Below are 56002 nucleotides of genomic sequence, written 5' to 3'. Positions count from 1 at the left end.
GAACGCTTGCTCAGAAGTCTCGGTTACGAGTAACCGGGTCAGCGGCAGAGCTTGGAAACGCCATGTCACGTAGCAAGGTTGACGCCCAGCCCGCCTATGTCTTGCACAGCTATCCGTTTCGTGAAACCAGTCTGATCGTCGAGGTTTTTTCACGGGATTTCGGGCGTGTTGCTCTGCTGGCGCGTGGTGCCCGGCGGCCACGCTCGGTGATGCGCGGCGTCCTGATGGCGTTCCAGCCGCTTGAACTCGGGTGGGCCGGAAAGGGCGAAGTTCAAACGCTGATGAAGGCGGAATGGCAAGGCGGACAGCCGTTGCTGACCGGCAAGGCGCTTTTTTGCGCCTATTACCTCAACGAATTATTGATGAGCCTGTTAGCGAGAGAAGATCCGCACGAGCGTCTGTTCTCCGTCTATGCTGAAACCTTGCGTCGATTTTCCGGTAATCTGCGTGAATCCGATCTGCGCAATTTTGAGCGGGCCCTGCTGCAGGAATTGGGCTACGGCCTGACGCTCGAACATGATGTGCGTGGCCAACCGATTGATCCGGATGGCTATTATGTGTATGAGATTGAGCATGGTCCGGTTCGTTTGGCGGGGCCCGGTAATTCTGCCTTGTCGGTGATGGGAAAGACCTTGATCGATCTGGCTCACGAGGATTTCGCCGACGCGCGATCGCTGCAGGAAGCAAAACAAATGATGCGGGCGCTGATTGCGCATCATACGGGCGGCAAGGAATTGGAATCACGCAAAATTTTCAAGGAGTTACACGAACCATGATTGAACTCGGTGTCAATATCGATCACGTGGCGACGCTGCGTCAGGCGCGCCGGACGTATGAACCCGACCCCCTTTGGGCTGCTGTTGAAGCTCATCTGGGCGGTGCTGATGGCATTACCGTCCATCTGCGCGAGGATCGCCGGCATATTCAGGATGCCGACGTGGAGAAGCTGCGTTCCCTGACGCAAATCAAGCTGAACCTTGAAATGGCGGCGACCGACGAGATGGTCGACATTGCGTGCCGGCTTAAGCCCGAGATGGCGATGCTGGTTCCGGAAGGTCGCCATGAGGTTACGACGGAGGGAGGGCTGGATATTCTGGGCCAGGAAGGCAAGCTGGCGCGGGCCATCGCTCGTCTTTCCGATGCCGGTATCAGCAGCAGCGTCTTTATCGATGCCGAGCTGCCGCAGGTCGAGGCGGCGGCCAGAATAGGCGCCAGGGTCTGCGAAATTCATACAGGACCCTATGCCCATGCTTTTTACGCCAAGGGTAGGGATGCAGAAAGCCAAGCGGTGGTGGCTGAACTCGACAAGATCGCTCGTGCCGGCGACGCCATTCGCGGGCTGGGCATGCGGTTCAACGCCGGACACGCGCTCAATTATTTCAACGTCCAGCCCGTGGCTCGCCTGCTGGGAATCCGCGAGCTGCACATCGGCCATGCCATTGTCAGTCGCGCTGTTTTTGTCGGCCTGCGGGAAGCCGTTGCCGAAATGAAGCGTCTGATGCGCGAAGTCCAGTCGAACGCGTGATGATTGCCGGCGTCGGTACGGATATCGTTGCGGTTTCGCGACTCGGCGCGATGTTTGAGCGCCATGGCGATCGTGCGCTGGAAAAGCTCCTTGCGCCCAGTGAGCGTGCAGAATTCGCCAAAGCAAAGGATTCCGCACGTTTCCTGGCCAAACGCTTTGCTGCCAAAGAAGCTTTCGGCAAGGCGCTGGGTATCGGCGTCGCATTTCCCGCAACCCTGCCGAATGTCGCGGTGACCCACGACGCGTTGGGCAAGCCACAGTTTGACTATGCCCCGGAACTGGGGGAATACATGGCTGAGCGCAAACTGTGCGCGCATCTTTCGATCAGCGACGAAGCCGAATACGCCCTCGCTTTTGTCATTCTGGAACGTCAATGACCGCAGTACTCGAGTTACCGCATGGACCGTTGATGATCGACATCGGTGGCATCGAACTGACCGATGCAGACCGTGTGCGTCTCCAACACCCTCTGGTTGGTGGGCTCATTCTTTTTTCGCGTAACTTCAAATCGACCGAGCAACTGGCCCGGCTTGCCGAAGAAATACACAAACTGCGCTCGCCGCGCCTGTTGATCGCGATTGATCATGAGGGGGGGAGGGTACAACGCTGCCGCGAGGGGTTCACCCGCCTGCCGCCGATGCGTTCGCTTGGCCGGCTTTGGGAGGAGGCTCCGCAACGGGCTGTCCAAGCTGCGCGCGATATCGGTTTCGTGTTGGCTGCTGAATTGAGAATGTGCAATGTTGATCTCTCCTTTACCCCGGTGCTCGACCTGGATTGGGGCCGTAGCAGCGTCATCGGCGATCGCGCGTTTCACGGCAATCCTGACGCCGTCATTGAACTCGCCGGTGGTCTCATCGAAGGACTACACCGGGCCGGGATGAGTGCTTGCGGCAAACATTTTCCGGGACACGGTTGGGCCACGGCGGATTCGCATGTTGCGATGCCGGTCGATGAGCGAGATCTGGATGCGCTTCAGGAGGATATCAAACCGTATCGGCATCTGGCGCTCGATGCGGTCATGCCGGCGCACGTTATTTACCCGTGTCTTGATGAAAAAACATCTGGTTTTTCATCAAGATGGAATGCGTTTTTACGAAATAACATAAACTTTGACGGAGTCGTGTTTAGCGACGATTTATCAATGGAAGGTGCCAGTGTTGCCGGCGATGTCGTTGCTCGAACGGAGGCCGCATGGTCGGCGGGGTGCGACATGTTGCTCTTGTGCAATGCGTCCGATGCGGTTGATCAGGTCCTTGAGCGGTGGCATCCGACGATTGACCGGATACGTTCGAATCGTATCGCACGACTTCTACCCTTGACGTCGCCCATCGGACTAAGCGACGATACGCACTATCGAGATGGCATTAACGCCTGTCAACGCCTGATTTCCCGGTTTTCCTGACATGTCCCAGTTTGGTTTTGAGATCCTGACCCCTTTGCGCCCGATACGCGGCTCGGAGGCGGCTTTGGCTCAACACTGGGCAACACTCGATATCGTCCTGACCTACGATTTTCCTCGCTGCTGATCTGGTTCTGCCTCACTTGATCAGACACAAGGGTTCGCGTCATCCGGCGCCGAGCTCACTTTGTTACATCCGCTCGTCAAAGCGGATTTGCGAGGAATTTCCCATGAAACGACTTCCAGAACCTTTCCGTATCAAAATGGTGGAGCCTATCCGCCTGACTTCCATCGAATACCGTCGACAAGCCCTGCAAGAGGCGGGCTACAACCTCTTTCTCTTGCCGGGTGATGACGTCTATATCGACCTGCTGACGGACAGCGGGACCGGCGCCATGAGCGACCGCCAGTGGGCAGGGTTGATGCTCGGCGACGAATCCTACGCAGGAAGCCGCAATTTTTTTCATCTTCGCGACACTGTCCGCGACGTGTTCGGTTACCCCTTCACCATTCCAACGCACCAGGGACGCGGCGCCGAACAAATTCTCTTTCCGGAACTTGTCGCTCGTGTTCTATCTCGCGCGCCGACGGCGAAACCGGTCTTCATTTCGAATTTCCACTTCGACACCACCAAAGCACACGTTGAAATGGCCGGCGCGCGTGCCATTAACGTGCTGACGCCGAAGGCTTTCGATACCGGCGCTTACGATGACTGGAAGGGTAATTTCGATCTGGAAGGGGTCAGAGCCACTATCGAAGGTAGTGGTGCATCTTCCATTGCCGGCATCATCGCCACGCTGACGTGCAACAGCGCTGGCGGGCAACCGGTTTCAATGGCCAATTTGCGTGCCATTCGCCAAATGGCCACGGAAAATGGGATTCCGCTTATTCTCGATGTCGCCCGCTACGCCGAAAATGCCTGGTTCATTCGCGAGCGGGACCCGGACTATCGGAATGTCAGTGTTGCCGATATCGTCAAGGAAATGTTCTCGTACGGCGACATCTTCACCATGTCGGCAAAGAAGGATGGACTCGTCAATATCGGCGGGTTGTGCTGTTTCCGGGAAGACGAGGAGCTATTTCGTGCGGTTCAGGCGCGATGCGTTCCGATGGAAGGCTTCGTCACCTATGGCGGCCTGGCGGGACGCGACATGGAGGCACTGGCCATCGGTCTGCGCGAGTCTCTTGATCAGAATTATCTCGATTACCGCATCGGTCAGGTCGCCTACTTGGGCGAGCGACTGCAGGCTTCCGGAATACCGATTCAGACGCCAACGGGTGGGCACGCTGTTTTTGTCGATGCTCGCCGCATGCTTCCGCACATTCCGTCGGATCGTTTTCCCGCGCATGCGCTTGGTGTCGCGTTGTACGAGGCGGGTGGCGTACGCGGTGTCGAAATCGGTTCGCTGCTGCTTGGCCGGAATCCGGAAACCGGCGTACAGGAACCGTCCCCGATGGAGCTCCTGCGCCTGACCATACCGCGTCGTACTTACACTAATGGCCACATGGATTACGTCGCAGAAGTCTTCGACGAGATCAAATCGGCTGCGCACACGCTGCCCGGCTATGATTTCGTGTATGAACCGAAGATTCTGAGGCATTTCACCGCGCACCTGAAGCCGGTCGCCATCAGTTAGTGCAAAAAAAGACGGCAGCCTCGGCTGCCGTCTTTTTAAGCGAATGTCTTGCTTACTTGACGCGTGCGCGATATTCGTCGGTACGCGTGTCGATTTCGATCTTGTCACCGATTTCAACAAACGCCGGAACCGGCAGTTCAAACCCGGTCGTAATACGAGCCGGCTTCATCACCTTGCCGGAAGTATCACCCTTGACAGCGGGTTCGGTGTAGGTCACTTCACGAACGAGCATCGTCGGCAGTTCCACCGAAATGGCCTTGCCGTTGTAGAACACGACTTCACAGGGCATTGCATCCTCGAGATACTTGAGGGCATCTTCCATGTAGTCGGCTTCAATTTCGTACTGGTTGTAATCGGCATCCATGAAGACATACATCGGATCGGCGAAGTAGGAGTACGTCACTTCCTTGCGGTCGAGTTGAACCGTGTCGAACTTGTCGTCGGCACGATAAACAGTTTCCGAAGGCGCGCCGGTGAGCAGGTTCTTCATCTTCATCTTGACGACCGAGGCGTTGCGGCCGGACTTGCTGAATTCAGCCTTGAGCACGACCATCGCGTCGTTGCCGACCATGAAGACATTGCCGGCGCGGAGTTCTTGAGCGGTTTTCATAATGAGCGTTGTGTTCCGATAATTGCGGGGGAAAATTTAGCCGCGCATTATAGCTTGGATTTGCAAAAACGCACTAGCGATGCGCACAAATCCTCCTGTTTTGACAGATTTTTTTCCCAATTCTCAGCCTGCAGGCGGAATTCAGGAAGCTGCTGCAAAACGGCCGTCATCAAGGCCGGCGTGCATTCCTGGAAATCGTTCCAGGCGCCGGTGAGATTTTGCACAATCCGAGCGCTATTGCCTGGCATATCGGCGAGGTAGCGCTCAAGGAAAGCATCGAGTTTGACTCGGTGAGCCTCCTCGCTCTGAGGGTAAATATGCCAGATCATCGGTCGCGCCGCCCATTGGGCGCGCACAAAGGAATCTTCACCACGCACAAAGTTGAGGTCGCATGCCCATAGCAAGCGATCGTAGTCATCCTGAGTGACGAACGGCAATATCCGAATTTCGAGCCCTCCCCGACGAATCGAGTCGCCAACCGCAATCGACTGACCGAGAAAGGACTCGATCCCCGCCTGAGTCCGGCTAAGGGGGGCAAGGCAACACGTGGGAATAGGGCTGTCCGCGAGCGCCGATAGTACGCTTGGGAGCGCTTCGTTCTCATACGCAAACAGGGAAATCTTCAAAGCATCGGCGGGAGGTGGCATGGCACCGATCCGGTGCCAAAAAGAAGTCTGCAGATCCTCGGATGCCAAGAACAGCCGGCGCGCTTCAGTCAGCCGCTTTTCGCGCAACAGCCCCCCTGTCGCTTCATCGAAGCCGGGAAAGAAAAAATACTTGGTCAAAGGCAAACGAGGGTGCGGGGAGGGTAGGGCATGACATCCCGATACCCAGGCCTCGGCGCTCAGGTATTCAAGATTGATCCATGCCGGTGGCGAATCCAGTCGTGCCATGTTTTCGACATAATGATCCGGAAGCTGGCAACCGAATGCCTCGATCACGATATTGCCGGGAATCACCGCAGAAAAATCGCCTTGCCAGCAACAAATATCGACGCCATCGACATTTTGTATCGCACAACGATCGTCGACAGAGGGACAGATTCGGGCGAAGGCCTGAAGATTATCAACCCACAGACGGACGCTCATCCCATGTTCGCGGACGATCTGGCGGGCCAAGCGCCAGCACACGCCAATGTCGCCGAAATTATCGATGACGGTGCAGAAAATATCGCAGCGACAAGTCGCAAAAGATGACATGAGGGACGGCGTGATAACATGAAAAACAGCATCCTAACAGGCAAGCGCTTCATGGACGAGAAGGAAACGACGCAAGAACAGGGCATCGAGTCGACGTTTGATGCCAAGAAATTCCTGTCAACGCTGACGGAATTGCCGGGTGTCTATCGCATGCTCGACAGCAAGGGAATTGTCCTATATGTCGGCAAGGCGAAGAATCTGAAGAAGCGCGTGTCTTCGTATTTTCGCGAAAATCTCTCTAGTCCTCGCATCGAGTTGATGGTCAAACAGATTGCCTCGATCGAAACGACCGTGACGCAATCGGAAGCCGAAGCACTCCTGCTTGAGAACAACCTGATCAAGAGCCTGTCGCCGCGATATAACATCCTTTTTCGCGACGACAAGTCATATCCGTACATTGTCATCACGCACGATCGCTTTCCGCGCATCGCCTTCTACCGCGGCCAAACAGACCGCAAGTCCGAGTATTTCGGACCGTTCCCTTCGTCCGTTGCCGTTCGCGAGAGCATCAACCTCCTGCAACGGATGTTTCGTTTGCGTACCTGCGAGGACTCCGTCTTCAGCAATCGCTCTCGCCCCTGCCTGCTTTACCAGATCAAACGATGCTCCGGTCCGTGCGTGGATCTGATCGGTGATGAGCAGTATCAACAGGAAGTCCGCTTGGCTGGCCTCTTTTTGCAGGGGCGGCATCAGGAAATCGTCGGGCAATTGATGCAAGCCATGGAGGCTGCTGCAAACGAATTGGCATTCGAACGCGCTGCGATCTACCGAGATCAGATCCAGTCGCTGCGCCAAGTCCAAAGCAAGCAGTTTATCGAAAGCGCCAAGGGGGAGGACGTCGATATCGTCGTGATCGTTGAAGCTGGAGGGCTTTTCTGTGTCAACCTCGCCATGATTCGCGGCGGCCGTCATTTGGGCGATAAGCCATTGTTTCCCGATCATGTCAGCGACAACTCGGCGGCGACCATCCTTGAGGCCTTTCTGCTGCAACACTACGCCAACCACCCGGCACCGACACGTATATATCTCAACCGCGCCATCGAGGACGGGGAAACAAGCGAAAGCTTGGCAGTGCTGGCTAGTAGAAAAGTTCTGTTGCTCATCGCCAAATCAACCATGCATAAAACATGGATACTGATGGCGGAAAAAAATGCTGAGTTGGCGATCGCAACACGGCTCAGCGATGACGATCGACAGGCGCATCGCCGTACTGCGCTTTTTGAATTTCTCGATATTGAACAGGAAGAGGGCTGCGAGATCCGGATAGAGTGTTTCGACATCAGTCACACGCAAGGCGAGTCGCCGGTCGCGTCGTGCGTTGTCTATCAGGGTGATCGCATGTGCCCACGGGAGTATCGACGCTTCAATATTACCGACGTGCAGCCTGGGGACGACTACGCTGCCATCCACCAAGCGGTGCAACGTCGCTACGCGAAGGTGCTCACAGGGGAGTCTGTCGCGCCGACGCTGTTACTGATCGATGGCGGAAAAGGGCAGCTTGCGGTTGCGGTCGATGCTCTTAATGAGCTTGGCTTGACGCATCTCCCCGTCGTCGGAGTGGCAAAGGGAGAAGGGCGGAAGCCTGGTCTCGAATCCCTTATTTTCCCGGATGGTCGCGAACCGGTACAATTGGCACAGGAACATCCGGCGCTTCATCTCATACAAGAAATCCGGGACGAAGCCCATCGATTCGCAGTTTCTGGTCATCGAGCCCGTCGTAGCAAGAGTCGTCAAGGATCGCTGCTTGATGACATCGACGGCGTGGGGCCTAAACGACGCAAGGCATTATTGGCGCACTTCGGTAGTCTGCAGGGACTCAGAAGTGCTGGAATTGAGCAGATTTCGACGGTTCAGGGCATCAGCCATGAATTAGCCGAACGTATTTACAGGGCGCTTCACTGATGCCATTCAATCTTCCTATTTTTCTGACGTGGTTACGGATCCTTCTGATTCCGCTGATGGTTGCCGTGTATTACGTGCCGACATCCTGGGTTCAGCCTGCCGGGCGCGATTTGGCGGCGACGGTAATTTTTGTCATTGCTGCAGCGACCGACTGGCTTGATGGATATCTTGCCCGGCGCTGGAACGAGACCTCTGCGTTCGGCGCGTTTTTAGATCCGGTTGCCGACAAGTTGATGGTCGCTGCTGCGCTAATCATTCTGGTGTGGCTGGATCGTGTGGATGCAATCTTCGCTATCGTCATCATCGGACGGGAAATAACGATTTCGGCGTTGCGCGAATGGATGGCCCAAATCGGCGCAAGGAAAAGCGTGGCCGTATCAATGATTGGAAAAATCAAGACAATGGCGCAAATGGTGTCGATTCCCCTGCTGCTTTATCACACCCCCATCGCCGGATTCGATACTCGCTTTTGGGGAACGTGTTTGATGGTTGTTGCCGCAATACTGACGCTGTGGTCGATGGTGTACTACTTGCGCATGGCATGGCCGCACCTTTCGGAAAGCCAATAGTTCGCCATTTTGTGTGCAGATGGCTTGACTTCCCAACACCAGGCTATATAATGGGCACTCGCTTCACGCGGGAGTAGCTCAGTTGGTAGAGCGCAACCTTGCCAAGGTTGAGGTCGCGAGTTCGAGACTCGTCTCCCGCTCCAACAAAAAGGGAAAGTGCCAGAGCACTTTCCCTTTTTACGTTTCGGCCAAAGGAATTTGACCGCGGTAACTATTTCGCTATGAGCAATTCATCGAGCGAGCGTCCTTGCGCGAGGTGCTGATTGACCCACGCAGGTTTTCTCCCCTTGCCACTCCAGGTCTCACTCGAATTAGCAGGGTTACAGAATTTTGGTTCGCCCTTTTTCGCTGTCACGGCCTTTTTGACCCCAGACCTGAGTCCGAGATCTTCTGCCGTGAGATTATATTCAGCGATTTTCGCTTTGATATCGCTAATAATTGTTTGCAATTCCGCCTGGCGAGCTTTTTCCAAAGCATCCTCGGCTTTTTTGAAATTCTCTAGCGCTTCCTTATAAGAAATCGTCATTTGCATCTCCAATTAAGTAAACAACGGCATAACTCTACTGTGTTAATTAAATTTGTCAATTACGCAATTCGCCAAAACCACATACGGTATTTCTCAATTGCATAATTATGCAATATCGCTAAAGCCGCTCGCTACAAAGAGTGGCGTAGCAGCGATGGAGGTGTGGCTCTGTGAGTCTCGGTGCCTGTGGTAAAATGACGCTTGAGCAGGCATCAACTCGAGTGAGTTCTTTGGCCTTTTCAGCAACAAACCAAGGCTCAGATTGTTGATTTAAAAGCCCGGATGGTGAAATTGGTAGACACAAGAGACTTAAAATCTCTCGGCCTTGCGGCTGTACCGGTTCGATCCCGGTTCCGGGCACCAATACTGCATATACAAAATCCACTCGATGATTATTTTTGATTTAACCTGTGATCTTGGTCATACCTTCGAAGGTTGGTTTCAATCCCAAGACAACTACGAAGATCAACTCGAAAACGGGTTGGTTTCATGTCCACACTGCGGATCCAGTGATATTCGACGCATTCCATCGGCCGTACATGTTCCTCGTAAATCTGCAACGCCAAGGAATGTGGAAAAAAGCGAAAAGCCAGGTCAGGAAGAAATGCTTGCGTTACTTTCGAAAGTTATTTCGGCTGTTATCGCCAATACCGAAGATGTGGGTAGTCATTTCTCCGAAGAGGCCAGGCGCATCCACTACAGCGAATCGCCAGCACGGGCCATTCGGGGAGAAGCAACTTTTGAAGAATTCGAAAATCTTCGTGACGAAGGTATTGATGTCCTAATGCTTCCATCCTTGAAAAAGGAAGAAGTTCATTAACCCGTCGTTTTTCAACACAGGCTGTTTGAATGGGTGGATTAGGGTAGGCGATCCGTGATATTGGTCGGATCTGCCGTATCCCGGCCAACGAATATCGTTACCGGTGAAAGCCAACAGACTTTCAGATCATCCGCTGAAATCGCAAATCCGAAGAATTGTGGCGCACTTTGCCAGTCAGTTTGCCATATCGCCCCGAAATCCGACGCCTTGCCCGCGAGTAGCAAGAAAGGCGGTTCTGCCATCGATCGCAGAACCAGGAGAGGTGCAGTGCCAGCCGCCAGCCCGAGAGGGTGGCGGGGTTTCTGGCGCGTGTTAGGCGCCCATGAGCCCCGAAGCCCAGAGGGTCGCGCCGTCGCCCGGCGCGAGGGTATGGGTGCCTGGGCGCTGCTTAATCCGGTGCTGTTTCTATTGTATGCAGGAGCATGACGGCGGGCGCTGAGCTGCCTGCGGAGCGGGCGGCGCGGCGCACCAGGAATGCGGTCCTGGCGGCGGAGCCGCCTAGAATATTACTTAGGGACACTTTGTAACCGTCGCGATAGCGAATCCTATAACTACGGGGTTTATAGGACATTTTGGGTGAGATTAAGCGTGTAGCGTTTTGAGTGCCACATCTGGTGCAGTACGAACAATCTTGAGCAAGGCGGCGGCGGGGCCTGTTGGGTTGCGGCGATGTTGCTCCCAGTTTTGTAGCGTTTTGACGCTGACCTGCATCAATTGGGCAAACTCACTTTGTGATAGTCCGATTTGTTCCCGTACTGCTTTGGCGTCAGGTGTCGTTACATCGGTTCGGCGCGAGGCTGCAGCTTCTCCGCGACTAATAGCCTTGGCTTCCTTCAAACTTTGTACGAGGTCGTCAAACAATGCTTGTTCCATCTCATAGCTCCTTCACAAGTTCGCGCAACAACGCGGTTTCCTTGTCTGTCAGATTGTCCTTCTTTGACTTCGGATAGATCAGCAGCATGTAAATCTGCCCATCGTTACGGAGCCAGTAGTAAATCACTCGAACTCCGCTGCTCTTGCCATGTCCAGGCAGCGCATGTCGCAGCTTACGGATTCCGCCGCCACCCTTAATGATGTCACCCCGTTCGGGGTTCTCCACCAAGACATTCTGTAGTGCCGAATACTCATCATCCGTCAATAGTGCAGAAAGTAGGCGGGTGAATGTCGGGGTTTCGATGAATTCCATAGTATTTAGTATATCCGCCATTGGCGGATAGCGCAAAGGCTGTAGTAGATGGGGATTGACTATAGGGGGCTGTCGTATTGATGGTTTGTGAAATAGTTCACAGGGACGATTGTTGGGACATGGGTAAATCACGCCTTTGGATGACCGTCACGATACTGGCCCATGCAGAAATGGTCACGACTATGTTTGCTTCGGCAGTTTGAAGGCGATGCGTCGACCTTGCGGAATGTCTATTGGTTTATCCGCTACTCACGAGCGCACAAAGATCTTCGTCGCCACTACCGACGAGCTGCCAAAGAGAAGGGCCGTCTTGCGGCCCTTGGGTACGATCGGGAAGTGATCCGGTTATATTGCCTGAGTCTCAAGCGTCCGGATTGCGAAAAACGAAGAAAGCGTTTCGAAGAGGTTTTTGAGGCGCCGTATCAGATGACGTTGTTTTGATCTTGATAAACTGTATTTAACATAATGCGAATTATGCGTATTTAAGATGGTTGAAATTGAGGCCGACGATGCTTCAACGAACCACTTCCCCTTGGATCAGTCAGATATCCTCATCAACGAACCGAGTCGTGAAATCGTGAAATATAGATACAGGAGTCAGCCGTGATGGAAAACCGTTCGAAACTCTTCTTGATTCTGGGCGCCTTAAATGCGGCCGTCGTCGTCGCATTGTCTGCCGCAGGCGCACACGCCCTGCGGGCCCAGTTATCGTCTTCAAACGCAACAGAACTGTTCGCCACGGCGACCCAGTATCACCAATTTCACGCATTGGGTTTGATTCTGCTTTCACTGACCATGGCGCGATTTCCTACCTCCCGAAGTCTTCTCTGGTCTGGTGTTCTGATGAAGACCGGCATCCTGCTGTTCTGCGGCGGTCTGTACCTTAACAGCCTGACGTCGATTCGTTTTCTGCCCGGTGGAATACCGGCAGGTGGAATTGCGTTCATGCTTGCCTGGCTGTTGATGGCTGTCGGGGTCGCAAGATGCTCGACCCAAACCACTCTCTCTTAACCAGAGAGTAATAGTAAAATATTACCTATTTACAGCAAGTTATTTCGTGTTTCTAACGTATTACTTTATCTTATGTGCGATCCTGCCGCTTCAAGTTCGTCATAGCGGCTTTGAGACTCGTCCGCGAAGCCGGAGCGCCGACGTATTTTTGAATTAACATTCAATTTCAATGACATGCAAAAAAGTATGGTAGACTACGTCCTGCTTACTGATTACTTTTTCGCATCGGTCAATGAACGTAAAAAAAGCCCTCTCCAATCTGCGTGGTTTTCAACAGATAGAACCCGTGTCGATTGGAACGCAACTCTACCGACACTTGAGAAGTGCCATCATCCGGGGTGAAGTTTTGCCAGGACAGGCGCTATCCGAGGCCGAGACCGCGAAGCAGTTTTCCACGAGTCGACAACCCGTTCGCGAGGCTTTCATCAAGCTAGCCGAAGAACGGTTGGTGGTTATTCAACCTCAGCGCGGTACCTTCGTCGTGAAGATCTCGGTGCCTGACGTGCTCGACGCCCGTTTTGTGCGGGAAGCCATTGAAGTTGCCGTGGTAATGGAAGCCTCTACCCAGGCCCGGCCAGAAACGGTTGCCAGCTTGCGCAAGATCATTGATCAACAGCGCGAGGTACAACATGGCCACAATGACGAATTTCTGGCGCTAGATGAAGAATTTCACCGTACGCTGGCTTTGTCGGTAGGCCGCGCGCACGCCTGGCGCGTCATCGAAGGCATCAAGGCGCAAATGGATAGAATTCGCTATCTGAGCCTTGATGATGCAACACCGACGCCCTTGCTTGTGGAGCAGCACAGTCGAATTGTCGACGGTATCGAAGCCGGCGATCCGACGGCTGCTACTGCGGCATTGCGAACCCACTTGCGTCAGATCATGATCTCGCTGCCATCCATTGCTGCGAAGTTTCCGGATATGTTCGAGCAATGAAGGCAGCCAGCCCCGTTGTTAAGCTCGACCTGCTAGCTTGAGAACCTCAGCCCAAACCCCCTCATCCACGACAATGCCATTGGCCTGTTGATCGAGGCGCTTGCGCAAGGTGGACTCGCCCGGATAGGTCACCCGCCCGTCGCTTTCTGTCGGTTCTGATCCGTTGACATAGGCTGCGACGCTATCGGCCACACGATCTGAAAACTCTTCGCCGCCGAGTTGGCGCGGATCGAACACAATAAATACTTGCGAGCACCCAGTGCAGCTTCCACGCTGGATCTGATCGATCTCGCTTGTCGGATGCCCTTCGGAAAGGACTGCCGCCAGTGCATCAAGGACGATTGCGAATGCCGAACCCTTCCAATAACCGATCGGCAAGATTCGCATGGTCTTTTCAATCGGTCCAGGCTCGGTGGTGAGATTTCCCTCAGCGTCGAATCCCCCGGGATATGGCAGTTGTTCGCCCTTGAGGCGGGTTACCTGCAATTTCCCATAGGAGTACTGGGACATCGCCATGTCGAGCACGATATGCCCCTTCTTGCGCGGTACAGCCATCACAAATGGATTGTTTCCCAAACGCGGGTTCTTTCCGCCCCACGCCGGCATGCACGACTCGGTATTGGTCCAGCTGATCGCCGCAAAGCCTTTGTCAGCCGCTCGCCAGCCATAGGATCCACCTCGCATCCAATGCGTCGTGTTGCGTAGCGCAACGATGCCGACCCCCTGCTCTGCCGCCAATTCCATGGCACGATCGGTTGCAAAAAGCGCGTTAAGAATTCCCGGCCCTTGCTTGCCATCATAGATCTCGATCGACCCCAGGGTCTTGACGCATTCGGGCTTTGCATCGGCAAGCACCCAACCACGTTGCAGGTAGTCGACGAAGCGAGCCACGCGATTGAGGCCGTGAGAGTACACGCCGTCACAACTCGACTCTGTATGCACCTTGGCGCAAATGTCAGCTTCGTCAGGGGCCATGCCCGCTTTGACGAACGCTTCGGTAACGACTTCATGCATCAACTCAAAGGCAACTCTTGTCATATGCTTCCTTCTGTTCCGTTCAATAAGGGAATGCTACCAGTTCCACAAGGTACCATCTTCAAGGCGGGCAACCGGCAAATAGGCCGGTTCGTACGGGTATTTCGCCGCCAGCTTTTCATCGATGTCGACGCCAAGCCCAGGTTTGTCGCTTGGGTGCATGAATCCATCATTGAAGCTCCATCCGCACTGGAATACTTCCATAGTCTGTTCGTGATACCCCATGTATTCCTGCATACCGAAATTCGGCGCCCAAAGGTCAAAATGCAAAGCCGCGCCCATGCACACCGGCGACAGATCCGAAGGACCGTGACTGCCGGTACGCACTTGGTACATTGCGGCAAAATCGGCAATCCGACGCAAGTGCGTGATTCCGCCCGAGTGCGTGACGGTCATTCGAATATAGTCGATGAGTTGCTCTTCGATCAGTTGCTTGCAATCCCAGATCGAATTGAATACTTCGCCAACGGCGATCGGTGTCACCGTGTGCTGGCGAATCAGTCGGAAAGCTTCCTGGTTTTCTGCCGGCGTCGGGTCCTCCATCCAGAACAAGCGATAGTCTTCGACCGATTTGCCAAGTCGTGCAGCTTCGATGGGCGTCAGTCGATGATGAACGTCGTGCAACAAATGAATATCGAATCCGAATTTTTCGCGTACGGCTTCGAACAGTTTCGGCACGTAATCCAAGTACTTTTCGGTCGACCATGATTGCTCTTCCGGCCAGCCTTTGGTTGCTGGTTCGTAGGCCCCCCCCTTGGATACGCCGTAAACCGACTTCATTCCAGGAATGCCGCACTGAGCGCGAATCGCTTTGAATCCCTTCTCCTTGTACTTGGCGAATGCATCCAGCGTTTCCGCAACATCACGTCCTGTCGCATGGCTATAGACCATGACATGTTCGCGCGAGGCGCCGCCCAGCAATTGGTAGACCGGCATATTGGCGAGTTTTCCCTTGATGTCCCAAAGCGCCATATCAACTGCCGCAATCGCCGACATCGTGACCGGACCCCGGCGCCAATACGCTCCTTTGTACAGGTACTGCCATACATCTTCGATCTTTTGCGGATCACGCCCGATCAGCAGCGGGCAGACATGGTCTTTCAGGTAAGACGCGACGGAAAGTTCCCGACCGTTGAGCGTCGCATCGCCCAATCCCGTTACGCCTTCGTCCGTGGTGAGCTTGAGCGTCACGAAATTTCTTCCCGGGCAACACACGATTACGTCAGCGTTTGTGATTTTCACTTTGAATCCCCTTTTGGTTGCAGTTTCGATTTAACACTTGCGAACGATTCCAATTACGACTACCATACTACCATAGGTTGAGCAAAAACGCATGGGATATTGGCGGTCTGCAATTGTCATCCGTCAGTGATTCCGTGCGGGAAATAGATCGATATAAATCGACTTGATTCGCCCTATTCCATCCGCGTCAGCGGTATTTCAAACCACATGAGGAGGTCTTCAGATGTCGAGGTTCATTACAACAATACTGGCCGCTGCAATATCCATGGCGTGTGCAAACAGTGTTTTGGCGCTTGAGTTAAAAGCAGCCGATTACTGGGATGAGCAATACCCGACAGTCAAAGGGCTCAAGCGAATGGGCGAGTTGCTGGCAGAACGTACCAAGGGCCGCATCACCATGAAGGTGTTCCACAGCGGCGCGCTCGGCACCGAGAAAGAAACTCTCGAACAAGTAAAGATCGGCGCGCTCGATCTGGTTCGCGTCAATAGCTCACCGATGAACAATATCTGCCAGGAAACGATCGTCCCGACGCTGCCTTTCCTGTTCCGCTCGATCGACCATATGCACAAGGCCCTCGATAGCGCGATCGGCGACGAAATCCTTGCCTCTTGCGATGCGAAGGGATATATCGGTTTGGCATTCTATGACAGTGGCGCCCGTTCGATCTATTCCAAGAAACCCGTGCGCTCGATCGCTGACGTCAAAGGCATGAAGCTGCGCGTGCAACAATCCGATATGTGGGTCTCGCTCGTCAATGCCATGGGAGCCAACCCAACGCCGATGCCCATGGGCGAAGTCTATACGGCGATGCGTACCGGCCTCGTCGACGCCGCCGAGAACAACATCCCGTCGTATGAAAACTCCAAGCATTTCGAAGTGGTCAAGTACTACTCGAAGACCGAACACTCGATGGCGCCAGAGATGGTTGTCTTCTCGAAACTGGCATGGGACAAACTTTCGCCGGAAGATCAGAAGATCATTCGCCAGGCAGCCAAGGATTCCGTGCCGGCGCAGCGCAAGGCTTGGGATGAGCGCGACCAGGCTTCGTTGAAGATTGTCCTGGCTGGCGGCGCCCAGATCGTCTCCGACGTCAACAAGAAATCGTTTGCCGATGCAATGGGACCGGTCTACGAGAAATTCGTCACGACGCCGAAGATGAAGGATCTCGTCAAGCGCGTTCAGGAAATGAAGTAACACTCGCTGCGCCATTCCCGGGCCGAAAACGCCCGGGATTATGCTTTTTCGCCGGAGTAAATCAACCATGTACAGTTGGATTTGTGCGAGGCTGGCAAAGCTATCCTTGCAAATCGCCTGTGTCGGACTCGTACTGATCATCAGTTGTGTTCTATATCAGGTTTTCGGACGCTACATTCTTAACGACACGCCCACCTGGGCCGAGCAATTGGCCTTACTGCTGGTTTCATATGTAACGATGCTGGGAACAGCGGTCGGCGTGCGCGATGCCGGTCATATCGGGCTTGAATCGTTCCTCGTGCTGGCGCCAGACTCGGTCCGAACCAAGATGGAGTTGCTCATCCACATTTTTATGATCATTTTCGGTTCGTGCATGGCCTATTACGGCATCACGCTCGCCATCGGACAATGGGATGAACTGTTGCCGACCCTCGGTATCCCCGACGGCTTTCGCTATCTGCCAATCGGCTTGTGCGGCATCCTGATGTCGCTCTTTTCGCTGGAACATATCATCGCCCAGCTCACCAACAGAGAGGTCGAACCGGCATGGCACTGACAGTAATGGTTATCACCTTCACCCTGCTCTTGCTGCTGGGTGTCCCGGTGATCTTTTCGATCGGCTTGTGTTCGCTCGCAACCGTCTTGGTGGCAGGACTGCCGATGGGGGTCGTCTTCCAGAAAATGGTTGGCGGAATGCAGGTCTTTTCCTTTCTTGCCATCCCCTTCTTCATTTTTGCCGGCGAACTGATGCTACACGGTGGCATCGCCGACAAGATCGTCAATTTCGCCCGGGCATCGGTCGGGCATGTTCGCGGCGGTCTCGGCATGGCCAATGTGGTGGCCTGCACGCTGTTCGGCGGCATTTCCGGCTCCGCCGGTGCTGACGTTTCGGCGATGGGGTCCGTGCTGATTCCGACAATGAAAAAGGAAGGTTACGATACCGACTATGCCGTCAACGTCACCACGCATGCCGCGCTGGTTGGCGTTTTGACGCCCACCAGCTTGAACATCATCATCTTTACGCTCGCCGCCGGCGGCAGGGTTTCAGTGATGGATCTCATCCTGGCCGCCGTGGTTCCGGCCATCATCCTGACGCTGTGCAATCTGGGCGCGGCCTATTGGGTGGCGATCAAGCGCGGATATCCGAAAGGATCATGGAACGGTTGGGACATCGTGTTCAAGACCTTTGGCGCAGCCGCCCCAGGACTGTTCGTCATTGTGCTGATTCTTGGCGGCATTCTCTCTGGAATATTTACCGCCACCGAGTCCGCGTCAATTGCCGTGCTCTACTCGCTCGTGCTGACCGCCTTCGTCTACCGCTCGCTGAGTTGGGAAAAATTTGTCGAATCCTGCGCGAAGTCGGTCAAGACCACAGGGGTCGTACTCGCACTGATCGGTATTTCCGCGACCTTCGGTTATTTCCTCGCCTACTTCTCGGTTCCCGATCTTGTCGGTACCTGGATGGCCAGCGTCTCCTCATCGCCTTGGGTGATTTTCTTGCTGGTCAATATCGCGTTGTTCGTCTTGGGTACTTTTTTGGACATGGCGCCGACGATCCTGATTTGTACCCCGATTTTCATGCCGATCTGTATGAAATTCGGCATGGAGCCAATGCAGTTCGCCAACGTGATGTTGTTGAATTGCGCGCTCGGCCTCAACACACCGCCCGTCGGTACCACGCAATTCATCGGTTGCGCGATCGGAGGCATTTCCGTTGGCGAGGTCATGAAATCCATTTTGCCCTTCTACGGCTCGCTGATCGTCGCTACCCTGCTCATCACCTACGTTCCGGCGCTTTCGCTCTGGCTACCGCACTTCGTGCACGGACTCTAGGATTGACACGACAAAGACAGCCGAAGCCGCATCTGCTCCTATATCCATAACAATCGTTTTTTCCTCGAACTTTGACCGGTATTCCGATACCGGTCTTTTTTTCTCTGTTGCGACGTGCTCCGTTATCGATATCGCTTGCGAACGCGCCTCTCCAGGCAGAAAATCTCGACGAATATTCAAATGTCGTCAGCAGGCGTCGCAGATTTCCACCTCAAACCTAAGGATTTGAACCATCATGATTCAGCCAGTTGTTCCGGGCAGTGTCCGCGTTCCGGGCGCTTCCGTCATCGCGTGGGCGGTCAGTTGTCTTGAAGCCCTCGACATGGATGTCGCCGATGCACGCCTGTTGGCGGAAAGTCTCGTACAAACCAGCTTGTGGGGCATCGATTCCCACGGTATTGCCCGCCTCCCCCACTACATGGAACGCCTGAGTCGAGGATCGATCAAGGCTCGCCCGAACATCGTCGTCAACACAACCGGGGCCTCGACGGCGCAGGTTCATGGAGATCAGGGACAAGGCATCATCGTCGGACATCGCGCAGCCAGGCTGGCAACGCAGATGGCCAAGGAAACCGGTATCGCCGCTGTCGGCGTCTCTGACTCATCTCACTGCGGCGCGATGGCGCTCTATTCTCGCCCAGCAGCTAAGGAAGGACTGATCGCCCTGGCATTTACGCACTCGGACAGCATGGCTGCGCCATTCGGCGGTACGCGCGCATTTTTCGGCACTAACCCGATTTCGATCGCCATTCCCCGCGCCGGGCACGAGCCGACCTGCCTTGATATGGCGACCACCTCGATCCCCTTCAACCGTGTCGTCAATGCGCGTCGCGAGGGACATCCGCTTCCCGACGGCGTCGCCTATGACGAAGCCGGCGAGATCACGACCGATGCGGGCGCGACCCGCTCGCTATTGCCGCTCGGTGGCCCGGAGTTTGGCTACAAAGGCTACGGATTGGCACTGATGATCGATCTGCTGTGCGGTCCTTTGAACGGCAATCCCTACGGGCCGACGATCTCCGGCATGTTTGCCGAGATGGATACGCCCCGGCGACTGGGCGCGTTCTTCCTGATGATCGACCCCATCCGGTTTGCCGGCGGAAGCACCTTGGCGACGACTGTTGACACCATGGCCGATGCGTTGGCGCGAGAGCCAGGGTCGCCCAAGATGCCTGGTGATCCGGAATTGGCGGAAGAAGCAAATCGATTACGTGCAGGCATTCCGATCGAACCCGTGTTGGCCGAGCAGATGCGTGAATGGACGACGCGCCTGCAACTTAACACCTTGCCGAGTGAATTACGCCGCATCGGCTAACTGCCAGCAAACGTCGCGTGTCAGGGCTGGCAACAAAAGAATGAAATACGAAGTGCATACTGGTATGCTAGCCTTCGTTGTCTGCACGTTGCCCCACGATCGTCAAGCATGCCATGTGACGAGGCGGCAAAACGAAGAATTTCAACAGGAGAGGAGAAGCACATGAAGGGAAAGTTCACCCGCTTGTTTGCTCTGGGCGCCATCGCCTTTGCTTGCTCGACGGCCCTCTACGCAGCGGATATCACCTTGAAGCTCGGGCATCTCGCCAACGAAGATAATTCCTGGCACAAGGGAAGCCTCAAGTTCGCCGAAGAGGTCAAAGCCCTGACGAACGGCAAGGTCGAGGTCAAAGTCTTTCCGAACGATTCGCTCGGCAAGGAAATGGACCTGATCAACGGTTTGCAGCTCGGTACCGCCGATATGGTGATCACCGGCGAATCGCTGCAAAACTGGGCGCCCAAGGCTGCGCTGCTGGCTTTGCCCTACGGGTTCAAGTCCCTGGCTGAAATGGACAAAGCGGTCAATGGTCCGCTCGGCGACGAAATCAAGAAGGAAATCATCGAAAAGGCCAAGGTTATTCCAATTGCCTATTTCGCTCGCGGCCCGCGTAACCTGACCTCGAACAAGCCGATCAAGACGGTTGATGACGTCAAGGGCCTGAAGATGCGGGTGCCGAACGTTCCGGTCTTCATGCAGTTCTGGCGTGGCGTCAATGCCCAGCCGACACCGATGGCTTTCGGCGAAGTCTTCACCTCGCTACAGACCGGCGTGATCGAGGCGCAGGAAAACCCCTTGGCGCTGATCAAGTCGGCCAGCTTCTTCGAGGTGCAGAAGTACGTCAACCGCACCGAGCACGTCCGCTCGTGGATATATCTGACGATTGGTGAGCGGGCCTTCAACAAGCTGAATGCTGAACAAAAAGCGGCTGTACAGGAAGCGGCCAAGCGCGCCCAAACCTACGAGCGCCAACTGATGCTGGCTGATGAACAGAAGCTCGAATCCGAACTGAAGGCGAAGGGCATGACCTTCATCGAAACCGATCAAAGCGGTTTCGCCAAGAAAGCCAAGGAAGCGGTACTGGCTTCGGCCAAGGAAGAGTTGAAGCCGCTCATCCTGAAAATATACGGCAACTGACCTAATTTGGTCCCTCTGGACTGACCGGAAGACTCAATACTTCCGGTCAGTGCCCGGCTTCAAGGGAGAAACGAATTGATTGAGTTATTGAAAAAAATTGAGAGTTTCATCCGCGGCGCTGTTTTCGTTGCCTTTTTAGTCATGATTGTTGCCGTTCTGGTTCAGGTCGTCGCCAGAACATTCATGGATCAGGCGCCGCTCTGGACTGAAGAGGCTTCACGCGTCAGCCTGCTTTTCATCATGAGCCTGGGGGTCGGCGCGTCGTTTCTGACCGGGGATCTGGTCAATGTCGATCTCGCTTTGATGCTGATGCCCCCCAGCTTACGAAGGCTCTTTGATTTGTTCTCGACACTGCTCGTTTCTATCTTCAGTTTCATGCTAGTGCCCGGTGCCTGGGAATTCACCGTTTCGGGCTCGTGGCAAACCTCGCCGATTCTGGGCGTACAAATGCAGTACGTCTTCGTCTCGATGCTGATTTTTTCGGTCTTGCTTGGCGTTTTCGGCATTGTGAAATTCATCAGGATCCTGAAGCAGGTTCCTGTCAGCCAGCCAACCATCCACTGAAGCGCGAGGACGAATATGGGCGTTTTCATTCTTTTCACGACTTTCATCATCTGCCTGGTCATCGGCGTTCCGGTGGCCATTTGCCTCGGCGTATCGTCGGCGGCCTATCTGCTGTTCCATGCCGACATCCCGCTTGTTGTGTTTGCACAGAAGATCTACGCCGGTGTCGACTCCTTCGTTCTTCTTTGCATCCCCGGCTTTATCATGGCGGGGAACCTGATGAACGGTGGTGGTATCACCGACCGCATCATTCGCTTTGCCAGCGCGGGCGTCGGTTGGATTCGCGGCGGCCTCGGCCTGACCAATGTTGCCGGTTCAATGCTGTTTGCAGGTATCTCAGGCACCGCCGTTGCGGAAGCTGCTTCGATTGGCGCCGTCATGATTCCCGGCATGAAAAAGGAAGGTTACCCGATCGAATTTGCCGCCGCGATCACTGCTGCTGCATCGACTGTCGGTCCGATCATTCCACCAAGCGTTCCGATGATCATCGTCGGCGCGTTGACGGGCGTGTCGGTCGGTCGGATGTTCATGGCCGGCGCCATCCCTGGCATTCTGCTCGGTCTTGGCATGATGCTTGTCTGCTATATCCTTGCCGTAAAAAACAACTATCCGCGCCGTCCGTGGAAGGGATGGAAGGAGTTGTGGGACTCGTTCCTCGGAGCCTTTTGGGCGCTGATGCTGACTGCGCTGATCGTCGGTGGTCTGCTGAGTGGCATCGTCACCCCGACCGAGACTGCGTTGCTCGCCTGCGTTTACGCTTTCATCGTCGGTGTCTTTTTCTACAAAGGCATCACGATTCGACAGGTTCCCAAGATCGTCATCGACAGCGCCATCACGTCGGCGGCGTTGCTCGCGCTTGTCGGCATCGCCAACGTATTCGGCTGGATCATGGCGGCGGAGCAAATTCCGCAAACGATTGCGACGACAATGCTGTCGATCACCAACGACCGGACAATGATCATCCTGCTGATCAACATCCTGCTGCTGATCGTCGGGATGTTCATGGAGACGATCGCTGCCTTGATCATCCTTTTCCCAACGCTGATGGCGGTTGCCACCGGCGTCGGCATTGATCCGGTGCACTTCGCGACCTTTGCCGTGCTGAACCTGATGATCGGATTGACCACCCCACCCGTCGGCGTCTGCCTGTTCGTCTGCGCCAATATTGCCAAGGAACCCTTGTGGCCGGTGATCAAGGCCATCTTCCCGTTTCTCGTCGGCAATATCATCGTGCTATTCCTGGTGTCCTATATTCCGCAGCTTTCGCTGTGGTTGCCGAACCTGCTGTTTGGCGTGAAGTAAACCGGAAATTTTTGGCAATGGCCGCACTCCCGTGGGAGTTGCGGCCGTTTTTTTGACTTCAAAACGTGGCATAGTGGCGCCTCATTCAGCCCCCCCGACATTTCATGGATTTTTCTTTCATCCGGGACCCCCTCGTTTTTGTTGACCTTGAGACGACCGGTGCCAACTTCGCCAACGATCGAATTCTCGAAATCGGCATCGTCGAAGTCGATCAAGACGGTGTCCGGGAGTGGAGTTCTCTGGTCAATCCAGAGACAGGCATTCCGCCATTCATTACGCAGCTGACAGGTATTGACGCCGCCATGGTCAAGTCTGCTCCGGTCTTCTCCGACCTGGCGCAGGAGGTTCTCGAAAAGCTGAGCGGGAAATTGTTCGTCGCCCATAATGCCCGATTCGACTACAGCTTCCTCAAGCGCGAGTTCCTGCGTCTCGGCATCTCTTTTCGCGCGAATGCCCTATGCACGGTGAAACTGTCACGCAAGCTCTTTCCTGAACATCACCGCCACAGTCTGGAGACTTTGGTCGCCCGTTTCGGGATTTCAGTCGACGCGCGGCATCGGGCGCTGGCGGATGCGCGTGTGCTTTGGGACCTCTGGCAACGCTGGCATGCGCTCAAGGATGAGGCGATGATTCAGAACGCGGTCGAAGCAATCGTTGGACGCCCCCAACTGCCGCCGCAACTTGATCCAAGCATCATCGATGACTTGCCGGAGAGCCATGGCGCCTATGCGTTGCTCGGCAAAGAGGGGGAACGGCTGAAAATCAAACGTGCCAGCAATATCCGGCAACAGGCGCTTTCGCATTTTCAGCCCGCCAGTCGTGACACACGTCTCGTCAGAGATACCTGGCGCATCGCGTGGCGGGAATCGGCCGGGGAATTCGGCGCACGCATCGGGGAATTCGATCTCTCGGCAGCGACACACGCACGCCTTGATGAACTGTGTTCCTGGCAATTGCGACGTCAGGAAGAGCACGTCTACCTGCCGGAACTCGTCCTGGCGGAAGAGTTCGATTTTGCTTCCACGCCGAACTTGTTCGGTTTATATGCCTCACGACGGGAAGCCCTGACAGCCCTGCGCAAAGTCGTTGAAGCCAACAATCTCTGCCACGCGTACTGCGGCATTGGCACGACCGGCATCGGAGAGCCTTGCGTCGGATTCAAGCAGCGGACGTGCCGTGGAACCTGTGTTGGCAAAGAGGACGTCTCCTTGCATAGCGCCCGCCTGATGTCGGCTTTGGCGCGCTACAAGATTGTCGAATGGCCCTTTGACGGCCCCGTTGCCCTCATCGAGCGCGACGAGTTCGGCATGCGAGAGGATTTTCACGTTATCGATCGCTGGCGCCATCTGGGGGTCGTCCAGCGCGAACACGAACTGAACGAACTTCTGGAAAATCCCCCGGTACGACGCTTCGACCCAGACCTCTACCGCTTGATCAGCAAGGCGATCGCCGCCGGAAAGCTCCGGATCGTGCCGCTCGGTCCGTCTCGCTCCAAATAGGGGTGCCGCCTATTTGGAGAGGTCGAGGGTGAAGCTCCTTCCGGAACGTCCGCCCTCATCTCGCAGCATTTGGAGAATTTCGTCGAAATTGCCTTTCATTGCCGCGTCCACAGCAGTCTCGCCGTATTGATTGGCAATCGTCGGATCAGCGTTGAAGCGAAGCAGCACCTTCACCACTTCCGTATAGCCATTGCGCGCCGCAAGATAAAGTGCCGTCGAACCATTCTCTGTCTTGGCATTGACTTCGGCACCTTTCTTGACGAGGTACTCGACAATCGCCGGATGATTATTGAATGCGGCGTAGGTGATCGGCGGCCAGCCAAAGAAATTGACTTCGGCGCCCGACTCGACGATTCGCTGCACATAAGTCATGTTGCCGGTAAATGCGGCGATGCTCAGCGCCGTTTCGCCATTGCGGTTACGGAAATTCAGTCGCGCCCGCCGTTGCAGCAAGGCATCGATCAGATCCGGCATATCGTTGCGCACTGCTTGGATCAACAGCGTGTCACCCTCGCGGTTAACCGTATTGACGTCCATGCCCCGGTCCAGCAACTTGATGACAGCTTGCGCGTCCCGCAGTTTGATTGCGCTCTCCATGTCCTCATACGCTCCGGCCCATGCGCTCGTGGAAAACAGGCAGGAAATAAAGGCCACGATCAAAGTAAATACGGCGGATCTCATCACATCATTCTCGTTCTGGCATAAGGAAAAATACGGAAACAATTTTCGGTGGTCGCTTGCGCTACTTCTTCAAAGGGAATATTGCGCAATCGGGCGATTTCTTCGGCGACGTACCTGACGTACCCGGGCTGATTGAGTTTTCCCCGAAATGGGGTCGGCGCCAGATACGGAGCATCAGTTTCGATCAACAACCGGTCCAGCGGCACCTGGCGAGCGACATCCTTGACTTGAGCAGCGTTCTTGAAAGTAACGATACCGGAAATGGAGATGGAGAAACCCAGGTCAAGCACTTGTTGCGCAACGTCCCAGGATTCGGTGAAACAGTGCAGAACGCCTCCCGCTTCTCCCGCCTTCTCTTCGACCATCACGCGAAGGAGATCCTCGGTCGCATCGCGGTTGTGGATGACCAGCGGTTTCCCGAGTTCCCGCGCCGCGCGAATATGCGTACGGAAGCGATCGCGCTGCCACTCGGGCCGATCCTTGTGCCAATAGTAATCAAGCCCCGTCTCTCCGATGCCGACGATCTGCGGCGCCTGCGCCAGCGCAACGAGATCCTTGACGCCAGGTTCGGGATCTCCGGTATGTTCTGGATGTACGCCAACCGTCACGACAATCTCCGGGAAGCTTTCGGATAACGCAAGGACACGGGGCAAATCGTCGAGGGTGACACCGATGCAGATGGCGCCAATGACACCGTTGCGCTGCATCAGTCCCCGCACATCCTCGATGTGGGCGACCAGTTCAGGAAAATCCAGATGACAGTGGGAATCGACAAGCATCGGCAGCATCACATCGTGTGGGTCGGTCGCGACGAATTCAGCACGCCGCCGAGCAATCCCTCAATCTTCTTTCGCGCTTCGATTCCATTGGGATCATTCCGGAAATGCACGCCAATGCCCTGCGCTTTGCTGTTCTGGGCGCCCGCGGGCGTCACCCAGGCAACGGATCCCACCAAGGCGAGTTTTGACGGGTCATCCATCAGGGTCAGGAGCATGCTGACCTCGTCACCAACGTTATAGGCGCGCGTGGTCGGAATGAAAATCCCGCCGTTCTTGAGCATTGGCATATAGGCCGCGTACAACGCCGACTTGGAATTGATGTTGAGCGACAGCACAGCTGAACGCGGCGACGTATCGGCAGGAGATTCAGCCTTTTGCATTTCGGGACAATTGGAAGACAGCAGCGTAATTCATGAAAAACTCTTCCAGAAACAGCCGACTATTCAACGGCTGTTCGCAATAAAGTCGGTATTTTAGCGTTTTTCGATGGAATGCCTGCACATTGCGCGAGTTTGTTGCGTTGGCGAGCTTCTTCAGCAATTCCGTCTGCCGGATAAAGTAACGCGGAGCCTCTCCGTGGCAGATCAGCGCCAAATCCAGAAGCCACTTCTGCGACCACTCAAGCAAATTCTTGAGCGGAACGGGACGTCCTTCGCCTTTGACTATCTTGTCAAGTACTGCCGCGGCGGAGAGGGAGTCCAGTTGTTTTCCCCGCGAAAGTTCCGTAATCAGCGCGTCAAGCAATCCGCGCTCATCGCTCGATCCCAATTCGGCGGCCAACAGTGGCGCACCGCCGGCCAGCGCCAACCAACGCTCAGCATCGTCTACGCCCGCATTCGTCAGCCAGTCGCGCGCGCGCGCAGCATCCGGCCGGGCCACCGGCATCACTTGGCAGCGGCTCCGGATGGTCGGCAGCAGCCGATCCGGTTCGCTTGAAACCAAAACGAAGACCGTATCCTGAATCGGCTCCTCCAGAGACTTCAGCAAGGCATTGGCCGCGGAACGATTCATGGCTTCCGCCGGATGGACCAAAACGACCCGAGCGCCACGCCGGTGCGTCCCCACGTGCAGAAAATCTTCCAAGGCGCGCACCTGGTCGATCGTGATCTGTTGGCTCGGCTTTTTCTTCGACGTGCTCTCGCTCTCTTCCTGAGGCTCTTCCGACAGGGCATCGGGTTGAACCAGACGAAAATCCGGATGATTGCCTTGCGACATCCATCCGCAGGCAGCGCAAACACCGCAGGCCTCGTGCGTGCTCGTTGGCTGTTCGCAAAGCAAGGACGCCGCGAATCGATGAGCCAGATCGAACTTTCCGATGCCGCGTTGGCCTGTCAGCAACAATGCGTGCGGCAAACGCTGGCGGCGGGCATTCAAACCGCCCCATACCTCTGCATGGAGGTCAATAACATTCATAAACAGATAGATAAAACATTTTTTTCAACCATGTTCTTAATATAAAGAACCGATTGATCGGCATTAATGACGACGATTCTCTGCGGATGCGCCGCTGCCCGTTCAAGATACGCCTCCCGTACGCGACGATGAAAATCCCGTTTCTCAAGTTCGAATCGGTCAAGCGTCCGCCCTTGCGTCTGGATGCGTTGTTCGGCAACGCTCGGTGGCAGATCAAAAAGAAAGGTCAGATCGGGTTGCAGATGGCCATGCACCCACTGCTCGAGCGCAGCAAATTTTGCTTTGTCGAGTCCGCGTCCGCCGCCTTGATAGGCGTAAGTCGCGTCGCTGAATCGATCGGATACAACCCAGTCGCCACGCGCCAGCGCCGGTTCGATGACCAGCGCCAGATGCTCGCGCCGCGCAGCAAACATCAACAATGCCTCGGTTTCAAGATGCATCGGCTCATTCAGCAGCAACTCACGCAGCTTCTCTCCAAGCGGCGTGCCGCCCGGCTCGCGTGTGCAGACAACGCCTTTACCCTGGTGACGGATCAAGTCCGCAACAGCGGAAATATGGGTGCTTTTTCCGGCTCCGTCGATGCCTTCGAATGTAATGAACTTGCCCCGGTGTTGCTCCGTACGGCTCATCTGCCTGCCCTCTGATAGCGGTTTACCGCCTGATTATGTTCGTCCAGCGTTTTTGAAAACTGACTCGTTCCGTCGCCGCGCGCGACGAAATACAAGGCCGAACTCTGCGCCGGGTGCAATGCCGCACGCAGGGAAGCCAGGCCCGGCATGGCGATCGGCGTCGGCGGCAGCCCGACTCGTAAATAAGTATTGTACGGTGTATCGGTCTGCAGGTCGCGCCGCCGCAAATTACCGTCAAAGCGCTCCCCCATTCCGTATATCACCGTCGGATCCGTCTGCAGCAACATTCCCTGGCGCAGTCGGTTAACGAACACCGCTGCAATCATCGGCCGATCCTGTTCTCGCCCCGTTTCTTTTTCGATGATGGACGCCATGATCAGGGCTTGATTCATATCCGCGTAAGGCAATCCAGGTGCCCGCGCATCCCATTCGCGGGCGAGGTGGCGCTGCATGGTGCGATAGGCGCGGGCCAGCACCTCGACGTCGCGACCTTGTTTGGAAAACAGGTAGGTATCGGGGAAAAACGCGCCCTCGGCGCCTCCCGACGGCGCGCCGACCAGACGCATGACTTCGGCATCGGACAGGCCGCGCGTATCGTGTCGGAGATCCGGATGTGCATCGATCCTTTCGCGCATTTGCCGAAAGGTCCAGCCCTCGATAAAGGTGATATCCGTCAGGGTGACATCGCCCTTGGTCAGCTTGCGGAGCAAATCCAGCGCACTGATCCCGCGATTGATCTCGTAACTTCCGGCCTTGATCGAAGTTTCGACCCGCAAGACTCGCCCCAGCATGACGAACAGCCAAGGCTCGACGCCAATTCCTGCGGCATGAATCTCCCGGGCGGCACTGCGCAAGCTGCTGCCGGAGGCCACATGGAATTCAACGCGTTCCCCCGTCATGGCGAGCGGCGAGGACACCTTCCAATAGAGGACGCCAAGAACGGACAATGCGACGGCAATGCCAAGCGAGATCAGGATTTTTAGAATTTTCAGCATTGAGCGCCCTCTGTGTGCATGGGCTGCCGAGTCAAGTGAGGCGATATAATATCCGAAAGCCGTTTCGCCTGAACCGATTGTCGCGCACGGAGTCGAAACACCGACAACACAGGCATAACCATCACGATGGAAAACACGACGATGACCAACTGGCAAGCCTTCCTCAGCGCTCAGGGCGCGCGTATCGACAATGACGGCGTGGTAACCGACTTCGGTAACCCGGCGAGCGAATTTGCCACAGCGAACAACGGGACGGTCATGACGCCGCTGACCCATCTGGCGCTGCTCGGCTGCTCCGGCGAGGATGCGACATCGTTTCTACACAACCAACTGACCAGCGACGTCAATCATCTCACCGAAACCTCCGCCCAGTATTCGTCCTGGTGCACGCATAAGGGCCGAATGCAGGCGAGCTTCATCCTGTTCCGGCAGGGCGTCGGTTACAAGGCCCTGCTGGCCAAGGATATTCTGGATGCCACCCAGAAACGCTTGCAGGTTTTTGTCCTGCGCTCAAGAGTCAAATTGACCGATCTCTCCGGTTCCGAAGGCGCTATCGGTATTGCCGGTCCGCACGCCATGGACGCATTGACTTCCCTTGGTCTGACCGTTCCCGATGGCGTCATGGAAACCAGTTCCGGCGCGGCCGGATCCGTCATCCGACTCGCTCAGGAGCGTTTCCTCGTCGTTGCGCCGGTCGCCGGCCTTCCGGCCATCTTCGACGCTTTGAAAACCCATGCACAGCCAGCGGGCGTGCCGGTCTGGCAATGGCTCGACATCGAGGCTGGCATCGTCTTTGTCACCGCTGCCACCAAGGAAGAGTTCGTGCCGCAAATGGTCAATTTTGACAAGATCGGTGCGGTCAGCTTCAGGAAAGGCTGTTATCCCGGGCAGGAAGTCGTCGCACGCACCCACTACCTCGGCAAGATCAAGCGCCATCTGTATCGCCTCAAGATTGACGCTGAGGTCGGTGCCGGCAGCAGCATTTTCCATGAGAGCAGCCCGGAATCCTCTTGCGGCACAATCGCCAGCGTGGCCCCTTCGCCCGTTGGCGGATTCGTTGCTCTGGCCGTGATCAAGGAAAACGAGGTCGAATCCGAAGGTGTCCGCATTGTCATTCCTGGTGTGACGGTCCTCGGTATCGAACCCGTTCAAGCGTAGTTCTTCCGGTGTGTCTTATTCTCCTTGCCTGGCAGGCACATCCGGACTACCCGCTGATCGTTGCTGCCAATCGGGATGAATTTTTCGCACGCCCGTCGGCAAGTGCACAATTCTGGTCGGATGCGCCTGAGGTATTCGCGGGCCGCGACCTTGAAGCCGGCGGAACTTGGCTCGGCATCTCCCGACACGGCCGCTTCGCCGCACTCACGAACTTTCGTGAATCCCGGCGGCCCGACCCTGACGCGCCATCTCGCGGAATGCTAACGGCTGATTTCCTGACCGGTAGCCTTGGGCTCGACGAATATCTGACCCACATCGGTGTGCGTGCAACAGCATTCAATGGGTTCAATCTGCTGTTGGGCGATGGAAAGCGATTGGCTTATTTGAGCAACCGCGCCCCGGGCCAAGTCGTGCCTCGGTTTCTTGAAGCAGGTATTTACGGCTTATCGAACCACGTGCTCGACACGCCCTGGCCAAAGTTAACCGTGGCAAAGAAAGCTTTCGGCAAGGCGCTCGCCGAACTACCGGAAACGAGTGCTTTCTTCGATCTGCTAGCCGATGACGAAATCGTCCCCGACCAGCATCTGCCCAGCACAGGCGTGCCGCCCCACTGGGAGCGTCTCCTGTCGGCAATATTTGTCCGATCGCCCGATTACGGCACGCGCGCCAGCACGGTCTTGTGCGTCCATCACTCTGGCCGAATTGTGTTCGAGGAGCGGCAGTTCGGTCCGCAGGCCCGCAAGCTCGGGCATCTGCGCGAAGATATTCAGTCTTCGTCGATGTTGACCGGCGTATAAACTGGTACGCGATCGAAAAGGTCAATGATATCGGCATTGCTCATGCGAATGCAGCCATGCGATGCCGGTTGCCCCAGCTTGTCGCCATCGGATGTGCCGTGAATGTAGATATACCGACGCATCGTATCGACGTCGCCAAGGCGATTGCGCCCCGGCTCGCAACCCGAAAGCCAAAGGATGCGGGTCAGGATCCAGTCGCGCTGAGGATGTGTCGCCGCGAGTAATGTATCGAAAACCTCACCGGTAGGCCGGCGTGCCACGAACACAGTGTTTTTCGGTTGTCCTGCGCCGATCTTGGCGCGGATTACATGTCGGCCGCGCGGCGTGCGCTGACTGTTCCTTTGTTCCCCTGCCCCGCGCAACGCGGTCGACACCGGCCACTCGCCCAAGAGACTTCCGTCGTCATCGAACAAGAACAGGCGTTGCGCCGAAAGGGAAACGCGAATCTTCATGCAGTCGGCTCGCGTTTGGCACGACGCTCGGCAAAGAAACTTGAAAGTAACTGGCTGCATTCGTCAGCCAACACGCCGCCAACGACATCGGTATGATGATTCAATTGGTTGAGCGCGAACAAATCGATGACGCTGCCATGAACTCCCGTTTTTGGATCACGGGCCCCATAGACGACGCGCGCGATCCGTGCGTGCATGATGGCACCGGCACACATCGCACAGGGTTCAAGCGTGACGAACAACTCGCACCCCGGCAGACGATAGTTGTCCAGACGACGCGCCGCGTCGCGCAGGGCAACAATCTCGGCGTGGGCAGTCGGATCTCTTCCTCCGATCGGTGAGTTTAGGCCGACGCCAACAATTTCACCTTCATAAACGACGATTGCACCCACAGGAACTTCGCCGATCGCTTGTGCCGAACGCGCCAAAGCCAGCGCTTCCCGCATCCATGATTCGTCACGCGCCGTCATCTTTTTGCACATCAAGCAGCTGGAACCGTTTCAGCACAGGCTCAATACCCGGGTTAACGTCAATGATGACAATGCCACGATCGCGAAGCGCCATCAGCAATTCAATCCCGCTCGAATCGATCGATACGCATTCGGCAAGCGACAACTTCGCGTGACTGGCGCCGATATTTCGCAGCATAGCGAACACATCACTCGAAAGCGCCGACGAAGCATGGCCTTGCAAGACAATGGTATTACCGCTGACTGAGACCTCGGCGAAGGCACGGCGAGTCTCCTGCTCGCGAATCGAATCCTGCAGCAGTTGCTCGCTTTTGGCGTCCATCCCTTCGTTATCCCAGCAAAACCCGATGCCCACGCTACCAGCGAATTTTTCGATGCGAACAATAGAACCGAAACCGGAAACCGTGCGCCCGGCATAATGAAACTCGCCGTAGTCATCAACGCCATGAATTTTGAGGCTGTCAGCCGGCAATCGCGGCAAATGAAGATAGAATCCACCCAACGATATATTCAGGACGCTGCCTGAATACCGACCGCCATTCTGCTCGACTACACCAACGAGTGGAGCAACCAATTGATAGCGAGGATAGCGACGTTTTTCCAAGGACTCTCCAGACAATTTGTTGGCTGAGACAGCGCCACATATCCGATAATCGCGCCGTTCTCCGACTATTCTAGCAGTGTTTTCCGTATTCCCCAGCCCTGGCCGGTCAGTGCCAAGGCCTGCATTGACCGAGACTCGGACGAAGGCGATACTCCTGTCATTGGCTCCGCCGGAACGACCCAAATGCCATTCAAGATCAAACCTGCCACACGCCGTCTTCTAACTTTGCTGACCATCCTGCCGACCGCGGTATTGACCCTCGGCACTCTGTACATGCTTGGCATGACGCATCTTGAGGGAACCCCGCGAACGCTGCTGGAAGGCATTCAATGGGCATCAGAATCCATCACCAACACTGGCTACGGTCACGACAACCATTGGGAACATCCCGTTATGGCGTCGTTTGTGATCGTCACCCCCTTTATCGGCCAGTTCCTGATTTTCTTGATCTTTCCGGTGCTGGTCCTGCCCTATTTCGAAGAAAAATTCGAAGTCCGAATGCAGCACGAACTTCCGCCAATGGCGGACACTGTGCTCTTCTACCGTTACGGGCCGGCAATCGAATCGCTACTTGAGGAATTCAAGCGGTCCGGCAGCCGTTTCGTGATTTTCGAGGAAGACCTGGAACTCGCGCGGAATCTGCGCGACCGCAAATACAACGTGGTTTTCGGCAAGCTCGCCGACGATCCCGGCGCACTCGCACGGGTAAAGGAAGCACGAGCTGTGGTGACCAACGCTGGCGACCATGCGAATGCGACGTGTACGATGATTGTTCGCGAGCACGGTTTTTCAGGACCGATCTACGCGTTGGCCGATGAACCGATTTACCGCCCACCGATGATTCAGATTGGCGCCACCGACGTGTTTACGCCAGCCCATGTGTTGGGCGCTGCCATGGCTTCACGAGCAAGCACCCGGATCAGTCCACCGGCCGAAGGCATGCATCTGCTGGGAACTCAAGTCGGGCTTGCCGAATTTCGCGTTCGCAACGGTAGCGAACTGGCCGGCCGGCGACTCGGCGATTTGCGCCTGCGGGAAGAGTATGGCGTCTCCGTCATTGGACAGTGGCGTGAAGGCTCCTTCACGACGACCAAGGGGCCTGAAACATTGATTGACTCCGGCGCGATTCTTGTCGTCGTCGGCCCGCCGCTACAACTGGAGAAGGTCGGGCGAATGGCCATGCCGATACGGCGTGACGGCCCCATCGTTCTTGCCGGATTCGGTGCTGTCGGTCGCAAGGTGATCGAGATGCTTCATGACGCCGGAGAAAATTGCGTCGTCATCGACCTTCTGCCGGGTCCCGGTGTCGACGTTGTCGGCAACGTACTCGACAATGCCACGCTGGCACGCGCGGGAGTGGCCAACGCAAGCGCCATCGTACTGGCACTGGCCGATGACAGCGAAGCCGTATTCGCAACGGCGGTCGTGCGCGACCAGGCGCCGGAGGTTCCGTTGATCGTCCGCGTCAATCGGACACCGAACACGGCCAGGATCTACAAGGCCGGTGCCGATTTCGCGATATCACAGGGGCAAGTGGCCGGACAAATCCTGGCGTACCATCTTCTTGACGAGCAGATTATTCCGGTCGAAAGCCGAATCAAGTTCAGCCGCCAAAACCCGGGGACACTGGTCGGCTCTCATCCATGGCACAACGAAACGCTCGAACAGACAGGCACAAAAATCGTTGCTGTGGAACGTTCTCAAACGGTACTGATCGAATTCGACGACAGCTTCCGCATCCAGGCAAACGACGTCCTCTATGTCTGCGGATCGCTAAACAGCCTTGAACGATATCAACGACAATTCCAGACCGGCCCAACGGCAACCCGGCACTGAACGGAAAAGAACAACAGCATGAAAGAAGAAGTCGCGCATTCACCGCATCTCACTCCCCTTCGCACGGCACAATCGGAGATTTTTCAGGCCATCTGCGCTGGCGCATTGACGCGCCTCGCTATCAGTTGTGTTGCCCTTGGCATTCTATGGATGAGCGTTATTTGGGCGATGGCATGACGACGCAGCGCCCAATCGTGCGCTTCGAGAACCTCACGCTGGGTTATCACCGTCATCCGGCGGTTCACCACTTGAGCGGAGAAATCGCAAGCGGCAGTCTTTTGGCTGTTGTCGGCCCCAATGGTGCGGGAAAATCCACCCTCCTCAAAGGTATCGTCGGCGAACTGACGGCGATGCAAGGAAGCATTGCGCTGTCGGGGGTGGAACGTAGAAGCATTGCCTATTTGGCACAACAGTCCTCGGTAGATTCGAGCTTCCCGGTCACCGTACGCGACTTCGTTGCAATGGGACTTTGGGCCGAATTCGGTGCTTTTCGGCGATTCGATACGAAAGCAAAGCAGCGCATCGACCAGGCGATCAGCGCCGTCGGACTCAGCGGGCGCGAACGCAGTCTGATCGGGCAACTGTCCGGCGGACAACTGCAGCGTGCCCGCTTTGCAAGGCTCATGCTTCAGGATGCCGCGCTCGTCTTGCTCGACGAACCTTATAGCGCCATCGATGCCAATACGGTCCGCGATCTCGCCACACTCGTTCGCCAATGGAATACAGAGGGACGGACGGTGGTCAGCGTCCTGCACGATTTCGAACACGTTCGCGAAGAGTATCCAGAAGTAATGATTCTTGCGCGGGAAATGATCGCCCGCGGCGAAACGCGAAGCACCTTGACCGCAGCCAATCTGGCAGAAGCCCAGCGACGGTCGGAAGTCGGCAGCCATGTGGATGATGCGACGGTCTGCCACCACACCAATCCCGGCGAACACGAAAGCGGAGGCCGTTGATGTCGATTGAAAGCCTGGCCGATCTCCCGCTCATTTCGCCATTCATCGAATTTGGTTTCATGCGTCGAGCATTGGCCGGTTGTCTGGCGCTCTCTTTTGGCGCGACGCCCATCGGTGTTTTTCTCATGCTACGGCGTATGAGTCTTGCTGGCGACGCCATCTCCCACGCGATACTTCCGGGTGCTGCGGTCGGTTACCTCATCGCCGGGCTTTCACTGCCGATGATGACCCTTGGCGGATTGCTCGCCGGCATCGCGATCGCCCTCCTGGCCGGCGGCGTCGCCCGCCACTCGGTCATCAAGGAAGACACCAGTCTCGCCACCTTTTACCTGATTTCCCTGTCCGCCGGGGTGCTGATGATCTCGCTACGAGGAAGCAACATCGATCTGTTGCATGTCCTGTTCGGAAGCGTATTGGCACTCGATGACGATGCCCTGCTACTGCTCGCCACATTCGCGTCGATATCGATTGTCATGCTGGCCATTGGACTGCGCGTCCTTGTTCTCGAATGCTACGACCCCTCGCACCTCATGCGCATCAGTCGCCTGGCGCCGGTCGTCCATTACGGTTTCATGCTGCTGGTGGTGCTCAATCTTATCGGCGGCTTTCATGCCCTCGGAACCTTGATGGCCGTCGGAATTATGGTGCTGCCGGCGGCAACGTCGCGTTTCTGGGTCGAAAGCATCGTCCCCCTGCTCCTGGTCGGCGTCCTGATCGCCGTTCTCGGATCAGCCGCGGGTTTGCTCATCTCGTATCACTTTGATCTGCCCGCGGGGCCGACCATCGTTCTTTCACTCGGCGCGATCTACCTTCTCTCGATGGTGATCGGACCGTATGGCCCCATCGTCAGTCGCATCCGCCCGCGCTGGCATTTTTCCCACTGAATAGTCATGCACACCTTACGTTCCTTGTGGCTTGCTTTGTTGATCTTGACGCTGCCTTTCCCCGCTTTGTCGTCGGAACCCATCCCTGTCGTAGCGAGTTTCAGCATTCTTGCCGACATGACCCGCCAGATCGGTGGCCAGCGCGTAGCGGTGCACGCACTGGTCGGCGAAAATAGCGATGCTCATGTGTATCAACCGACGCCTTCAGACGGAAAACGCCTGAAGCAAGCGCGCCTCGTGATCGTCAATGGATTGGGATTCGAAGGCTGGATCGACCGTCTCGTCAAGTCCTCCGGCTTCAGCGGATCGGTCATCGTGGCAAGTTCCGGCGTCAAAACGCTCGAACTCGTGTCCGTTCCCGGCCACGAGCATGGGCACCAGGCCCATGATGTCGATCCGCACGCATGGCTGGATGCCGGCAATGCGCTCAGATACGTAGAAAATATCGAACGCGCCTTGATTCAGGTCGACCCGGAGGGAAAAGCAGACTACCAGGCAAATGCAGAGCGTTATCGACGTCGCATCGCCGAACTCGACGTCTGGATTCGAACCACGCTCGGCGCGATTCCGTCGGAGCGGCGTCGCGTTGTCACCTCGCACGATGCCTTTGGCTACTTTAGCCGCGCCTACGGCATCGCGTTCATTGCCGCGGTGGGTATCAATTCCAGCGCTGATCCTTCCGCGGCCAATGTCGCCCGGATTATCCGCCAGCTTAAAAAAGAGAAGGCTCCGGCCATCTTTGTCGAAAATATTTCCGATACCCGCTTGCTGGAACGCATTCAGAAGGAATCGGGCGCAAGACCCGGCGGCGTTTTGTACCCGGACTCGCTTTCAAAGTCCAACGGTCCCGCCGCGACCTATCTGGATTTGATGCGGCATAATGCATTTGTATTGTCAGCTTCGCTACAATAACGGATTGGCACAAAAATCGCTCTATTCCAGTTCCATCATTCAAGGGAGATATTGATGTACTGCCTGTTTCGACGCGCAACACAGTTGTTGTTGCTACTTTCTCTGATGACTCCCCCGGCATACGCCGGTCAATTAATCACTGTAGGTTCGATTCCGCTCGATTTCATCCTTTTCGCCCTGACGCTCTTGGGCGTTGCGCTGTTTCACAACCACACGCTCTATGTCGGTCTGACCGGCATGGTCACGATCACACTGTACAAGCTGATTTTTACCGGATTTAAGGCGGGAGACGGGTTTGCTGGACTTGTTGGCCATTTTGGCCACGAATGGGTCATCCTGGCCAACCTCTTCTGTCTGCTGATGGGCTTTGCGCTGCTTTCGCGGCATTTCGAAAAGAGCCATGTCCCGGTGATCCTACCAAAATACCTGCCGCGCGACTGGAAGGGCGGGTTCGTTTTACTGGTCATGGTCTTTGTGCTTTCCAGCTTCCTTGACAACATTGCGGCGGCCTTGATCGGCGGTGCGATGGCCCACCAATTGTTCAAGTCAAAAGTCCATGTCGGATTCCTGGCCGCCATCGTGGCAGCATCGAATGCCGGCGGATCCGGCTCCGTCGTCGGTGATACGACAACGACAATGATGTGGATCGACGGCGTCAGTCCGCTCGATGTTTTCCATGCCTATGCAGCGGCCGGCGTGGCCTTGTGCATCACGGCCTATTTTGGGGCGAAGCAACAGCATGCCTATTCGCCGATGATCCATGGCGCGCACGAACACACTAAGGTTGACAAGGCACGCGTCGGCATCGTAGCGATGATCCTGATTTTCGCCATCGTCGCCAACGTGATCATCAACGTGAAGTTCAACCACTTGGCCGATCTATTCCCGTTCATCGGTGTCGCCGTATGGATTGCCATCCTGATCTCCATCCCCGTGCGCCGTCCCGATTGGGAGGTCATGCCCGACACCTTCAAGGGCTCCGTCTTCCTGCTGTCGCTGGTGACCTGCGCCTCGATGATGCCGGTTGAAGAGTTGCCTCCAGCGTCGGCGCTCGTGGCGCTCAGCCTTGGATTCATTTCGGCGGTCTTCGACAACATCCCCTTGACGGCACTCGCCCTCAAGCAAGGAGGGTACGACTGGGGCATGCTTGCTTATGCTGTCGGTTTCGGCGGTTCGATGATCTGGTTCGGGTCTTCCGCTGGCGTCGCCCTGTCGAGCATGTACCCGGAAGCCCGCTCGGTCGGCAACTGGTTGCGCCAGGGTTGGCACGTCACCGTCGCCTATGTGATCGGCTTCACTGTCCTCTTTTTCTCGCTGGGTTGGCAACCCCATGCGCCGCACAAGGCTGAAGCAACGTCGCCGGCAGTGTCATCGATCCAAGCGCCTACGCCTGCACAATAAACTGCGGTACTAGCGATGCGACAACGCCACCCGTGGGTGGCGTTGTCATTGGGTGATTCACGTCTAGCGCTGCATCGACGGCAGTCTATTGCTCCGGAATCCGGTCCAGATCCAGCTCCTTCTTTGCTCCGCCCGGTTTCCGTCCACGCGCCGGCGCAGGCAGATCGCAGGAAAGGCGGCAACTGGTTCCTTCGATCTTCTTGCCGTCGATAAAGCGCGTTACCTTGCAGCAAATCACCTCGCCCGATGCCGACAAGCGCTCGACTAATGGCTGCAACTGCGCCATCGGAATACTGAGTGCCTTGGAAATATCAGCATCGAGTTGTTCGCCATTCGCCTTCAAGTACTTCAGAATGCTCGCGTCCATTCTCCCCCCATCTTCCGCGCATACGCAGACCAAATTTATATGCCGGATCAAGCCCCGGCTAAAATAGAATGCCAGAAATCAGGCGACGCACGACAAATAAAAAAACCCGGCAAAACAGCCGGGTCGACCCAGAGTCGCAATTTTACTACACTGCACCCTTTCAGACAAGACGAAAACCCGGACACCACGCAAAATGCTCGATGAAATCAATCACATCGCGCTCATCGGCGGCTTGATGCAGCAGATGTGCGTGTATCTGGTGATCGCCTACCTGCTCAGCAAGACACCAATTTTTTCCCCGCTCGTTCAAGTCAACGTGCGCCTACCGGGAAAACTCGTCTGCTATACAGTGTTTTCGGCGTTCTGCATCATGGGAACCTACCTGGGTTACCAGATTGAAGGCGCCATCGCCAATACACGCGCCATCGGCGCTGTTCTCGGTGGCATCCTCGGGGGACCATGGGTCGGCATCGCCGTCGGACTGACCGGTGGCCTGCATCGCTATTCTCTAGGGGGGTTTACCGCGTCGTCATGTGCCGTTTCGACAACCGTCGAGGGACTCATCGGCGGGTGCCTGCATCTGTACCTGCTTCGCCGGCACCGCGCCGACCGTCTCCTGCACCCGATGAGCGTGCTCATCACGACGCTGATCGCCGAATCGGCCCAAATGCTCATCATTCTGGCGATGGCACGCCCCTACGACCAGGCCGCACGACTCGTTGCGCATATCGCCGCGCCAATGGTCTTGACCAATTCCTTCGGCGCCGCCCTGTTCATGCGGCTGATTCTCGATCGTCGGGAGACGCTGGAAAGATATTCGATCGCGTTTTCGGCAAAGGCGCTGAGAATCGCCGAGCGCTCGGTCGGCGTGTTGATGCAGGGATTCAACGAAGAGAACTGCATGCGCATGGCCAAAATCATTCAAGAGGAAACCGGTGTCGGCGCAGTCGCCATTACCGACTGCGAGAAATTACTGGGTTTCGTTGGCGTTGGCGCGGATCACCATCTGCCAGGTTCTCCAATCGCGTCTCCTCACACCTTCTGGGCGATCGCCAATAACGAGGTCGTCTACGCCGACGGCGCCGCTGTGCCCTACAACTGTTCGGTCTCCAAGGATTGCAAGCTCGGCTCCTGCCTGGTCATTCCGTTACGCGGCGAAGGGAATCGCGTATTCGGGACGATCAAACTCTACGAACCCAAGCGCAAGCTTTTCTCGACCTTGAATCGGACGCTGGGCGAAGGTATCGCCCGCTTGTTATCGAATCAGTTGCTTGCCGGCACGATCGAGGAACAAAAGCGGCTTCTCGCCCAGTCTGAAATCAAACTGTTGCAAGCGCAGATCAACCCGCATTTTCTCTTTAACGCCCTCAATACGCTGGCCGCGGTGATCCGCCGCGATGCCGAGGCGGCACGGCAGATCGTGCTCCATCTCTCGATATTTTTCCGCAAGAGTCTGAAGCGCGCATCGAGCGACGCCACCCTGAAAGACGAACTCGAGCACGTAGACGCCTATCTCCAGATCGAACTGGCGCGATTTGCCGGCAAACTCAATGTCGACATCGCCGTACCGGACGAGTTGATGCCGACCCGGCTCCCGCCCTTCACCCTTCAACCGATCGTCGAAAATGCCATCAAATACGGCATATCGCAGTTGATCGAACCCGGTCGCATCCGGATCAGCGCGGAACAGATCGACAATGTGCTGGCCATTCACATCGAAGACAGCGCGGGGCTCTACCAGCCGACACCCGACGGCGACGGCATGGGCATGAACCTCGTCGATCGACGTATCAAGATCCGCTACGGCACCAATTTCGGCGTCAGCGTCCACTGCGTGCCGGAACACAGCACGCGCGTCACGATCTCGCTTCCGATGGTGATGGAGCCGGTTCCATGCTAAGCGCACTCATCATCGACGACGAAACGCCATCACGCGAGGAACTGAAGGCACTGCTGGCGTCGGCTTCCGATATCGAAGTGGTTGGAGAATGCGCCAATGCCATCGAGGGGCTGGCGGCGATTCATCGTTTGCGTCCGGACGTTGTCTTTCTCGATATACAGATGCCGCGCATCAGCGGGCTGGAAATGGTCGGCATGATCGACCCGTCGGCACTGCCACGCATCGTTTTCGTCACCGCATTCGATGAACACGCGTTGAAGGCATTCGAGGAACACGCGACCGACTATCTGCTCAAGCCCATCGAACAGGAACGGCTTAACAAGACACTCGACTGGCTGCGCTCAGACGCGCAACCGAAAGCGATGACGCTCCCTGCCAGCGTCAGTCGGCTCACCCAAATTCCATGTACCACCCGAAACAAGATATTCCTGATCCCCCTCGATGATGTCGAATTTGTTCACACCGACCAGTCCGGCATCCATGTCAGCAGCCACGATCGTTCTGGCGTCACGGAACTGACGCTGAAACTGCTGCAGGAACGTACGGCGCTGGTGCGCTGCCATCGTCAATATCTCGTCAATCTCGAAAAGATCAGGGAAATCGAACTGCTCGACAATGGTTCGGCCGAAGCTGTAACTCATACCGGAAAGCGCATTCCCGTCAGTCGCCGCCACCTTCGCGATATCAAATCGCAACTTCTTCTCAGCTAGGCGGCGCCACTCAGCCCCGGATTTCGTCCGTTCAGCCCCCTGTAAAACCTCTCGGCATTTTTTGCTTTCCCCAAAATCAAAAAAGACTAGACTGATACCGGCATGTTGGGTCGATCATTGGCATCAGGGGCCGGGTCTTCCGAACACGCGAGGCTTTTCAATCAATCTGGGGGATTCTGATGAGTTCATTAACACTGATCTTTGTGTCGGCATGCGTTTTTGCCATCGCCTACCGCCTCTACGGTCTGTTTCTTGCCAACAAGGTCATGAAACTGGACGAAGGGCGCGACACACCGGCCGTCACGATCAACGACGGTCACGACTACGTCAAAACGAATAAGTACGTTCTGTTCGGGCACCACTTCGCCGCGATCGCAGCCGCGGGACCGCTGCTTGGGCCGGTTCTGGCCGCCCAATTCGGCTATCTTCCGGGCGCGCTGTGGATTCTGATCGGTTGTGTGATGGCCGGCGCCGTCCATGACATGGTCGTCCTGTTCGCCTCGGTTCGTCACAAGGGCAAGAGCCTGTCGGTGATCGCCGAAACAGAAATCGGAAAATCGGCAGGAAAAGTGGCCTCGATTTCGATTCTTTTCATCCTGATCCTGACACTGGCCGGCCTGTCGATTGCTGTCGTCAACGCGATGTTCAACAGCCCGTGGGGTACGTTCACGGTCTTTGCAACGATCCCGATCGCGATGATCATGGGCATCTACATGCAAAAAGTCCGTCCCGGCGACATCAAGGGCATGAGCATCATCGGCGTCGTTCTCCTGCTGGTCTCCCTGTGGGCCGGTCCGTACGTCGCTGCCAACCCCACCCTGGCCCAGATGCTGACCTTCTCCAAGAAGGAATTGTCGGTGATCATCCCGGTTTACGGTTTCTTCGCTTCCGTACTGCCGGTCTGGTTCCTGCTGGTTCCGCGTGACTACCTGTCCACCTATCTGAAGATCGGCACGATCGCTGCCCTGGCGCTCGGCATTGTTTTCGTCAATCCGGATCTGCAAATGCCGGCGATTACCTCGCACGTCTTCGGCGGTGGCCCGGTCATTCCTGGTGCAGTGTTCCCGTTCCTCTTCATCACGATTGCCTGCGGAGCGCTCTCCGGCTTCCACGCCATCATCGGCTCGGGCACGACGCCGAAGATGATTGCCAACGAAAAGGACATCCTCTTCGTCGGTTACGGCGCCATGCTGACCGAAGGCTTCGTCGCCATCATGGCGCTGATTGCCGCCTGCGTGCTGGTCCCGGCGGACTACTTCGCCATCAACGCCGCCCCGGCCGCGTTCGCCAAGCTCGGCATCGCTCCGGTAAATCTGCCGGACCTGGCCGCTCAAGTCGGCGAACAAGTGCAAGGTCGTCCGGGCGGTGCCGTTTCGCTGGCCGTCGGCATGGCCTACATCTTCTCCTCCGTGCCGTTCATGAAGGGAATGATGGCCTACTGGTACCACTTTGCCATCATGTTCGAGGCCGTGTTCATCCTGACCGCCGTCGATGCCGGCACACGGGTTGGCCGTTACCTGCTTCAGGAAATGCTGGGCCGGGTTTACAAGCCCTTCTCCGACAACTCCTGGACGCCGGGTGTCGTCATCACCAGCGCGCTCTTCACCGGTTCCTGGGGCTACCTCGTCTATACCGGTGACATCGCCACGATCTGGCCGCTCTTCGGCATGGCCAACCAGTTGCTGGCTTCCTGTGCGCTGATCGTCGGCACGACCATGCTGATCCGTCTGGGCAAGGTGCGCTACGCCTGGACGACGGCCATTCCTGGCTTGCTGGTTTGGCCGACCGTCATGTGGGCTGGCTATCTCAACGTCACGACCAACTTCCTGCCGAAGGGGCTGATCCTGCTCGCAACGATGTCGGTCGTCCTGATGGTCCTCATCACGATCGTGTTCATCGCCGCCTTCCGCCGCTGGAGCGAACTGCTCAAGATCAAGGAAAGCGTTACCGATGCCTACGGCGACAAGGTGCTGGTCGTAGTGGCCGACTGATTCTCGCCTGATCGCATTTTCAAGCGGCCCGGCGCTAATGCGTCGGGCCGTTTTTCATTGTTGATCCCCGTCAGTCTTTTCGGATCAGGTCAAGATCGGCGGGCGTATCGAGATCCGTAAAACTGCGCAACTCAGGGTCGCCAGGTCGCAGAAGCGCCTCGTCAACCCAATGCACCTGCAACTGCGACAGAGCACTCCGGAGACTGCGCTTTCCATTTCCGGCCAACACTGAGCGAAATATCGGCAAAGCTTCCGTTCTGTAGAAACCGAACAAAGGCTGTGGATGGCCATTCACGACAGGAATGATCGCCTGAAAGTCGTCGCTCCGGTATTGCGCCAAGCGGATGATGGTGGCCTGATCGGCATAAGGCATGTCCGCGGCGATGGCAAATAGCCATGGCGTTCGGCTCGCAGCCAGCCCCGAACACATCCCTGCCACGGGACCGCCGCCGACGGTCTCGTCGACAACTTGAGGCAAATCGACATCATTCCGGTGCGCGCGAACGCTGACGATCACTTCCGGAAAGATATCGCGCATTCTGTCGATCGCGCGTTGCAGCAAGGTTTGCCCCTCGAATTCCAGCGAGGTCTTGTCGACGCCCATCCGGGTAGACAGCCCCCCGGCCAGAATCAAGGCCGAGCAATCCGCGATCATCCGCGCATCCGGTCGATGAGAAAATCGGCGACGCCGACCACGTCATCCAGTATGAAGCGGGGAAGTTCGGGATAGACGTCGTCGCAATCAGTCACCAGCGCGACCACACCATCGGCAAGCGAGCACCGCGGCGGCTTGTCGCAGGCACGGCGCAGAACCTCTATTTTCGGCCCTTGCGCAAAGGAAAAACCTTCGGCGAGCACCAGGTCGGCCTCACCGAGAAAACGGCCTGCGAGAACTTGAGGCTCACGCCGATCTACCGCGTCGGCGACCACCTGAACCGCCGATTTCGTCACCAGCATGCTCATGGTGGCACCGGCCTGCTTGTAGCGCCAACTGTCCTTGCCTTCCGTATCGAGCGAAACCGAATGGTGGGCGTGCTTCATCGTTGCCACGCGCAAGCCGCGACGCGAAAGTTCCGGGATCAATTTTTCAACGAAGGTGGTTTTGCCGGAATTCGAATGTCCGACAAAGATAAAAACGGGTGGTGTATTCATAGGACGATCAAATTGTCGCGAAAAGCCGCGACCGAAAAGGATGAATCAACCGCCAATATACGACATCTCAATTTTTCTGACTGAAGGTGTCGTCGCTTCCTGGCGATCTTGCGAATACCGGTCGGTGCGCCTTTGCCAGAGATCTCCCAGGCATTGCAGCAAGCGCTCGTCGCCTTCGCCGCTGCGCAACATCTCGCGGAAATCGGTCCCGGACCCGGCAAACAGACAGGTATAGAGTTTTCCGTCCGTCGATAGCCTGAGACGATTGCAATCGCCGCAAAAAGCCTGCGTCACCGAGGCGACAACACCGATCTCGCCAGCGCCATCGACAAACGCCCAACGTTCGGCAACCTCGCCCCGATACGCTGGATCAACCGTTCGCAAGGGAAATTCTGCATTGATCTGCGAGACAATTTCGCCCGCAGGGACAACGTCATCAAGCCGCCAGCCATTGGTCGTCCCAACGTCCATGAATTCGATGAAGCGCAAAATGACACCGCTATGGCGAAAATGCCTGACCAGAGGGAGTATCTGGTCTTCATTGGCCCCACGCTTGACGACGGTATTGACCTTGACCGGCGCCAGCCCCGCCGTTTTCGCGGCTTCGATCCCGGCCAGGACGCGACTTACCGACAGGTCCGAGTCGCTCATCCGACGAAACACCGCGTCATCGAGCGCATCCAGGCTGACGGTCAGACGCGTCAGTCCCGCATCCTTCAAACCCTTGGCCTTGGCGAGCAACAGACTGCCGTTGGTGGTCATGGCGATTTCGAGCGGCTTGCCATCGCAATCCTGCAGCGTTGCCAATTTCTCGATGAGTCTTTCGATTCCGTGCCGAAGCAGCGGCTCGCCGCCGGTCAGACGGATCTTGCGAACGCCGGCTTGTGTCGCGACTCGGGCAAAACGAAGAATTTCCTCGAAGCTCAGCAATTCTGCGCGCTGCAGGAAGATGAAGCCCTTGCCGAAGACCTCACGCGGCATGCAGTAGCCACACCTGAAATTGCAGCGATCCGTTACCGAAATTCGAAGATCGCGCAGTGGGCGCGATAGTTGATCGACCAGCACGGGCGTCGATCGGGATTGATCTGTCACCAAGGACTCCATACGAACGGTATCCACATCAGCGCAATGATAGCCTGATATGGACACCGAACCGACAACGATTACTTCACCGGGTGGAAAACATCCTGCGGCGCGCCGCCCTTGTCGGCACCGATAGCCTGTTCAACCGCGGGCAGGCGATGCGCAATGCCCTTGTGGCAATCGATACACGTCTTTCCTTCGCTGATCCCGGTCTGATGCTGCGCCGCACTACGCCGACTCTGCTTCATGTAGTCGAAGCCTTGTTCGTCGTGGCATCCGCGACATTCCCGCGAATCCGTTTCCTTCATGCGCGTCCACACCGCTTCGGCCATCTGCAAGCGCCTGGCGTTGAATTTGTCCGGCGTATCAATCGTCCCGAGGATGTTGTGATAAACATCCTTCGACGCCCGCAACTTGGCGAACATCTTCGGACCGAACGATTTTGGCACATGACAATCCGGGCAACTTGCCCGCACGCCGGTACGGCTTGATGCATGCGTCGTCAGCCGGTATTCCTCATACACGGTATCTTTCATTTCGTGACAGGAAATACAAAATGCCTCTGTATTGGTCGTTTCGAGCGCGGTATTAAATCCGACCCAGGCAACGATGCCTCCAACGAACAACACAACAACGGCCAACCATCCTGCCCGATGCACAATCGCCAGCGCGCGGTCGAGGAAAGGCTTTATACGGTCGAAATTCATGACAGCTCCCTAGATTCTGATTTTCAGCGCAAGCCCGCGCCCGGCTTGAACGTATTGCCCACCAGCGGCTTTGAATCGGTCTGCGACACGTGGCACTGGTTGCAGAAATAGCGTTGCGGAGAAACGCTGGACATCTCGGCGCCTTCGCGCGTCTTGAAATGCGTGATCGAGATCTTCGTGGCGTTGGCTTCCTTAGAGCGTGCCCACGAATGGCAATCCATGCACTTATTGAATTCCTTGCTGATCAGATAGCCTTCGATGGTGTGAGGAATCAGCGGCGGTTGCTGCACGAAGTCACGCGGCAGAACCGGCGTATCGGGTCCGAAGCGCGTCCCCTCACCGACCGGATCATTGACGGAAACATCGACACCGCGCAAGGTCTGCAACTTGACCGGGCCATCGGCGGCGCTGGCTGCACCGACCACAAGCACGCTCACGCACACGCCGATAACGAAGGCCCAGGCACGGGAAAAACGGGAATTCTGCTGGTTCATTGCGCGCTCCTTTGGTCGAATCGGTGAGTCATTTTGAAAACATCACGGTCGCATACATCGATGCAGCGACCGCAGTTAGTACAATTTCCGGAAAGAATCAGCGGGTGCGGTTGCCCAACGCCCTTGAGTGCCGGGCGAATGACTTGCGGTTCGGGGCAAATGACAAAACACTCCATACAGTCATCGCACGCGTCGCGACGATGCGCCGAGACGCGAACCAAGGCGATGCGCCCAAGCACTGCATAAAACGCCCCGACGGGACACAGGTGCCCGCACCAGCCACGACTGGCGATCAGCGTGTCATAGAGGAAAATGCCGATGATCAACAGCGATGCGCCACCGAGACCAAACACCAGCGCACGGTGGAGCAAGGTCACCGGATTGACCCACTCCCACACCAATACCCCAGTCAGCACTGTCGCCGCCATCAAACCGGCCAACAACCAATAACGCGTATTGCCATCCGGCGTCCGTCCGGTCTTTATTCCCAAACGGCGCCGCAACCATGCTGCCGTGTCGGTAACCAGATTCACCGGACACACCCAACTGCAGAAAACGCGTCCACCCACAAGCGCGTAGAAAACAAGAACGATCAGCGCGCCCGTCCAGGCTGTCACATAAGGCCAATGGCCGGCGGCAAGCGTCTGCAACAAAAGCAGGGGATCCGTCAGTGGAATCTGGTCGAACAACAGTGAGGCCGACAGGTTCCCTTTGATTATCCAGACACCGAGCAAAGGCCCGATCAGGAACAGCGCGAGGAGACCAAGTTGGCATAGCCGCCGCGCGAGCAACCAGCGACTGCGCGCGAGCAGCGATCGGGACGACACTTGCCCCCGCGGCGATCTGGCGCTCACGGTTTCCACCTCGAATTCAGCGCACTGGCATGCGGCACAGAAGCTGCCTGAGGTGTTGCGACAATAGGCGCCGCCGGCGTTGCCGGAGCCACCACGGTTTCAGTCGCCGCACGTCCTGCAGTCGTCCCGTCAAAACCACGCACCGGCAAACGCAATTGATCTCCGATCAGCGACTCGCCATTGCGCGCTTTTTCTTCCCAGCCCTTGCGGTAATGCGCGGGCAAAGCCCCTTGCGCCACTTTACGCGGCAACACCTTGATCGCCGGTTCCGGCAGGACGCACGATTTTTCACATTTGCCACAACCGGTACAGGCATCGGAATGGACCGTCGGCAACAACATGGCATGACGATCGGATCGCGGATTATGGCGTGTCTCAAGCGTGATGGCCTTGTCGATCACCGGACAGACCCGGTAGCAGACATCGCAGCGCAACCCCAGGAAATTCAGGCAGCTCTCCTGATCCGAGAGTACCGCCAATCCCATACGCGCCTTGGTGATGTCCGTCAGCGAGCGATCAAGCGCTCCCGTCGGACATGCCTTGACGCAGGGAATGTCCTCGCACATTTCACAAGGGACTTGGCGTGCCGTGAAAAACGGTGATCCCGTCGCCACTGGATCGAGCATGTCGGCAAGGCGCAAGGTTCCATAGGGACAATCCCGCACGCACAAACCGCAACGTACGCATGCAGCCAGAAAATCCTCTTCAACCAACGCGCCCGGAGGCCGAATCGCCTGCGCCGGCAAGGCCGAGGCTTGCCGCGCATGCAACCCGGCGCCGAGCGCGAGCAGACACCCGCCTCCGGCGGCGGTCAGCGCTTCGCGCAAGAACCGCCGACGCGGCGTCGATGCCGGCTTTTGGGAATCCCGTCCGCTCACCGCACGCTCCTGTGACTCAGGCCCGGACGACCTTTACGGCGCACTTCTTGAAATCCGTTTCCTTCGAAATCGGACAGGTCGCGTCCAGCGTCAGCTTATTGACCAGACGCGACTCGTCGAAGAAGGGAACGAAAATCAGACCGACGGGCGGCTTGTTGCGTCCCTTGGTCTCGATCCGCGCCATCATTTCTCCGCGACGGGAAACCACCTTGACGACCATGCCGCGTTGCAGACCACGCTTCTTAGCATCATCCGGATGCATGAACACCTGTGCTTCGGGAACGGCCTTATGCAGTTCCGGCACCCGCCGGGTCATCGACCCCGTGTGCCAGTGCTCAAGAACACGTCCGGTGCACAACCAGAGATCGAATTCCTTGTCCGGCATTTCGGGCGGATCCTGATACGGCAGCGCGAAAATGATCGCCTTGTTGTCCTTGTGGCCGTAGAACTTGACGCCCTCGCCCGCCTTGACATAGGGGTCATATCCCTCACGGAAGCGCCACAAGGTTTCCTTGCCATCGACAACCGGCCAACGCAGGCCGCGCGCCTTGTGATACAGATCGAATGGGGCCAGGTCATGGCCATGCCCCCGACCAAACTGCGCATACTCTTCGAACAAACCCTTCTGAACGTAAAAGCCGAAAGCCTCGGACTCGTCGTTGCTGTATTGTTTGATCGCGTGCTCGTTAACCTTCTGCGTGTCGCTCTTCGGGAATTTGTTCACGACTTTGTTGGCGAACAGAACTTCGTAGAGCGTCTTGCCCTTGTATTCCGGCTTCTTGGCAATCAAGTCGGCTGGCCAGACATCCTCGACCTTGAAGCGCTTCGAAAACTCGATGTATTGCCACAGATCCGACTTCGATTCGCCCGGCGCCTTGACCTGTTGGCGCCAGAATTGCGTACGACGTTCGGCATTGCCGAAAGCGCCTTCCTTTTCCATCCACATCGCCGACGGAAGGATCAAGTCGGCCGACAAGGCCGAAACCGTCGGATATGCTTCGGACACAACCACGAATGCCGCCGGATTGCGCCAACCCGGATAGATTTCCTGATTGACGTTCGGTCCTGCCTGCATGTTGTTGGTCGTGCTCGTCCAGTAGCATTTGAGCTTGCCATCCTTGAGCGCCCGGCTTTGCGCCACGGCATGGAGACCGATCTTGTCGTTGATCGTGCCTTCAGGCAGCTGCCAGAGAGCCTCGGTGTGCTTGCGATGCTCCGGATTGGTCACCACCATGTCGGCCGGAAGGCGATGGGCAAAGGTGCCGACTTCGCGCGCCGTACCACAGGCGGATGGCTGCCCCGTCAATGAGAACGGCCCATTACCCGGCTCGGAAATCTTCCCGACCAGCAGGTGGACGTTATAGATCATGTTATTGACCCAGGTGCCACGCGTATGCTGGTTGAATCCCATCGTCCAGAAGCTGACGACCTTCCGCTTCGGGTCGGCATAGAGCTCCGCCAACTTCTTCAGGCGATCCTGCGGAACCCCCGAGAGTTTGGACACTTTTTCAAGCGTATAGTCGCTGACGAATTTCTTGAACTCCTCGAAAGTACTGGCTTCCGCCTTGCCGCTGTCGCCCTTCGGCTTGCCGTCCTCGCCCGGATAGCCGTTATTCGTCGCCTTCTTTTCGAGCGGATGATTCGGACGCAATCCAAAGCCGATATCCGCTTCGCCTTTTTTGAAGTTGACGTTGCGCTTGACGAACTCCTGATTGACCTTGCCGCTCTGGATGATGTGGTTACAGATGTAATTGAGAATCGCAAGATCCGTCTGCGGTGAGAAAATCATCCCGTTGTCGGCGAGTTCGAAACTCCGGTGTTCGAAGGTCGACAGCACATGCACCTGTACGTCCGTTTTGGTCAGGCGACGATCGGTGATGCGTGTCCATAGGACCGGGTGCATCTCGGCCATGTTCGACCCCCATAGGACAAAGGCATCGGCCTGCTCGATATCGTCATAGCACCCCATCGGCTCGTCGATACCGAAAGTCCGCATGAATCCAGCCACGGCTGATGCCATGCAATGGCGGGCATTGGGATCGATGTTGTTGGAGCGGAACCCAGCCTTGAACAATTTCGCCGCGGCGTATCCTTCCCAGATCGTCCATTGCCCGGAACCGAACATGCCAACGCCGGCAGGACCGTCGGACTTCATCGCCGCCTTCCACTTTTCGGCCATGATGTCGAAAGCATGGTCCCAGGAAATCGGCGTGAAATCGCCTTCCTTATCGTATTTTCCATTCTTCATGCGCAGCAGGGGCCGCGTCAGGCGGTCCTCGCCGTACATGATCTTCGACAGGAAGTATCCCTTGATGCAATTGAGACCACGGTTAACTTCGGAATCGGGATCCCCTTGCGTCGCGACGACGCGCCCATTCTGAACGCCGACAAGGACCGCACAACCGGTCCCGCAGAACCGGCAGACGCCTTTATCCCATCTCACCACCGACGAACTGGCGGGCTTTCCCTCGGCAGCGAGTACCGGCAAGGAAATGCCTGCGCTGGCCGCTGCCGCGGCAATCGCTTGGGATTTAATGAAATCGCGTCGGTTGATGGTCATGATGTGGGCTCCTCACAAGGGCGGGAATCGGAACTGGCGGCATCGTCATCGGGACAGCCGGACTCAAAAGCCAGCGTCGCGGCAAGAACTTCTGGAATACGGTGAATGGCAATCAAGGTATCGGACATCGCCGCGCCTGGAGCGTCCTCGACAGTGACGATCAGCTTTCCTTCGGTGGACATGGCATGGCATTCGACGCCCGGCAAGGCGGACAACGCAGCTTCGGCGGATTGTCGCTTCTGTGGATCAATACGCAGAACGAGACTGGCGAGACTCAAGATACCCGACCCCTATTGTTATATTCAATGCCGTTAGGCTACCGACCAATATAGTCCAAGACTTTGACCCATGCTAAAAATCGCCCCCAAAGTCTCCTGGAATCGGCAAAAAAAAACGCAGCGCGCGGCTGCGTTTATTATCTCTTCGGCGAAAACTCAGTCTTCCCCACAATCACCGTCGTGCACATGCCCGTGTGCTATTTCCTCTGCGCCCGCAGGCCGCACTCCGGTGACGGTACACGTAAACACCAGCGCCATTCCGGCCAAGGGATGATTGCCGTCCAGGACCACTTTATCTTCGGCAATCTCCGTCACACGGTAAATAAGGATATCGTCGTCATCGCCGCTCTCGGGAACGCCCTCGAATTGCATGCCGACCTCGAGTTCCTTTGGAAACGCCTTGCGCGGCTCGATCTGGATCAGCTCTGCGTCGTACTCTCCGAAAGCATCATTCGGTTGCATCTTCACAACAACCGACTCGCCGACGTTCTTACCCTGGAGAGCCTCTTCAATCATCGGAAAAATGTCGTCATAACCGCCGTGCAAATAAACCAGCGGCTCCTTCCCTTCGTCGACGAGTTGCCCATCGGGATCGGTTACGTTGTAGTCGAGCGTAACCACCGTATTCTTTGCTACTTGCATTGTCATAATTTGAGTTCCTTGACCATGCGCAACACATCGAGCGCATGCCCCTTGGCATTAACACCGTACATCGCGAGACGGAGAACACCCTGTTTATCAATGACGAACGTCGAGCGCGCAATTCCATAACGCTTGACGCCATCAACTTCTTTCGCCTGCCAGACGCCGTATTTCTTGCAAACCGCAGCATCGGAATCCGACAGCAGACGGACCGAGATACCGTTCTCATCGCGAAACTCGGCGTGCTTCAGGCAATCGTCCCGGCTAATGCCGATGACGACGCAAGCTTTGGCAAGAAACTCCTCCTCGTGATCGGAGAAATCGGTCGCTTCAAGCGTGCACCCCGGCGTACCATCCTTGGGGTAGAAAAACAGGATGACGTTATATTTACCCCTGAAAGCGGCCAGATCAACGGATTCCATATCGGCATCCGGGAGGACGAAGAGCGGCGCCAACTGTCCTTCTTTCAGCATGTCTGCCCCCTCTAAGACTTACCCAAAACGCAACCGTCACACTGATTCTACCAAGCTTCTCGAAACAGGCCACAACAATTACGCGTTGATATCACAAAAACGTATGACGGTCATCCCCGATGCTTGACCACCGATAACTGGAATCGTTCTCGAGACTTCCCGCTTGCCGGGCCGGGAACTTACTCGGGTTCCTTTTTGGATGGGACTTTGGCGCCTCTGGGCGCTTGGGCAGAGCGCTCGGGGATCTGGACGAAGACTTCGTCCAGCTTGATCATGCCCAGTTCAAAACGCGCCCGCTCCTCGATCGCGTCATACCCCTGCTTAAGGTCGCGAACCTCCGCGTCCAATCCGGCATTACGCAGTTCCAAATGACGATTGGATTCGCGCTGCTGCTGCAAGAGATGATCGACCTCCCAAACCCGCAACCAGCCGCCCTTGCCCAGCCAGAGCGGATACTGCAGCAGGACGACAAGCGCCACGAGCGCAAGGGAAAGCCAGCGCATGATCAGTGACCGTTCATGAGAAAATGACGAGGAGAACGATGTCTGCCCTCCTCATCGTTTTCCCGTCCGTTCACTTCAAGTTGTAGAACGCTTCAAGCCCCGGATACCCGGCAGTATCGCCAAGGTCTTCCTCGATGCGCAACAACTGGTTGTATTTCGCGATACGGTCCGAGCGAGAAAGCGAGCCCGTCTTGATCTGGAGCACATTCATGCCAACTGCAATATCGGCAATCGTGCTGTCTTCCGTTTCGCCCGAGCGATGAGAGACGACGGCCGTATACCCGGCACGCTTCGCCATTTCAATCGCGGCAAACGTTTCCGACAAGGTTCCGATCTGATTGATCTTGATCAGGACCGAATTGGCGAGGCCCTGCTTGATGCCTTCCTTGAGGATGCGGGTATTCGTCACGAACACGTCATCACCGACGATCTGGATCTTGTCACCCAAACGCTCGGTCAGTAGCTTCCAGCCATCCCAATCGCCTTCTGCCATGCCATCTTCGATCGTCACGATCGGGAAGTTATCGACGAGGTTGGCAAGATAATCGACCAACTGTGCCGAGGTGAGTTGCAAGCCCTCCCCCGTCAAGCGATAGCAGCCGTCCTTGAAAAATTCGGAGGCGGCGCAATCGAGGCCGATCAACACATCCTCCCCAGGAACGTACCCCGCCGTCTCGATCGCCTCGACGATCAGCTTCAAAGCGTCGGCATGACTCGCAAGACTGGGGGCAAAACCGCCCTCGTCGCCAACCGCCGTTGAAAAGCCTTTCTTGTCCAACAGCTTCTTGAGCGAATGGAAGACCTCGGCACCACAGCGCAGTGCCTCGCGGAAGGAGTTCTGCCCGACCGGGAGAATCATGAATTCCTGAAAATCGAGGCTGTTGTTCGCGTGCTCGCCACCGTTGATGATATTCATCATCGGCACCGGCATTTGCATGGGCCCCGAGCCGCCAAAATAGCGGTAAAGCGGAAGGCCGGATTCTTCGGCGGCCGCCTTGGCCACAGCCATGGAAACCGCCAGGATCGCATTGGCACCGAGACGGGACTTGTTTTCGGTACCGTCAAGGTGGATCAGCGTTTGATCGATAAAGGCCTGCTCCTGAGCATCGAGACCAATGATCGCTTCGGCAATTTCGGTATTGACGTTCTCGACTGCCTGCGTCACGCCTTTGCCGAAATAGCGATCGGGATCACCGTCACGCAACTCGATCGCCTCGCGCGAACCGGTCGAAGCCCCGGACGGAACGGCCGCCCTTCCCATGACGCCCGACTCAAGCAGGACGTCGCATTCGACAGTCGGATTCCCCCGTGAATCGAGGATCTCGCGCGCCACCACATCAACGACTGAACTCATAGTTCTTCCTCTTTTTTAAAAATGCCTGGACATACCGCTGCGGCGAACTATTCCGAAACCATCTCGGCAAAACCGGCCTTCTTGACTTGGGCATCCAAGGCCACAAGAGTCTGCAGCAGACGTTCCATTCGGGCAAGCGGCCAACTGTTGGGACCATCGGAAAAAGCCTTTTCCGGGCAGGGATGCGTTTCCATGAAAATCCCGGAGATTCCGACGGCAACCGCCGCACGCGCCAAGACAGGCACGAACTCACGCTGTCCGCCGGAAACCGTCCCTTGCCCACCGGGCAACTGAACCGAGTGCGTAGCATCAAAAACGACCGGACAACTCGTTTCGCGCATGATCGCCAATGAACGCATGTCCGATACAAGGTTGTTGTACCCGAATGACGCGCCGCGTTCGCATACCATCAGATTATCGGCACCACCGTTGGCTTCACGCGCCTTATCGACCACATGCCGCATGTCGCCCGGCGCGAGAAACTGCCCTTTCTTGATATTGACCGGTTTTCCGCACGAAGCAACGGCATGGATGAAATCGGTTTGTCGACAAAGGAACGCCGGTGTTTGCAGCACATCGACAACCGAAGCCACATCCGCTACCGATTCCTCGTCATGGACATCGGTCAATACAGGAACGCCGATTTGACGCCGAACCTCTTCGAGGATCCGTAAGCCGGCATCGCGCCCGGGGCCGCGTTGCGACTTGCCCGAACTGCGATTCGCCTTGTCGTAAGACGCCTTGAAAATATAAGGCATCGAAAGACGCTCGCAGACTTCCTTCATCGTCCCGGCAACTTCAAGACAGAGTGACAGCGACTCTGCCGTACAAGGACCGGCAATCAGAAAAAGCGGCTTGTCGATACCGACATCAAATCCGCACAACTTCATTTGGCTGCCCTGGCCTTGCTACTGGCGATCGCCGCCGAAACAAAGGAAGTGAACAAGGGATGGCCACTGCGCGGTGACGAGGTGAATTCAGGATGGAACTGACATCCGACGAACCAGGGATGCTGGTCACGCGGCAATTCGATCATTTCGCACAAATTGGTCCCCGGCGCGCGGCCCGAAACCACCATGCCTTTTGCCTCAATCTCGCCAAGCAGGGTGTTGTTGACTTCATAGCGATGACGATGACGTTCGACGATCTCGGGCTTGCCGTAAATTTCACGCGCCAGCGAGCCTTCCTTGAGGAGGCACACCTGACCGCCCAGGCGCATCGTTCCGCCCAGATCGGAATCCTCGCTGCGCTTTTCAAGTTTGCCGGAAACATCCTGCCACTCGGTTATCAACCCAATGACGGGGTATGCCGATGACTTATCGAACTCCGTGCTATGCGCCGTTTCCATGCCAGCCACATTACGGGCGAATTCGACGACGGCAAGTTGCATTCCAAGGCAAATACCGAGATACGGCATTTTGTTCTCGCGTGCATGACGAATCGCGAGGATCTTGCCCTCTGTGCCACGCCGTCCAAAGCCCCCCGGAACCAGCACCGCATCCATACCCGCCAGCGTCGCGCAGCCGTTTTTCTCGATTTCCTCTGAATCGATGTAATTGACTCGAACCTTGCTACGCGTGCTGATACCGGCATGCACCAAGGCTTCGGTCAAGGACTTGTAAGACTCCGTAAGATCGACGTACTTGCCA

Annotated in this window: 62 protein-coding genes and 2 tRNA genes (2 of these 64 only partly in view); 32 read left to right on the top strand and 32 right to left on the bottom strand. The window is 56.4% G+C overall.

Annotation, left to right across the window (positions count from 1 at the left end; translation table 11 throughout):
- The 6 genes from era to BLR25_RS09105 all read left to right on the top strand — a co-directional run.
- Positions 1–33 carry the final stretch of a GTPase Era gene (gene era / locus BLR25_RS09130; protein ID WP_091936791.1) on the top strand. 852 nt of this gene lie to the left of the window's left edge, so the window shows 33 of its 885 coding nt (coding positions 853–885); its start codon lies beyond the left edge, outside the window; the stop codon is at positions 31–33.
- Between the two features lie 29 nt (positions 34–62).
- A complete protein-coding gene (recO, locus tag BLR25_RS09125; RefSeq protein WP_091936788.1) occupies positions 63–776 on the top strand; it encodes a DNA repair protein RecO in 714 nt (237 codons plus the stop codon).
- Positions 773–1525: a pyridoxine 5'-phosphate synthase gene (locus BLR25_RS09120; RefSeq protein WP_091936786.1), complete on the top strand. Its 753-nt coding sequence runs from the start codon at positions 773–775 to the stop codon at positions 1523–1525. Before recO ends, BLR25_RS09120 begins: the two co-directional genes overlap by 4 nt.
- Positions 1525–1902, top strand: a complete 378-nt coding sequence (acpS, locus tag BLR25_RS09115) for a holo-ACP synthase (protein WP_091936784.1) — start codon at positions 1525–1527, stop codon at positions 1900–1902. The genes BLR25_RS09120 and acpS overlap by 1 nt, the downstream gene beginning before the upstream one ends.
- The gene (gene nagZ / locus BLR25_RS09110; RefSeq protein WP_218122683.1) at positions 1899–2927 is read left to right on the top strand and encodes a beta-N-acetylhexosaminidase; all 1029 of its coding nucleotides are present in this window, start codon (positions 1899–1901) and stop codon (positions 2925–2927) included. Before acpS ends, nagZ begins: the two co-directional genes overlap by 4 nt.
- Positions 2928–3154: 227 nt before the next feature.
- Positions 3155–4561, top strand: a complete 1407-nt coding sequence (locus BLR25_RS09105; protein WP_091936782.1) for a tryptophanase — start codon at positions 3155–3157, stop codon at positions 4559–4561.
- Positions 4562–4613: 52 nt separating this feature from the next.
- On the opposite strand, the gene efp is transcribed toward BLR25_RS09105, so the two are convergent.
- Both efp and earP read right to left on the bottom strand, forming a co-directional pair.
- A complete protein-coding gene (gene efp, locus BLR25_RS09100) occupies positions 4614–5171 on the bottom strand; it encodes an elongation factor P (RefSeq protein ID WP_091936780.1) in 558 nt (185 codons plus the stop codon).
- 47 nt (positions 5172–5218) lie between these two features.
- The gene (gene earP, locus BLR25_RS09095; RefSeq protein WP_091936778.1) at positions 5219–6370 is read right to left on the bottom strand and encodes an elongation factor P maturation arginine rhamnosyltransferase EarP; all 1152 of its coding nucleotides are present in this window, start codon (positions 6368–6370) and stop codon (positions 5219–5221) included.
- 51 nt (positions 6371–6421) lie between these two features.
- Here earP and uvrC point away from each other — a divergent pair, with 51 nt between their 5' ends.
- The 3 genes from uvrC (at position 6422) to BLR25_RS09080 (ending at position 8984) form a co-directional block, all read left to right on the top strand.
- A complete protein-coding gene (gene uvrC, locus BLR25_RS09090) occupies positions 6422–8272 on the top strand; it encodes an excinuclease ABC subunit UvrC (RefSeq protein WP_091936996.1) in 1851 nt (616 codons plus the stop codon).
- Positions 8272–8841, top strand: a complete 570-nt coding sequence (gene pgsA, locus BLR25_RS09085) for a CDP-diacylglycerol--glycerol-3-phosphate 3-phosphatidyltransferase (RefSeq protein ID WP_091936776.1) — start codon at positions 8272–8274, stop codon at positions 8839–8841. Before uvrC ends, pgsA begins: the two co-directional genes overlap by 1 nt.
- Positions 8842–8908: 67 nt before the next feature.
- Positions 8909–8984, top strand: a tRNA-Gly gene (locus tag BLR25_RS09080).
- Between the two features lie 68 nt (positions 8985–9052).
- Here the strand turns inward: BLR25_RS09080 and BLR25_RS09075 are convergent.
- A complete protein-coding gene (locus tag BLR25_RS09075; RefSeq protein ID WP_176785819.1) occupies positions 9053–9367 on the bottom strand; it encodes an H-NS histone family protein in 315 nt (104 codons plus the stop codon).
- A gap of 276 nt (positions 9368–9643) precedes the next feature.
- Between BLR25_RS09075 and BLR25_RS09070 the strand changes: the two genes are divergently transcribed.
- A tRNA-Leu gene (locus BLR25_RS09070) sits at positions 9644–9730 on the top strand.
- Positions 9731–9755: 25 nt separating this feature from the next.
- The gene (locus tag BLR25_RS09065) at positions 9756–10187 is read left to right on the top strand and encodes a DUF1178 family protein (RefSeq protein WP_091936994.1); all 432 of its coding nucleotides are present in this window, start codon (positions 9756–9758) and stop codon (positions 10185–10187) included.
- Positions 10188–10769: 582 nt separating this feature from the next.
- Here BLR25_RS09065 and nadS read toward each other — a convergent pair.
- Positions 10770–11060: a NadS family protein gene (gene nadS, locus BLR25_RS09060; protein ID WP_091936772.1), complete on the bottom strand. Its 291-nt coding sequence runs from the start codon at positions 11058–11060 to the stop codon at positions 10770–10772.
- A 1-nt stretch (position 11061) separates the two neighbouring features.
- Positions 11062–11373 (bottom strand): type II toxin-antitoxin system RelE/ParE family toxin, encoded by a 312-nt coding sequence (locus tag BLR25_RS09055; protein WP_091936992.1) that lies wholly within the window; start codon positions 11371–11373, stop codon positions 11062–11064.
- 606 nt (positions 11374–11979) lie between these two features.
- Between BLR25_RS09055 and BLR25_RS09050 the strand changes: the two genes are divergently transcribed.
- Positions 11980–12384: a DUF423 domain-containing protein gene (locus BLR25_RS09050; RefSeq protein ID WP_091936770.1), complete on the top strand. Its 405-nt coding sequence runs from the start codon at positions 11980–11982 to the stop codon at positions 12382–12384.
- Positions 12385–12616: 232 nt separating this feature from the next.
- Complete coding sequence (locus BLR25_RS09045; protein ID WP_091936768.1) at positions 12617–13321, top strand: GntR family transcriptional regulator; 705 nt, start codon at positions 12617–12619, stop codon at positions 13319–13321.
- A gap of 18 nt (positions 13322–13339) precedes the next feature.
- On the opposite strand, the gene yiaK is transcribed toward BLR25_RS09045, so the two are convergent.
- Entirely contained in the window at positions 13340–14359 is a 1020-nt protein-coding gene (gene yiaK, locus BLR25_RS09040) for a 3-dehydro-L-gulonate 2-dehydrogenase (protein ID WP_091936766.1), read from the bottom strand.
- 33 nt (positions 14360–14392) lie between these two features.
- Positions 14393–15598, bottom strand: coding sequence for a D-mannonate dehydratase ManD (manD, locus tag BLR25_RS09035; protein ID WP_091936764.1), 1206 nt, complete (start codon positions 15596–15598; stop codon positions 14393–14395).
- Positions 15599–15863: 265 nt separating this feature from the next.
- Between manD and BLR25_RS09030 the strand changes: the two genes are divergently transcribed.
- From BLR25_RS09030 to BLR25_RS08995, 8 genes are all read left to right on the top strand, one after another.
- Positions 15864–16793: a TRAP transporter substrate-binding protein gene (locus BLR25_RS09030; RefSeq protein ID WP_218122682.1), complete on the top strand. Its 930-nt coding sequence runs from the start codon at positions 15864–15866 to the stop codon at positions 16791–16793.
- A gap of 67 nt (positions 16794–16860) precedes the next feature.
- On the top strand, positions 16861–17349 hold the full coding sequence (locus tag BLR25_RS09025) for a TRAP transporter small permease (protein WP_091936760.1): 489 nt from the start codon (positions 16861–16863) through the stop codon (positions 17347–17349).
- Complete coding sequence (locus BLR25_RS09020; RefSeq protein ID WP_091936758.1) at positions 17340–18626, top strand: TRAP transporter large permease; 1287 nt, start codon at positions 17340–17342, stop codon at positions 18624–18626. Before BLR25_RS09025 ends, BLR25_RS09020 begins: the two co-directional genes overlap by 10 nt.
- A 235-nt stretch (positions 18627–18861) precedes the next feature.
- Entirely contained in the window at positions 18862–19941 is a 1080-nt protein-coding gene (locus BLR25_RS09015; protein ID WP_091936756.1) for an Ldh family oxidoreductase, read from the top strand.
- Positions 19942–20103: 162 nt separating this feature from the next.
- Entirely contained in the window at positions 20104–21075 is a 972-nt protein-coding gene (locus BLR25_RS09010; RefSeq protein WP_091936753.1) for a TRAP transporter substrate-binding protein, read from the top strand.
- Positions 21076–21150: 75 nt separating this feature from the next.
- Complete coding sequence (locus tag BLR25_RS09005; RefSeq protein ID WP_091936751.1) at positions 21151–21639, top strand: TRAP transporter small permease; 489 nt, start codon at positions 21151–21153, stop codon at positions 21637–21639.
- Between the two features lie 15 nt (positions 21640–21654).
- A complete protein-coding gene (locus BLR25_RS09000; protein WP_091936749.1) occupies positions 21655–22941 on the top strand; it encodes a TRAP transporter large permease in 1287 nt (428 codons plus the stop codon).
- A gap of 104 nt (positions 22942–23045) precedes the next feature.
- The gene (locus tag BLR25_RS08995; RefSeq protein WP_091936747.1) at positions 23046–24440 is read left to right on the top strand and encodes a 3'-5' exonuclease family protein; all 1395 of its coding nucleotides are present in this window, start codon (positions 23046–23048) and stop codon (positions 24438–24440) included.
- A gap of 9 nt (positions 24441–24449) precedes the next feature.
- On the opposite strand, the gene BLR25_RS08990 is transcribed toward BLR25_RS08995, so the two are convergent.
- The 6 genes from BLR25_RS08990 to mltG are packed head-to-tail and all read right to left on the bottom strand — an operon-like array spanning position 24450 to position 28937.
- The gene (locus tag BLR25_RS08990; protein WP_091936744.1) at positions 24450–25121 is read right to left on the bottom strand and encodes an ankyrin repeat domain-containing protein; all 672 of its coding nucleotides are present in this window, start codon (positions 25119–25121) and stop codon (positions 24450–24452) included.
- Entirely contained in the window at positions 25121–25900 is a 780-nt protein-coding gene (locus tag BLR25_RS08985; RefSeq protein ID WP_091936990.1) for a TatD family hydrolase, read from the bottom strand. Before BLR25_RS08985 ends, BLR25_RS08990 begins: the two co-directional genes overlap by 1 nt.
- 8 nt (positions 25901–25908) lie before the next feature.
- The gene (locus BLR25_RS08980) at positions 25909–26280 is read right to left on the bottom strand and encodes a PilZ domain-containing protein (protein WP_091936742.1); all 372 of its coding nucleotides are present in this window, start codon (positions 26278–26280) and stop codon (positions 25909–25911) included.
- On the bottom strand, positions 26267–27313 hold the full coding sequence (holB, locus tag BLR25_RS08975; RefSeq protein WP_091936740.1) for a DNA polymerase III subunit delta': 1047 nt from the start codon (positions 27311–27313) through the stop codon (positions 26267–26269). The genes BLR25_RS08980 and holB overlap by 14 nt, the downstream gene beginning before the upstream one ends.
- Positions 27310–27942 (bottom strand): dTMP kinase, encoded by a 633-nt coding sequence (tmk, locus tag BLR25_RS08970; RefSeq protein ID WP_091936738.1) that lies wholly within the window; start codon positions 27940–27942, stop codon positions 27310–27312. Before tmk ends, holB begins: the two co-directional genes overlap by 4 nt.
- Positions 27939–28937, bottom strand: a complete 999-nt coding sequence (mltG, locus tag BLR25_RS08965; protein WP_091936736.1) for an endolytic transglycosylase MltG — start codon at positions 28935–28937, stop codon at positions 27939–27941. The genes tmk and mltG overlap by 4 nt, the downstream gene beginning before the upstream one ends.
- A gap of 141 nt (positions 28938–29078) precedes the next feature.
- Here mltG and ygfZ point away from each other — a divergent pair, with 141 nt between their 5' ends.
- Positions 29079–30095, top strand: a complete 1017-nt coding sequence (gene ygfZ / locus BLR25_RS08960) for a CAF17-like 4Fe-4S cluster assembly/insertion protein YgfZ (protein ID WP_176785818.1) — start codon at positions 29079–29081, stop codon at positions 30093–30095.
- Between the two features lie 8 nt (positions 30096–30103).
- Positions 30104–30892: an NRDE family protein gene (locus BLR25_RS08955; protein WP_091936732.1), complete on the top strand. Its 789-nt coding sequence runs from the start codon at positions 30104–30106 to the stop codon at positions 30890–30892.
- Here the strand turns inward: BLR25_RS08955 and BLR25_RS08950 are convergent.
- Genes BLR25_RS08950 through BLR25_RS08940 form a run of 3 tightly spaced genes read right to left on the bottom strand, consistent with a single transcriptional unit; the run spans position 30862 to position 32418 of the window.
- The gene (locus BLR25_RS08950; protein ID WP_091936730.1) at positions 30862–31344 is read right to left on the bottom strand and encodes a L,D-transpeptidase; all 483 of its coding nucleotides are present in this window, start codon (positions 31342–31344) and stop codon (positions 30862–30864) included. The genes BLR25_RS08955 and BLR25_RS08950 overlap by 31 nt on opposite strands.
- On the bottom strand, positions 31341–31790 hold the full coding sequence (gene tadA / locus BLR25_RS08945) for a tRNA adenosine(34) deaminase TadA (protein WP_425438687.1): 450 nt from the start codon (positions 31788–31790) through the stop codon (positions 31341–31343). The genes BLR25_RS08950 and tadA overlap by 4 nt, the downstream gene beginning before the upstream one ends.
- Positions 31791–31800: 10 nt before the next feature.
- Complete coding sequence (locus BLR25_RS08940) at positions 31801–32418, bottom strand: PilZ domain-containing protein (RefSeq protein WP_176785817.1); 618 nt, start codon at positions 32416–32418, stop codon at positions 31801–31803.
- 225 nt (positions 32419–32643) lie between these two features.
- Between BLR25_RS08940 and BLR25_RS08935 the strand changes: the two genes are divergently transcribed.
- The 6 genes from BLR25_RS08935 to BLR25_RS08915 are packed head-to-tail and all read left to right on the top strand — an operon-like array spanning position 32644 to position 38407.
- On the top strand, positions 32644–34254 hold the full coding sequence (locus BLR25_RS08935) for a potassium channel family protein (protein WP_218122681.1): 1611 nt from the start codon (positions 32644–32646) through the stop codon (positions 34252–34254).
- An 18-nt stretch (positions 34255–34272) separates the two neighbouring features.
- Positions 34273–34431 (top strand): hypothetical protein, encoded by a 159-nt coding sequence (locus BLR25_RS21260; RefSeq protein ID WP_176785816.1) that lies wholly within the window; start codon positions 34273–34275, stop codon positions 34429–34431.
- The gene (locus BLR25_RS08930) at positions 34401–35210 is read left to right on the top strand and encodes a metal ABC transporter ATP-binding protein (RefSeq protein WP_245715510.1); all 810 of its coding nucleotides are present in this window, start codon (positions 34401–34403) and stop codon (positions 35208–35210) included. Before BLR25_RS21260 ends, BLR25_RS08930 begins: the two co-directional genes overlap by 31 nt.
- On the top strand, positions 35210–36094 hold the full coding sequence (locus tag BLR25_RS08925) for a metal ABC transporter permease (RefSeq protein WP_091936722.1): 885 nt from the start codon (positions 35210–35212) through the stop codon (positions 36092–36094). Before BLR25_RS08930 ends, BLR25_RS08925 begins: the two co-directional genes overlap by 1 nt.
- A 6-nt stretch (positions 36095–36100) precedes the next feature.
- Complete coding sequence (locus BLR25_RS08920) at positions 36101–37006, top strand: metal ABC transporter substrate-binding protein (RefSeq protein WP_176785815.1); 906 nt, start codon at positions 36101–36103, stop codon at positions 37004–37006.
- A 54-nt stretch (positions 37007–37060) separates the two neighbouring features.
- Positions 37061–38407 carry a citrate transporter gene (locus BLR25_RS08915; protein WP_245715509.1) on the top strand — a complete coding sequence of 449 codons (1347 nt, stop codon included), beginning with the start codon at positions 37061–37063 and terminating at the stop codon, positions 38405–38407.
- A gap of 85 nt (positions 38408–38492) precedes the next feature.
- Here the strand turns inward: BLR25_RS08915 and BLR25_RS08910 are convergent, their stop codons facing one another.
- Complete coding sequence (locus BLR25_RS08910; protein WP_091936715.1) at positions 38493–38774, bottom strand: hypothetical protein; 282 nt, start codon at positions 38772–38774, stop codon at positions 38493–38495.
- A gap of 193 nt (positions 38775–38967) precedes the next feature.
- On the opposite strand from BLR25_RS08910, the gene BLR25_RS08905 reads away from it, so the two are divergent.
- The 3 genes from BLR25_RS08905 (at position 38968) to BLR25_RS08895 (ending at position 43375) form a co-directional block, all read left to right on the top strand.
- Entirely contained in the window at positions 38968–40674 is a 1707-nt protein-coding gene (locus BLR25_RS08905; RefSeq protein ID WP_091936713.1) for a sensor histidine kinase, read from the top strand.
- Complete coding sequence (btsR, locus tag BLR25_RS08900) at positions 40668–41384, top strand: two-component system response regulator BtsR (protein WP_091936711.1); 717 nt, start codon at positions 40668–40670, stop codon at positions 41382–41384. Before BLR25_RS08905 ends, btsR begins: the two co-directional genes overlap by 7 nt.
- Before the next feature lie 179 nt (positions 41385–41563).
- Positions 41564–43375 carry a carbon starvation CstA family protein gene (locus tag BLR25_RS08895; protein ID WP_091936709.1) on the top strand — a complete coding sequence of 604 codons (1812 nt, stop codon included), beginning with the start codon at positions 41564–41566 and terminating at the stop codon, positions 43373–43375.
- Between the two features lie 70 nt (positions 43376–43445).
- Here the strand turns inward: BLR25_RS08895 and mobA are convergent, their stop codons facing one another.
- The 15 genes from mobA to BLR25_RS08820 form a co-directional block, all read right to left on the bottom strand.
- Positions 43446–44030, bottom strand: coding sequence for a molybdenum cofactor guanylyltransferase (mobA, locus tag BLR25_RS08890; protein WP_091936707.1), 585 nt, complete (start codon positions 44028–44030; stop codon positions 43446–43448).
- Positions 44027–44527, bottom strand: a complete 501-nt coding sequence (gene mobB / locus BLR25_RS08885) for a molybdopterin-guanine dinucleotide biosynthesis protein B (RefSeq protein ID WP_091936705.1) — start codon at positions 44525–44527, stop codon at positions 44027–44029. Before mobB ends, mobA begins: the two co-directional genes overlap by 4 nt.
- Before the next feature lie 45 nt (positions 44528–44572).
- On the bottom strand, positions 44573–45631 hold the full coding sequence (gene moaA / locus BLR25_RS08880) for a GTP 3',8-cyclase MoaA (protein ID WP_091936703.1): 1059 nt from the start codon (positions 45629–45631) through the stop codon (positions 44573–44575).
- Between the two features lie 59 nt (positions 45632–45690).
- Positions 45691–46317, bottom strand: a complete 627-nt coding sequence (locus tag BLR25_RS08875; RefSeq protein WP_091936701.1) for a NapC/NirT family cytochrome c — start codon at positions 46315–46317, stop codon at positions 45691–45693.
- Between the two features lie 23 nt (positions 46318–46340).
- A complete protein-coding gene (locus BLR25_RS08870) occupies positions 46341–46811 on the bottom strand; it encodes a nitrate reductase cytochrome c-type subunit (RefSeq protein WP_091936699.1) in 471 nt (156 codons plus the stop codon).
- Entirely contained in the window at positions 46808–47665 is an 858-nt protein-coding gene (gene napH / locus BLR25_RS08865) for a quinol dehydrogenase ferredoxin subunit NapH (RefSeq protein WP_245715518.1), read from the bottom strand. Before napH ends, BLR25_RS08870 begins: the two co-directional genes overlap by 4 nt.
- Complete coding sequence (gene napG, locus BLR25_RS08860) at positions 47662–48543, bottom strand: ferredoxin-type protein NapG (protein WP_091936695.1); 882 nt, start codon at positions 48541–48543, stop codon at positions 47662–47664. Before napG ends, napH begins: the two co-directional genes overlap by 4 nt.
- 16 nt (positions 48544–48559) lie before the next feature.
- Positions 48560–51103 carry a nitrate reductase catalytic subunit NapA gene (gene napA / locus BLR25_RS08855; RefSeq protein WP_091936693.1) on the bottom strand — a complete coding sequence of 848 codons (2544 nt, stop codon included), beginning with the start codon at positions 51101–51103 and terminating at the stop codon, positions 48560–48562.
- Positions 51100–51381 (bottom strand): chaperone NapD, encoded by a 282-nt coding sequence (locus BLR25_RS08850; RefSeq protein ID WP_176785814.1) that lies wholly within the window; start codon positions 51379–51381, stop codon positions 51100–51102. The genes napA and BLR25_RS08850 overlap by 4 nt, the downstream gene beginning before the upstream one ends.
- 156 nt (positions 51382–51537) lie before the next feature.
- Entirely contained in the window at positions 51538–52029 is a 492-nt protein-coding gene (locus BLR25_RS08845) for an FKBP-type peptidyl-prolyl cis-trans isomerase (RefSeq protein ID WP_218122680.1), read from the bottom strand.
- Positions 52026–52496, bottom strand: a complete 471-nt coding sequence (locus BLR25_RS08840) for a peroxiredoxin (RefSeq protein WP_091936687.1) — start codon at positions 52494–52496, stop codon at positions 52026–52028. The genes BLR25_RS08845 and BLR25_RS08840 overlap by 4 nt, the downstream gene beginning before the upstream one ends.
- A gap of 179 nt (positions 52497–52675) precedes the next feature.
- Positions 52676–52999: a cell division protein FtsB gene (gene ftsB, locus BLR25_RS08835; protein ID WP_091936685.1), complete on the bottom strand. Its 324-nt coding sequence runs from the start codon at positions 52997–52999 to the stop codon at positions 52676–52678.
- A 70-nt stretch (positions 53000–53069) separates the two neighbouring features.
- Positions 53070–54353 carry a phosphopyruvate hydratase gene (gene eno / locus BLR25_RS08830; protein WP_091936683.1) on the bottom strand — a complete coding sequence of 428 codons (1284 nt, stop codon included), beginning with the start codon at positions 54351–54353 and terminating at the stop codon, positions 53070–53072.
- Positions 54354–54400: 47 nt separating this feature from the next.
- The gene (kdsA, locus tag BLR25_RS08825) at positions 54401–55243 is read right to left on the bottom strand and encodes a 3-deoxy-8-phosphooctulonate synthase (protein ID WP_091936681.1); all 843 of its coding nucleotides are present in this window, start codon (positions 55241–55243) and stop codon (positions 54401–54403) included.
- Positions 55240–56002 carry the end of a CTP synthase gene (locus BLR25_RS08820; protein ID WP_091936679.1) on the bottom strand. The gene runs 881 nt beyond the window's last position, so 763 of the gene's 1644 nt are visible here — the last part of the coding sequence; its start codon lies beyond the right edge, outside the window; its stop codon occupies positions 55240–55242. Before BLR25_RS08820 ends, kdsA begins: the two co-directional genes overlap by 4 nt.

The sequence above is a fragment of the Propionivibrio dicarboxylicus genome, assembly GCF_900099695.1.
Taxonomy (GTDB): domain Bacteria; phylum Pseudomonadota; class Gammaproteobacteria; order Burkholderiales; family Rhodocyclaceae; genus Propionivibrio; species Propionivibrio dicarboxylicus.
The sequence above is the reverse complement of the archived record's forward strand: the minus strand, read 5'-3'. Positions and strand labels throughout refer to the sequence as shown.

Coding starts and splice junctions, on each gene's coding strand:
- recO (WP_091936788.1), top strand. CDS start 63: ATGTCACGTAGCAAGGTTGACGCCCAGCCCGCCTATGTCTTGCACAGC.
- BLR25_RS09120 (WP_091936786.1), top strand. CDS start 773: ATGATTGAACTCGGTGTCAATATCGATCACGTGGCGACGCTGCGTCAG.
- acpS (WP_091936784.1), top strand. CDS start 1,525: ATGATTGCCGGCGTCGGTACGGATATCGTTGCGGTTTCGCGACTCGGC.
- nagZ (WP_218122683.1), top strand. CDS start 1,899: ATGACCGCAGTACTCGAGTTACCGCATGGACCGTTGATGATCGACATC.
- BLR25_RS09105 (WP_091936782.1), top strand. CDS start 3,155: ATGAAACGACTTCCAGAACCTTTCCGTATCAAAATGGTGGAGCCTATC.
- efp (WP_091936780.1), bottom strand. CDS start 5,171: ATGAAAACCGCTCAAGAACTCCGCGCCGGCAATGTCTTCATGGTCGGC.
- earP (WP_091936778.1), bottom strand. CDS start 6,370: ATGTCATCTTTTGCGACTTGTCGCTGCGATATTTTCTGCACCGTCATC.
- uvrC (WP_091936996.1), top strand. CDS start 6,422: ATGGACGAGAAGGAAACGACGCAAGAACAGGGCATCGAGTCGACGTTT.
- pgsA (WP_091936776.1), top strand. CDS start 8,272: ATGCCATTCAATCTTCCTATTTTTCTGACGTGGTTACGGATCCTTCTG.
- BLR25_RS09075 (WP_176785819.1), bottom strand. CDS start 9,367: ATGACGATTTCTTATAAGGAAGCGCTAGAGAATTTCAAAAAAGCCGAG.
- BLR25_RS09065 (WP_091936994.1), top strand. CDS start 9,756: ATGATTATTTTTGATTTAACCTGTGATCTTGGTCATACCTTCGAAGGT.
- nadS (WP_091936772.1), bottom strand. CDS start 11,060: ATGGAACAAGCATTGTTTGACGACCTCGTACAAAGTTTGAAGGAAGCC.
- BLR25_RS09055 (WP_091936992.1), bottom strand. CDS start 11,373: ATGGAATTCATCGAAACCCCGACATTCACCCGCCTACTTTCTGCACTA.
- BLR25_RS09050 (WP_091936770.1), top strand. CDS start 11,980: ATGGAAAACCGTTCGAAACTCTTCTTGATTCTGGGCGCCTTAAATGCG.
- BLR25_RS09045 (WP_091936768.1), top strand. CDS start 12,617: ATGAACGTAAAAAAAGCCCTCTCCAATCTGCGTGGTTTTCAACAGATA.
- yiaK (WP_091936766.1), bottom strand. CDS start 14,359: ATGACAAGAGTTGCCTTTGAGTTGATGCATGAAGTCGTTACCGAAGCG.
- BLR25_RS09030 (WP_218122682.1), top strand. CDS start 15,864: ATGGCGTGTGCAAACAGTGTTTTGGCGCTTGAGTTAAAAGCAGCCGAT.
- BLR25_RS09025 (WP_091936760.1), top strand. CDS start 16,861: ATGTACAGTTGGATTTGTGCGAGGCTGGCAAAGCTATCCTTGCAAATC.
- BLR25_RS09020 (WP_091936758.1), top strand. CDS start 17,340: ATGGCACTGACAGTAATGGTTATCACCTTCACCCTGCTCTTGCTGCTG.
- BLR25_RS09015 (WP_091936756.1), top strand. CDS start 18,862: ATGATTCAGCCAGTTGTTCCGGGCAGTGTCCGCGTTCCGGGCGCTTCC.
- BLR25_RS09010 (WP_091936753.1), top strand. CDS start 20,104: ATGAAGGGAAAGTTCACCCGCTTGTTTGCTCTGGGCGCCATCGCCTTT.
- BLR25_RS09000 (WP_091936749.1), top strand. CDS start 21,655: ATGGGCGTTTTCATTCTTTTCACGACTTTCATCATCTGCCTGGTCATC.
- BLR25_RS08995 (WP_091936747.1), top strand. CDS start 23,046: ATGGATTTTTCTTTCATCCGGGACCCCCTCGTTTTTGTTGACCTTGAG.
- BLR25_RS08990 (WP_091936744.1), bottom strand. CDS start 25,121: ATGAGATCCGCCGTATTTACTTTGATCGTGGCCTTTATTTCCTGCCTG.
- BLR25_RS08985 (WP_091936990.1), bottom strand. CDS start 25,900: ATGCTTGTCGATTCCCACTGTCATCTGGATTTTCCTGAACTGGTCGCC.
- BLR25_RS08980 (WP_091936742.1), bottom strand. CDS start 26,280: ATGCAAAAGGCTGAATCTCCTGCCGATACGTCGCCGCGTTCAGCTGTG.
- holB (WP_091936740.1), bottom strand. CDS start 27,313: ATGAATGTTATTGACCTCCATGCAGAGGTATGGGGCGGTTTGAATGCC.
- tmk (WP_091936738.1), bottom strand. CDS start 27,942: ATGAGCCGTACGGAGCAACACCGGGGCAAGTTCATTACATTCGAAGGC.
- mltG (WP_091936736.1), bottom strand. CDS start 28,937: ATGCTGAAAATTCTAAAAATCCTGATCTCGCTTGGCATTGCCGTCGCA.
- ygfZ (WP_176785818.1), top strand. CDS start 29,079: ATGACCAACTGGCAAGCCTTCCTCAGCGCTCAGGGCGCGCGTATCGAC.
- BLR25_RS08950 (WP_091936730.1), bottom strand. CDS start 31,344: ATGAAGATTCGCGTTTCCCTTTCGGCGCAACGCCTGTTCTTGTTCGAT.
- tadA (WP_425438687.1), bottom strand. CDS start 31,790: ATGCGGGAAGCGCTGGCTTTGGCGCGTTCGGCACAAGCGATCGGCGAA.
- BLR25_RS21260 (WP_176785816.1), top strand. CDS start 34,273: ATGAAAGAAGAAGTCGCGCATTCACCGCATCTCACTCCCCTTCGCACG.
- BLR25_RS08930 (WP_245715510.1), top strand. CDS start 34,401: ATGGATGAGCGTTATTTGGGCGATGGCATGACGACGCAGCGCCCAATC.
- BLR25_RS08925 (WP_091936722.1), top strand. CDS start 35,210: ATGTCGATTGAAAGCCTGGCCGATCTCCCGCTCATTTCGCCATTCATC.
- BLR25_RS08920 (WP_176785815.1), top strand. CDS start 36,101: ATGCACACCTTACGTTCCTTGTGGCTTGCTTTGTTGATCTTGACGCTG.
- BLR25_RS08915 (WP_245715509.1), top strand. CDS start 37,061: ATGTACTGCCTGTTTCGACGCGCAACACAGTTGTTGTTGCTACTTTCT.
- BLR25_RS08910 (WP_091936715.1), bottom strand. CDS start 38,774: ATGGACGCGAGCATTCTGAAGTACTTGAAGGCGAATGGCGAACAACTC.
- BLR25_RS08905 (WP_091936713.1), top strand. CDS start 38,968: ATGCTCGATGAAATCAATCACATCGCGCTCATCGGCGGCTTGATGCAG.
- btsR (WP_091936711.1), top strand. CDS start 40,668: ATGCTAAGCGCACTCATCATCGACGACGAAACGCCATCACGCGAGGAA.
- BLR25_RS08895 (WP_091936709.1), top strand. CDS start 41,564: ATGAGTTCATTAACACTGATCTTTGTGTCGGCATGCGTTTTTGCCATC.
- mobA (WP_091936707.1), bottom strand. CDS start 44,030: ATGATCGCGGATTGCTCGGCCTTGATTCTGGCCGGGGGGCTGTCTACC.
- mobB (WP_091936705.1), bottom strand. CDS start 44,527: ATGAATACACCACCCGTTTTTATCTTTGTCGGACATTCGAATTCCGGC.
- moaA (WP_091936703.1), bottom strand. CDS start 45,631: ATGGAGTCCTTGGTGACAGATCAATCCCGATCGACGCCCGTGCTGGTC.
- BLR25_RS08875 (WP_091936701.1), bottom strand. CDS start 46,317: ATGAATTTCGACCGTATAAAGCCTTTCCTCGACCGCGCGCTGGCGATT.
- BLR25_RS08870 (WP_091936699.1), bottom strand. CDS start 46,811: ATGAACCAGCAGAATTCCCGTTTTTCCCGTGCCTGGGCCTTCGTTATC.
- napA (WP_091936693.1), bottom strand. CDS start 51,103: ATGACCATCAACCGACGCGATTTCATTAAATCCCAAGCGATTGCCGCG.
- BLR25_RS08845 (WP_218122680.1), bottom strand. CDS start 52,029: ATGACAATGCAAGTAGCAAAGAATACGGTGGTTACGCTCGACTACAAC.
- BLR25_RS08840 (WP_091936687.1), bottom strand. CDS start 52,496: ATGCTGAAAGAAGGACAGTTGGCGCCGCTCTTCGTCCTCCCGGATGCC.
- ftsB (WP_091936685.1), bottom strand. CDS start 52,999: ATGCGCTGGCTTTCCCTTGCGCTCGTGGCGCTTGTCGTCCTGCTGCAG.
- eno (WP_091936683.1), bottom strand. CDS start 54,353: ATGAGTTCAGTCGTTGATGTGGTGGCGCGCGAGATCCTCGATTCACGG.
- kdsA (WP_091936681.1), bottom strand. CDS start 55,243: ATGAAGTTGTGCGGATTTGATGTCGGTATCGACAAGCCGCTTTTTCTG.